The sequence below is a fragment of the Trebonia kvetii genome (assembly GCF_007827045.1).
In the GTDB taxonomy this organism is placed as follows: Bacteria; Actinomycetota; Actinomycetes; order Streptosporangiales; family Streptosporangiaceae; genus Trebonia; species Trebonia kvetii.
Genome location: NZ_RPFW01000005.1, coordinates 187641 through 243373, shown reverse-complemented (window position 1 = coordinate 243373; position 55733 = coordinate 187641). Strand labels below are relative to the sequence as shown.

Below are 55733 nucleotides of genomic sequence, written 5' to 3'. Positions count from 1 at the left end.
CCAGTCCTGTCTCCGTGCCGTCCGGCCCCCTGGCCCGCATCCGCGCGTGCAGTGAGCCCAGCCCGTCGCGGGCAACCGACAGCGCGGCAGCCTTCGACGGCAGTCCCGCTTCGACTAGGCGGCGAAAGTGGATGAGGTAGCCCGAGCGCCAGTTCGTCTCCTGCTCCGCGCCAACAGCGCCCACCGGATCCACCGCGCGCAGCGCGTCGGCAACCACCGCCCTGCCCAGCGCCGACGTGCTCCGCCTGCCGTCCGCAGACAGCGGGAAAACCACCCCCTCCGCTCCGTCACCCTCCATCAGGCCTCCCGTCACCACCGCAGGCACCATGCGCATCCGTAAGCCCTGCCCGGCGGCGAACCGGCCACCGCGGCACCGCCAGTGGCGCACAGTATGCCACCAAGTGTGACTACGGATCCCGCCCACGGCCCACCGGATCCGCCGTTGTGGTCGGCAGCCGATGCATCACAGTCTCGCTCGAAGCCCGCTCAGATCTGGCCGATCCGAGCGGCCGTCTGGTCGTCGGCGCAAGTCCGCTGATGCCGATGCCGATGGAGGGTGGCCAACGGCGGTGTCACCTACCAGGACCCGGACGGGCGGGAAGTAGTGCTCGCATCCTGGACCTATATCCCGCCGGGATCCTGATCAGTGCGCAGGCAAGAGCAGTGCAATGCCTCTCGGAACGTCGGCACATGCCGCTGAGGACGAGCGCTCGCCGGCTCCCCCACGCACAGAACTGGCCTATCGGAGTGCAGCCGCCGTGCTGGCCAAGCCAACTCTGAGCCGCGCGAAATCGGCGATCTCGCGGCATTGGTGACCGCCAGTCTGACCTCGCTGCCGGCAACGCTGGCCGACGTCCGTGATAGCCGCCTTGCAGTGACGGGCACTGCTCATCGCCCGCCTGCCCGCGGTGCCGGATGGACAATGGACTGATGATCGAGGTGGAACCCGGGCGCTTCGAGGAGATGGTCGCCTCGGGGCTGGACGGGCTGCCGGAGGAACTCGGCCGGCTGATGAGCAACGTTGCCGTCACGGTCGAGCACCGCGCCGGGCCGCCCGGCCTGCTCGGGCTCTACGAGGGCGTTCCCCTCACCAGCAGGACGACCGGGTACGCCGCGGTCCTGCCCGACCGGATCACCATCTACCGCAAGGCGATCTGCGCGATATGCCAGTCCGAGCAGGAGGTCGCCGACCAGGTCCGGCGGACCGTCATCCACGAGATCGCACACCACTTCGGCATCGACGACCGACGCCTGCGCGAACTGGGCTGGTAACACGACAGGCCACCGCCAGCCCGCAGCTAGGCCGTCGCACGTCAACCGCCGATCTGATCGGCCTGCGCGGCCATTATCGGCGAGGACGTCTGCCGCGCCGACTGGGGTGATCGGCGCCCGCCGCGGTCCTGTCCGTCGAAGGTGAGGAGGCAGGTCATGGCAGTGGTGATCGGCGTGGACCCGCACAAGGCCTCAGGCTCACGCCCCCAGGACGCCGACTCTTCGGCCAAGCCACTCCCGGACCAAGAACCACCGTACCTCTACGACGTCGGCAAGGAAATAACCGCACCTCAGAGACTCATAGGAAGACCAGCGGTCCCACTTGACACAAAGAGGAATCGATCTGCGCCTCCAGCGATGGCAATCGGCGCTTGGTTCTCGCCATGCATATCGGGGCGTTCTGTTGGGTTCCGATGACTTGGCGGAGATCGCCGAGTCTCACTCCTCGCGTTCACTTTGTCCTTCGTGCGAGTCGCAGTAATGAGCGTCGAAAAATTCCGAGTGCATTGCAGTGAAGTGCCCTTGGGTGCATTCTGTTAGCAGGATTCGCCGGACTGGGGGTGGGCGATGGGTGGGGAGTTGCGCCTTCACGTTTCGGAAGAGGGCGCAGATGCTGGGCGGCTTCCTCTGCTCACTGGACACCTGCAGGTGGAGCTTCTTCAACTGAACGTTGCGAATGTTGTTGCCCCGCGGGCTGGTGACACGCCGCCAGACGCCCGGGGGGCGGCGTGGCCGCTGCTGGTGCCCTGCTGGTCGCTCTTGGCCAGTCCGCCGATGCTCGGATAATCCTATGATTTGTGGCGGGAGGGGCGATGGGGGAACGACTGAATGCCTGGAACGCCGCCTGGAGCGCCGCTGGCGGCGTGATCATGCTGGCTGGGATCACCAGTGCGCCACTGCTGTGGCCGGATTTCGGCCATTCTGCCTGGGAGCTTACGCTCGCAATTCTGGCCACGGTGGCGATTCCGTTCGGTCTGTACTGGATGATCGCAGCCCTGAAGCAGTGGTGGCCGTTTTCCACTGGCGGCAGGACACACGCCGAACCGGCTGAGGCTGACCAGCTTCCGGGGCCAGTTATCCCGCCCGTATCAGACGATGAATTCCAGCGCCACCTACGAGGCAACAAACAGAGTTAACAGATTTCTGGCGATTGGGGGAACGGCTATGGCCGCTAACACAGGAGGCCCGGGCAGTGACGGTCAGGGCAAAGGCCTAAGCATCAGCTTGGCTGCGCCACGCACGCTGCGGATAGCCGCAGATGAGACCGGGCTCGTGGCCGGCAATGAAGTTTTCGGTATCACACTGTGTGGTTTCGGGGTCGCCTTTGCCGGGTTCGCGGTGGGGCTGCGAGACCTGAACTCCACGTCCTTTGATCTTCCCATCATGCTGTCCATTATGGGTTTCGGAGCGGTACTCGTCATGGTCGGTGTGGTCGCGGCGATCCTCCGGAAGGAAGGCCGCAGGCCAGTGCAATCGACCGAGCTGATCGCTCTCAGCAGCCGCCCGATCGCCCATCTGTCCAAGTCGCTGAATATCTTGAATTATGAGGTTCTGGAGTCACTTCGCGGCGCAGCCTCTATATCAGACTTCACGGCCCGGCTCGATGGGATACGCGCCAACGGACAAGGTGACTCTCGCGAGGTCCTGCGCAACGACTCGGATCTGCTGCCTGAGCTGAACCTGATCCGCATCGCGCTGGAACGGTCGCCGCTGACGACCCAGAGCTGACCGAGGACGCTGCCCGCGCTCAGGGTATTGGTGAACAGGGACGGGTTGACGTCTGGGTGAACGCGAAAGAACTTGTCCAGCTGATGGTTGAGCTTGCATAGGCGCGCGGATCAGCGGCACGTGGCGGCACGCCCGCGGGAAGCTGTCCAGTTGCTTCCTGATGCTGCCGATCTCCCCCGGAGAGCATGCCGAAAGCGCTTAGTCGTCTGATCAGCGCTTGGCCGCGGGAAGGCGGTAGCCGGGCGCCCACGGTGGCACCTTGCGCGTCCGATCCTCCCAGGTACCTGGGCCGCTGGTTGTCTGTGGCCGCACGTCCGGATGGTTGCGTTTCCTAGTAGGAAGTAAGAACTACCTAGAGCTGGAGGTCACATGGTGAGTGCAACCGTCGGGGGCCGCCCGTTCGACTTCAGCAGGGAAGAGATCGAACGGCGCATGCGAGGCATCCAGTCCGAGCCGATCCGGGAGCATCTCGTCGAGGTTCTCGGCACCGTCTATCCGCCAAAACAGGTTCTGGCGACAATCACCGGCTGGGACCGCACCAGCTTCACGACGATGGAGGCACAGCGCGTACTCTCGCGAGTCGGCTTTGTCTGTCGGAGGGCAGGCACGGTTGGCGGCGGGCGACGCGCCTGGGTCGTCGACCAGGCGTCCGATGGCAGGGTCGAGGCCATCGCCGAACCGGAGGTTCCGGACACGCGGCTGACGCGGCTGGAGACCCAGCTCGCGGTCGCGCAGGAGGCGATCGCCTCCCTCGCTGCCCGCGTCCAGAAGCTGGAGCTGGCCGCCCGCTGATCGTGGAGTTAGCAGGTGACGTCATCAGGTGGGACCTGACCGCAGTGCAGGCGCTCGGGTCCCCACCGGAGTTTCCCACACGGCCGCGCGGCCAACGTCGCCGCAGTTCTGAAGTCGGTAATGGGGAGCACATCCCGCAGGACGCGTCCGACTCCGACGTAGCTTCGCGGGGGATGATGCACGAAGACGCGGGCGCCGGGCTGCAGAACCTCCAGCGGCCTGCTCCAGCGTCTGCCGCCGCCGGCGGCGACGTAGCCCCAGGTGCGGGCGTCCTCCCACGAGCGCCGCAGGTCGTCGCCGAACATGACGTAGTAGTCGACCCCGTTCCACTCGCCCGGTGTCCGCTTGGGCTTCTTCATTTCGATCGTTCGCGAGCTGGCAAATCGACGTTCAGCCCTCGGCCGGACGCGAGCGAGCACGCGGCGCTCGGTCGTGGGGAATGGTTCATCGGCGCGGGCTGCCTTCTCCTGCATCAGTTGCCGCTACTCGCTCGTAATCGGCAGGCGCTTCTCCATGCGGGACGTCGGCCGGTCGGCGAACCACTCGCTGGCTGCCGCCCGTTGCCCTGCCGAGATGGCTCGGCCTGGAGGCCATGTAACGTCGCGGGATGTGAGCGCAGAGTCCGGGCCGTGGATTGACCTGCACAGTCACGCCGGCCGTTGTTTCCTTGCCGGCCTTCCTGCCGGGCACCCGATGGTGGCGTCGCTGGGGGCTTCGTCGGTCGCCGGCGCGGTGCGGGACGCCAGGGCCGGGGGCATGACCGCGCTGGTCCTGGCCACCGTGTCCGACTTCGCCGTGCTCCGGCCCGACCCGGTGACCGGGTTGCGCGCGCACCGGGAGTTCCGCCCTGGCGAGGCGTACGCGGATCACCGCCGCCAGCTTGACGGGCTCCGGCAGGCGGTGGCTGCCGCGGGCGCCGAAGTGGTGACGTCGGCGGCCGGGGTGGGCCAGGCTGCCCGCGGCGGTCGGACGGCGGTGCTCCTAGGCTGCGAGGGCGGCGACTTCCTTGAAGGTGACCTGCGGCGGCTGGAGGAAGCCCGCGCGGCCGGCGTCATCGTGCTCACGCTGGTGCACTACCGGGTCAACGAGATCGGCGACGTGCAGACCGCACCGCCCGTGCACGGCGGGCTGAGCCGGTTCGGCCGGGACGTGGTCGCCGAATGCGGCCGGCTGGGCATCGTGGTGGACTGCGCGCACGCCAGTTTCGCCACCACCACGGACGTGCTGGAGGCAGCCAGCCAGCCGGTGATCATCTCGCACGGACAGCTCGGCCACGCCGGCAGCGCGCACCCGCGGCTGCTGACCACCGCGCACGTGACGGCGGTCGCCTCGGCCGGGGGCTTGATCGGCGCCTGGCCGGCCGGGCTGACCAGCCAGTCCCTGGCCGACTTCGCCGATGAGATCATCCGGCTCACCGAGGCGGCCGGGCCCAGCCGCGTGGCCATCGGCACCGACCTGGACGGCAACTACCGGCCCGTCCTGACAAGCTACGCCCAGTTCGAAGACCTGGCCGGGCTGCTGCGGGGCCGCGGGCTTCCGCAGGACCACATCGGACAGATCCTCGGCGGCAACATCGAAGGCCTGCTCCGCCGCATCATCCCGTGAACGCGCTAAGGCCGTCGAGCGGATGAAAGCCTGTCCGGCCGGGCTGACGGCAAGGCCTTCCTGGCAGCTGCGTAGCGGGCGGCCTAGGCCGATGACCTGTGGATATGCTGTGAACGAGGCGGTGGATAACCCCGCTTATGCGTGGATAACCACCGTCATTCTGTGGATAACGAAAATAATCTCAATTGCTCCCCTCAGACGCTTGCGCCCCGGGAGGACTGAGGAGTAGAAATACACACACGTCGGAAACGGGCACCTCCCCAGGGAAACCCCAGGGACGCGGAAGGAGCCGGGAAACCGGAACCGGAAGCGGGTGGCTGGCCCCGGCGGTCGGCCCGCCGGAGCGGTGCTGCCGGGCAACTGGCCAGCCTGGGTCGGTGGGTCGAGCGAGGCCCCCTCCATCTCATACATGGAGGGGGCCTTGTCCTATTGTGCCCGACTGGCATATCCCCGCCCGCCAACGACACGCCAACAAATGGTGGCCAAACGCGGACCTGCCTTTGACTTCAAGTCGCGGTCTCACACTGTGCATCGGTCACGTGCGAGGCCGGCGCCGCTGTATGCCGGGAGTCATAGAGCGTGATTCAAGGCGATGCCTGCCTGGGTAGTGAGGTGCTACCAATACCCGTGCGGTACGGAGGTCAACATGAGCACTCACGCAAGCAGCGACACCTCGCTGGAGATGCCGGAACCGGGCACCATCGACATGAAGCTTGAGGTGGTGACGTTGCCGGTCACCGATGTGGACCGGGCAAAGCGGTTCTACCAGAATCTCGGGTGGCGGACGGATGCGGATATCGTCCGGGGCGATGCCTTTCGGGTGGTTCAGCTGACGCCGCCCCATTCGGCGTGCTCGATCGCCTTCGGGACGGGCCTGACTACTGGCGAGCCGGGCTCCGTCCAGCGCCTGCTGCTGATCGTCGCCGACATCGACGCTGCCCGTGCGGACCTCATCAGCCGCGGCGTCGACGTCAGCGAGCTGTTCCACCTCGCCGGGGGACGTGTTCCCGGCCCGGACCCGGAAGGCCGCTCTTACCAGACTTATGCCGCCTTCAGCGATCCGGACGGCAACGGATGGCTGCTCCAGGAGATCAAGACGCGCCTGCCGGGCCGGGAGTGGGAGGGCTGACGATGGACATCGCTGCCCTGGCCGGCCTGCTGCACGAAACGGCCGAGCATCACGGCCCTTACGAGAAGAGCCACGCTCCGCACGACTGGTGGGACTGGTATGCCGCCTACATGGACGCACGCGAGCACGGGAGCACGCCGGACGCGGCTTCGGAGGCAGCGGGTCGCTACATGGCGGAAGTCCTGCACGTTCCGCCCGCATGATTTCAGCGCGCAGAAATAGCGGGGTTCCGCTGATGAGCTGCCGAAGGTGTTCCGCCCGGACACCACGGCGCGGTCGTCCTGGTCAAGACCGTCGCAGACCTGGAACAGGCGCGCGAACGCCGTGAGGGGCCTGGGCGCTCCGGCTTAGCGATACCGCGTACTCGCCAACGAGGCCATCCTCGAACTACTGTGACGGCTGCTGTCTGGATGCCGGACGATGGCATCGCGGTCGAGGAGGACTCATGGCGGACCTGGAGTACGACGTCGCGGACGGGATCGGGACGATCCTGCTCAACCGCCCGCGGCTGAAGAACGCGTTCACGTTCGCGATGATCGACGACTGGGCGCAGGCGCTGCGGTCGGCGCGGACCGATCCCGCGGTGCGGGTCGTGGTCGTCACCGGGGCCGGCGACGCGTTCTGCTCTGGCGTGGATCTCGATGAGTTCAACGCGCAGGCCGGCGGGCCGTTCGCGCTGAAGTCCGCGCTCACCGACCGCATCCACCGGGTCGCGTACGCCTTGGAGGACCTGGACAAGCCGGTGATCGCGGCGGTGAACGGCACTGCGGTCGGCGCTGGCATGGACATGGCGCTGATGTGCGATATCCGGCTGGTCGCCCGTTCCGCACGGATGTCGGAGGGCTACATCAAGGTCGGGCTGGTGCCCGGCGACGGCGGCTGCTACTACCTGCCGCGCCTCGTCGGCATGGCCAAGGCGCTTGAGCTGCTGTGGACCGGGGACTTCGTGGACGCCGAAGAGGCGCTGCGCCTCGGCATCGCCAGCCACGTCTACGACGACGAGGGCTTCCGCGAGGCGTGGCTCGGCTTCGCCCGCCGCATCGCGGCACAGCCGCCGATCAACGTGCAGATGATCAAGCGGGCGGCCTACCAGTCGGCCCGCACCGACGTGCGCACCGCGCTCGACCTGATCTCCTCGCACATGGCTGTGGTGCACAGCACGCGCGACTCCGCCGAGGCGATGGCCGCGTTCCGCGGCAAGCGCGCCCCGGTGTTCGAGGGACGCTAGGCCGCGGCCCGCTGATGGACCTGTGGAACCTGGAGGCGGTGACGCTGCCGCCGGCCCTGCACACGCTGCGCCGGGAGGTGCGCGCGTTCCTGGCCGAGGAGACCGCGGCCGGCCGGCTCGCGCCGCACTGCGACCAGTGGCTCGCCGGGTGGGACCCGGAGTTCAGCCGCCGGCTCGGCGCGCGCGGCTGGATCGGCATGGCCTTCCCCGTGCGCTACGGCGGGTCGGCGGCCGGTGCCCTGGCCCGCTTCGTGGTCACCGAGGAACTGCTCGCGGCCAGCGCGCCGGTGGCGGCGCACTGGATCGCCGACCGCCAGTCCGGTCCGGCGCTGCTCAGGTTCGGGACGGAGGAGCAGCAGGGCGCGTTCCTGCCGGGCATCGCGCGGGGCGAGTGCTTCTTCGCGATCGGCATGAGCGAGCCGGACACCGGCTCGGATCTCGCGTCGGTGCGCACCACGGGACGGCGGGTGGACGGCGGCTGGCGGCTGTCCGGGACCAAGATCTGGACCAGCGGGGCGCACGCCGCCCACGCGATGATCGCGCTGGCGCGGACCGAACCGCTTGCGGCTTCCCCCGACGGCCGGCATGCCGGGCTGACCCAGTTCATCATCGGCCTGCCGGACTCGAACGTGCACATCCGCCCCATCCGGCTGCTGACCGGCGAGCATCACTTCAACGAGGTCGTGCTCGACGACGTGTTCGTGCCCGACAGCCGGGTACTCGGCGAGCCGGGGGCGGGCTGGCGGCAGGTGACGAGCGAGCTGGCCATGGAGCGCAGCGGCCCCGAGCGGATCCTGTCCACCTTCCCGCTGCTCAGCGCGGCCGTCGACTACCTGGCAGCCGCGGACGGCGATCGCGGTAGCGCTGCGCGGATCGGGGCGCTTGCCGCCCGCCTGTGGGCGCTGCGCCAGCTCTCCCTCGCGGTGGCCGGACGGCTCGAGGCCGGCGCCGCCCCCGAGGTGGAAGCCGCGGTAGTCAAGGATCTCGGCACCCGTTTCGAGTCCGCCGTTACCGAGACGGTCCGGCTGCTTGTCCAACTGGAACCGGACCTCGGTGCCAGCGATCCGCTGCCCAGGTTGCTGGCGGAGGCCATCCTGCACGGTCCTGGTTTCACCGTGCGGGGCGGCACCAACGAGATCCTGCGCGGCGTCGTCGCCAGGGCGCTGGGGGTACGGTGAACGACATCGCGCAGGCGCTGGCGGCGAGTGTGGCGGACGCGTGCGCCAGGCACAGCGACACCGACGCGGTGACGGCCTCCGCCGACGGCGGCTGGAACCCCCGGCTGTGGACCGCACTTGAGCAGATCGGCGTCACCACGGTGTCGGTGCCCGAGGAACACGGCGGCTCGGGTGGCGACACCGCCGCCGCGGTGGCCGTGCTCACGGTCCTTGGACGTTACTCGGCCGGGGTGCCGCTGGCGGAGACGGCGCTGCTGGCCGGCTGGCTCCTGGCGGGCTGCGGCGCTCCGCTGCCCGACGGCCCGCTGACCGCCGCCGTCGCCGGCGACGGCCTGCGGCTGCACCGCGAAGGCGGGCCGGTGGTCGCTGCGCGGCACGCTCGCCCGCGTGCCGTGGGCTCGGCAGTCAGGTCACGTCGCGGTGCTCGCCGGCGACCGGGTCGTCCTGCTGCGCCGCGGCGAATTCGCCATCCGCGCGGGGGTGAACCTGGCCGGCGAGCCGCGCGACGACGTGTCCGTCGACGTCGTGGTTCCCGCCGCGCAGGTGCATGAACTGCCGTCCGGTTCACCTGTCTCGGCGCGGGCGTTTCGCGAGCGCGCCGCGCTGGCCCGCGCGGCGCTCATGGCCGGGGCCGCGCGGCGGGCGCTTGAGCTGTCGGTCGGCTACGCGGGCGAGCGCGAGCAGTTCGGCCGTCCGATCGGGCGCTTCCAGGCGGTGCAGCAGCACCTGGCCGCGATGGCGGGCGAGGTCCTGCTGTGCACAGCGGCCGTCGAGGCCGCGGCGCTCGCCCTGGACGGCGGCTCCGGCGCCGACGTGGCCGTGAGCGCGGCGAAGGCCGTCGCGGGCCAGGCCGCGGGCCTGGTCACCTCGCTCGCCCACCAGGTGCACGGGGCGATCGGATTCACCGAGGAACATCCGCTGCGGCACGCCACCATGCGGCTATGGGCCTGGCGGGACGAGGCGGGCAACGAGGAGGAGTGGTCGGCCGGCCTCGGCCAGCGCGCGCTTGACGCGGGCGCGGAGGGCCTGTGGCCGCTGATCACCGGAACACGTTAAGACGGCTAGCTAGCATCGCCTCGACACCGTTGCGCTACGTGGAGCGTGACCAAGCCGTGAGGGGGTGACGCGAAGCCACGCAACCGTTCGGGATGATCTCTGCCTTACTTCCACGCGGGAATTGCCTGTGACGCCTTGTGGTGGTGGGCCTCGAGGTAGCGACGGGTCATGAGCAGCGCGGCGATCCCGTCGCCGACCGCGGAGCCGAGCTGCTTGGTCGATCCCGAGCGCACGTCGCCGGCGGCGAAGACGCCCGCCATGGACGTCTCCATGGTGGGGCCGGTAACCAGGAACCCGCCGGCATCGCGTTCCACGTCATGGCCGAGGAATCCGTTATTGGGCTTCAGCCCGATGAACACGAAGGCGGCGGCGGCCGGGAAGCGGAACACCTCGTCGCTGTCCCGGTCGCGGGCCACGACGGCGGCGAACCGGCCGCGATCCCCCTCGAGACTGACGATGTCCACGCCGGTGCGGATGTCGAACTGCGGGTCGGACCGCACCCGTTCCTGGAGCACGGGCGAGGCGGTCAGGCCGGAGCGGGCCAGCACCCGGACCTTCTTGGCGAACTCCGACAGGTGCAGGCCCTCCTCCAGGGCCGAGTTGCCGCCACCGATGACCACGACCTCGTCGGCCCCCTTGTAGAAGGGCCCGTCGCAGGTCGCGCAGAAGTGCACGCCGGCGCCGATGAGGCCGTCCTCGCCCGGCACGTCAAGGCGCTTGTACGTCGAGCCGGTGGCCACGATCACGGCGTGGGAGGTGAGCTGCTGGCCCGACGACAGCGAGGTATTCAGCTCATCGTCATCGTGCTCGATGGCGGTGACCGATACAGCGGAAACGAGCTCCACCCCGTACCGGCGCGCCTGGGCCACGAACCGGTCGGCCAGCTCGCCGCCGGAGATGCCGTCGGGGAACCCCGGGTAGTTGTCGATCTTGTCGCTGATCCCGGCCTGGCCGCCCAGGGCGCTCGCGTCCACGACGATCGCGTCGATGCCCTCGCGGGCTGCATAGATGGCGGCTGCCAGCCCGGCCGGCCCGCCTCCCACGATGACCAGGTCGTAGGCGGACCGGTCGGCTTCGAGGGTGAGGCCGATGCGGCGGGCAAGCGCTTCGTCGCCCGGGTTCACCTCGTGCGTGCCGTCCGGGTAGACGACGGTGGGGATGATCTGCCCGCCGTCCTGCATCTCCTTGAGCCGCTCGATCGCCTGGGGATCGGTGTCAATGTCGATGCTGGTGTAGCGGACCCGGTGGGCGGCGAGGAACTTCTTGACCCGCTTGCAGTGCGGGCACCATGGTGCCCCGTATACGGTCATGACCGGCTCGTCCGCAGAGACCATTGCCCACCCCACCCGGATTCCAGGCCGCCGCCCCCTATACCGGAGACTGCGAGCATGCTAACCCAATCCTCGGGTGGCCCACGTGCACCGCAGCCGGGAGATGGACGGGAGGCAAGGAGAAACGTAGGCTGCCGCTGTGGCACATCAGCTGGCACAGGTAACTGGTGCCGGTCTTGAGCACCGTGGCCTTTTGAATTACGCGCCGGGTTTCCGGCCCTTCCGCGATACCGTCCTGTTCGAACGGATCGGCGGCCAGGCAACGGTCGACAGGCTTGTTGACCTGCTGTATGAGGGAATCGCGGTCGACGATCATCTGCGTCCGTTGTTCGGGCGCGACGTGACTGCGAGCAAGCCGCGACAGAAGCTGTTCTTCGCCGAGTGGCTGGGCGGCCCCCGCCGGTACAGCGAGAGGGCGTGGACGGACCTGAAGCACGCCCACGACGGCAAGCCGATCACGCACGCGCTGGCCGGCCGGTGGCTGGGGCACTTTCAACGGGCGCTGGAGGCCACGGTCGCCGCAGACAGCGACCGCAGGACGATCTTCGGACAGGTCCGCCCGCTCGCCGTGGCTCTGGTCAGCCAGCCCGCGCCGCAGGACGTGGCCTGGTGCGGGATCGGTGCCCGTGCCGTGACACGGGCAACGGAGCTCGCTCGCCGTGGTGATGTCGCCGGGCTTGGCGCGGCGCTGGCGCAGGCGCCGGATCTGCTGCGCCCGACGTACGCCGCCGCGGTGATGCAGGCGGCGGCGCTGGCGGGCCGCGCCGAGATCGTGCGGATGCTGCTCGACAGGGGTGTCGGCCCCGACGGGCCGTTCTATCTTCCGGTGGGTGTCACCGGGCGGGCGTTCGAGCGGGTGATATACGTGACACCGCTGTGTGCGGCCCGGTTCAAGCGCCGCGCGGCGGTCGAGTCGCTGCTGCTGGCGGCGGGCGCCAGCGAGGACGTCTTCACTGCGGCATTCCTCGGCGACCTCACCGTGCTCACCCGGATGCTGGCGGCCGATCCTGGCCTCGCACTGGCGGCCGATCCCGCGGTAGACGTTCTCGACATCACACCAGTGGAGCACGCGGTCGCGGGCGGGCAGGCAGGCACGCTTCGGATCATCCTTGGACACATCGCCCATCCGCTTCCCGGGGCCGTGCGAGCGTTGCGCGGCGCCGCCGCGCAGGGCAGCCTGGCGATGGCCGAACTGCTGCTGGCGCACGGCGCGGACGCAACGCGGATCGGAGTCGGACGCTGGGTCCTTCACCCTGAGCTCGCTCCGCTGCTTGCCAGCCGGGGAGCGGCCATCGGCTCCTCGGGCTCGTGGATCGGTGCCGCTTGCACCGGAAATCAGGGCCGCAAGGACGATCCGGAGTACGTCCGCGCGCTGCTGCGCTATGGCGCCCGCGCGACCGATCGCCGCAGCGGTGACGTCATGAAGGGCGCGACCGGCGTCCTGGCACTCAACGCGACGGCTCTGCACTACGCCGCCAAGGCAGGCTTCCTGCGCACCATCGAGGTGCTCCTCGAATCCGGGGCAGACCCGGCCGCCCGCGACAGCCTCGGCCGAACGCCGCTCGACTGGCTGGAACAAGCGGCGCCGTCGGTGTCGCGGGCAGCGGTCCGTCACCTGCTCGCGCCCGAACGAGAACAGGGCTCCGCCAGCCAGACGGCAACATAGGCAGTGCGCTAGGCGTCTGTGGGGTTGAGATCTTGCGGCGCCGTTCGCGACAGCGCGATGACTCCGACGCCCAAAATCACCATGGCCAGGGCGGCAAGGGCGATCCTCGGCGGGCTGTCGGTGAAGCGCTCGTCGAACAGCCAGACACTCAAGGCGATGCTGGCGAGCGGGTTGACGATGACCAGAAGGGGCTGCGACACGCTCAACGGCCCGACGTGCAGAGCGGACTGGCTGAGCAGCATGCCGGTTATGACGGCGGCAACCAGGGCGTACACAGGCCAGCGAGTGAGCATGCCGCTAATGCCGTGCATGGCGAGCGTCTCGGACGCTGTCTTGATGAACGTTGCCGTCACGGCCCACGCCAACCCTGCCGCCGCCGCCAGCAGGGCAGCTCGGCGTGTCGGTGAACCGCGCGTTCCGAGTACGGCCAACACGGCAATTGCCCCGCCGAACACGGGCAACGCGGACAGCCATTGCGCCGCCTCGGGAGTGGAGTGCCCGCCGGTCGGCTCAGCCGCCACGAGGAACGCCGCCAGCGCCGCGCAGACGACCAGTGCCGCCGCCCACGCGACCCGCGCCACGTCCTGGTGGATCCACACCCGGCGCAGCACCAGGACAAAGACAAGCTCCGTGACTAGGACCGGCTGGACCACCGACAGCTGGCCCTGGTGGAGCGCGACGGCCTGGAACGCGAACGCGCCCCCGGCCGCGATCCAGCCGAGCAGCCACGTCGGCTGCCGGAACAGGTAAGCGATCAGGCGCCAGCCCTTCTCCCCCTTCGGCGCGCCGTGGCTGGCCGAATGCTGCGTCATCAGGTTGACCGCGCTGGACAAGGCGGCAGCCAGGGCAAACGCCACGCTGAGGGTCATGCCTGGTTACCCGTTTCCCCCTATCTGCAACCGTTCACGTGCCACCCGGAGTGGCGCCTCCCCGCAGAACGGCCGACTACCTGCCGCCTGCGCTTAACACTTTCGTGCTGCCGGCCCGTCCGCATCACCCCTACTGGGTGACGGCCGCACCGGGCGCCGGTGATGGCGCGGTAGCCAGGCGGCGGCCGGGGTACGTCCCGGCCGCCGCCTGCTGATTAGCGGGCCGCGTAGAAGACGACGTGCTCGGACTTGATCTTGCTGTCGTCGTCGAGGAGGTAGAGCCGGGAGCCGGGCAGGGTTACTTTTCCGGCTCCGAAGTCGGCCTCGACGGTCAGCATGATCAGTGCGTTTCGGGCATCGCCGGTGCTGGCGATGATCTGTGCGCTGCCGGGCACGACGGCCTGCGCGAATTGGATCAGGCCGGTCATGTAGTCATCGGCGCCGGTCAGGTCGGTGGGCGGCGGGAACGGCATGGTGGTGATCGCGGTGACGTGCACGTCCGGTGCGAGGCCGGTGCGCGCGGTGACGTAGTCGTGGTTGCTCCAGGCGTCAACGTGCGCGCGGGCGACGGTGACGGCCGGGGATTCGTTCGGTGCGGACATCTTGGTTCTCCCTATCTATTGCGTACGTGCTGTACTCCTGGTGGAGACGGCAGCCGGCTGCCGGAACTGGGCGGCTGCCGCCCGCCCAGTTCCTTGGCGCGCGATCGTCTGTACTGGAGCTGAGCGGAGGCCGCACGGTGACGACCGATCTGCTTGACCGGGCCCAGGCGGGCGATGCCGACGCGTTCGCCCTCCTTGTCGGCCCGTACCGGCGTGAACTGCAGGTGCACTGCTACCGGCTGCTGGGGTCGGTGGCGGACGCCGAGGACGCTCTGCAGGAGACCTTGCTGTCGGCCTGGCAGGGCCTGCCCGCCTTCGAGGGGCGCGCGTCGGTCCGGACCTGGCTGTACCGGGTAGCCACCAGCCGGTGCATCGACGCGCTCCGGTCGGGCCGCCGGCGTCCGGCGCTGGTCTCCTCGCCACCGGACGGGCTGGCACCGCCGGAACCGACCCGGCTAGGCGAGGTGCTGTGGCTGGAGCCCTACCCGGATGACCTGCTCTCCGGCATCGCCGACAGCACGCCTGGCCCGGAAGCCAGGTACGAGTCCAGGGAGGCGATCTCGCTTGCCTTCATCACCGCCCTGCAACTGCTGCCGCCACGGCAGCGGGCCGTGGTACTGCTCCGCGACGTGCTCGGCTTCCACGCCAGTGAGGCGGCCCGCATCTTGGACGTGAGCGAGGAATCGGTCACCAGCGCGCTCAAGCGCGCCCGCGCGGCACTCGAACGGCACCGGCCCTCACAACAGCTGCCCGCGCCGCCTCCCGGCTCGCCTGCCGAGCGGGAACTCGTGGAGCGGCTGACTGCGGCATTCGAGTCGGCCAACGTGGACGCCATAATCGCGATGATGACCGAGGACGTCTGGCTGACCATGCCACCGCTGCCGCTGGAGTACCAGGGCCGCGAGCGCGCCGCCGCGTTCCTCAGCGCCACGGCGTTCCGGCCCGGCTGGACCGCCCGGCTCATCCCGGCCAGAGCGAACGGCCAGCCCGCGTTCGGCTTCTACGCCCGCGACCCGGACACCGGCAGCTACTACACGGTCGGGTTGATGGTCCTCACCCTGTCCGGCACCCAGGTGTCAGCGATGACGCGCTTCGATCCGGCTGTCCTGCCCAGGTTCGGGCTCCCGCCATCCCTCAGGAACTGAAGCCGGCGCGTCCGGTTCACGCGTGGGACACGGCGCGGATCTGCTCGCGCAGCCATGCGTGTCCCGGGTCACGGTCTCGGCGGGCGTGCCAGTACATCGACTCGTGAAGCGACGTGATGGGCATGTCGGGCTCGAGGAGGACGATTTCCGCCGACGAGGCGACGCGCTTCCCCAGGCTTTCCGGAAGGAGCGTGATGAGCTTCGTTCCCGCGAGCATGTACGGCATGGCGACGAAACTGCTGGCTGTCGCCTCAACGGTGCGGTCGATGCCGGCCTTGTCGAGGTCCTGGTCCCAGAGGCTCTGCCCGCCGGGTACCCGGTACTGGAGGTAGGGGTAAGCACCAAGCACTTCGGTAGTGAGCTGGCCTTTCGCGGCGGGGTGCCGGTTCCAGACCGCTCCGACGAAGCGGTCGGAGAGCACCGGCATACTCAGGCAGTCGGGTAGCTGGGCCGGGTCGACGAGCCGGTCCGGCAGGATCGTGATGTCCACTTCGTCCCGCTGCAGTGCGGTCAGATACCGCTCCGAAACCGGGGCCAGCTCAATGCGCAGCGTCGCCGACAGGCCCGATAGGCGGCCGAGCAATGGGCGGATGAGTGTCACCCCGACATAGTCGCTGGCGTTAACGGTGAATGTTCGCTCGTCATGTGCCGGATCGAAGCTGGGTGGCCGGACGATCGACTGCTCGATGATGGCGATCACCTCCCGCACCGGGTCGATCAGGGACTCGCCGCGCGGCGTGAGCTGCAGGCTTCGACCCTGCCTGACAAGCAGTTCGTCGCCAAGCACCCTGCGCAGCCTGGCCAGTGCCGCGCTGGTCGCCGGCTGGGACATGTTGAGTTGCTCCGCGGCGCGCGTCACGTTCTTCTCGCGCAGCAGCGCGTCCAGGAAGACCAGCAGGTTCAGGTCCACTTGCTGCAAGTTCACCGCCGCCTCCTCGCTACTGACCACGTCCGCGCACCGTGCGGCCAACCGCTGCCGGCCGGTGGCGCCGATCATAACCACGATGGATACCAACCAGCCACGAAGTGAACTTCCGCTTATGCCGCCGCCTCACTAGCGTGACCAGGAACGAAGGGAACGCGATGCACCGGCACGTGGACGGATGGGCGCTTGGCCGGTTCCAGGACGGACCAGATCTGTTCGCCGCCCTGGTGGTCGGGGACAGGGTGATCCGCCTTGAGCCCGACGCGGTGGTCAAGGGCCCGGCCACGATCCGGGCGCTGCTTGACGACTGGGCGCGGGTCCGCCCCGTCCTCGCCGGGCTCGCCGCGGCGGCGGGGCCGGAGGACGGCGTGCCGCTTGGCAGCCTGCGGTTGGCCGCGCCGGTGGAGCCGCGGCAGATCTTCCAGGCTGGCGCCAACTACCGCTCGCACGTCGCCGAGATCACCGTGTCCGGGCGGGAACCGGGCGATACCCGTTCCGACGATGAGCTGCGCCGGGTAGCCGAAGCGATCATGGACGAGCGGGTCCGCACCGGCAGCCCGTTCTTCTTCTCCGGCCTTCCGTCGGCGATGTGCGGTCCCGACGACGACGTACTGCTGCCGCCGGAGGCGGCGCACGTCGACTGGGAGGCGGAGCTCGCGGTCGTTATCGGGGCCACGGCCCGCCGCGTGCCGCGTGAGCGGGCGCTTGAGTATGTCGCCGGGTACACGGTCTGCAACGACATCAGCGCACGCGACCTGCAGTTCCCTGCCGAGCACCGGCCGCTGGGGGGTGACTGGATCCGGGCGAAGAACCGCCCCACGTTCCTGCCGACCGGGCCGTTCCTTGTGCCCGCCGACCAGGTCGGGGATCACCGCGACCTGGAGATCACCTTCGAGCTGAACGGCGAGCGCCTGCAGCAGGACACGCCCCGCAACATGCTGTTCGACCTGCCTACGCTCATCGCGGCGGCGTCGGCCGCGACCACCCTGTTCCCCGGCGATCTCATCCTGACCGGAAGTCCGGCGGGCAACGGAGGTGTCTGGCGGCGCTGGCTTCAGCCCGGCGACGTCATGGTGACGGCGATCGCCGGCCTGGGAACTCAGCGCAACCCGTGCGTACCGGAGGATGTATGAGCCCGCTGTCAGTCGACGTCCACGCGCACGCGCTTGTCCCCGCCGCCGAGGCCCTGGTCGCCGACCGGCCGGAGCTGGCGCAGGCACGCGCGGAGGAGGCCCGCGGGGCCGGCCCGCGCTCTGCCGAGGTGAACAGGGAGCAGATCGGCCAGCTCGCGCCCGCGCTCATCGACCCGCTGGTGCGGCTGGCCGCGATGGACGCCGCCGGCATTGACGTCCAGCTGGTCAGCCCCATGCCCATCCACCACTACTGGGCCGCCCCGGACCTGGCCGCCCGCTACGCCGAAGCCGTTAACGGCGGCATTCTCAAGCACTGTTCCGCTGCTCCCGGGCGGCTCATCGGGCTCGGCACGGCGCCGCTGCAGCACCCCGGCCTGGCCGTGGAAGTCCTCGACCGGGCCGTCAGCGACGGCCTGCACGGCGTGGAAGTGGCCACCTACGTCGCGGGCAGTGAGCTCGCCGACCCGTCTCTCGAGCCCTTCTGGGCGCGGGCCGCGGAGCTGGGAGCCGTCGTCTTCATCCACCCGTGGGGATGCACCCTCGGCGAACGCCTGGATATCGCCTACCTGTCCAACATCGTCGGCAACCCGGTGGAAACCACGGTGGCGCTCTCCCGCCTGATCTTCTCTGGCCTGCTTGACCGCCACCCCGGCCTCAAGATCCTCGCCGCCCACGGCGGCGGCTACCTGCCCGGCTACCTCGGCAGGGGCGACCACGCCTGGCACGTCCGCCCGGACTCCCGCACCTGTGCCGAGCCGCCAAGCGCCTACATCCGCCGGCTGTGGTTCGACGCCCTGGTCTACACGCCGGAGGGCCTGCGCACCCTGACCGCGGCCGCCGGAGCGGACCGGGTGCTGCTCGGCACCGACTATCCCTTCGACATGGGGATCCCCGATCCGCTCGACCGGCTCGCCGCGGCCGGGCTGCCGTCGTCGGCGAGCGAGGCGATCCGCGGCGGAAACGCCGCCGCCCTGCTCGGCGCCCTGCCAGCCGTGCCGCGTGACAACGAAAGGACCGGAGCGTGAGCACCAGTCACGATCACCCCGTCACTGCCCCCGGCCGGGTGGAGGAAGTCGCCGAAGGTGTCTTCGCCTATATCCAGCCCGACGGCAGCTGGATGATCAACAACACCGGCTTCCTGCCCGCCCGCGATGGCGTCACCGCCATCGACGCCTGCTCCACCCAGCGGCGCACCAGGGACTTCCTCGAGACGATCCGGGCTGTCACCAAGCTGCCGGTGCGCACGCTGGTCAACACCCACCACCACCCCGACCACACGGCAGGCAACGGGCTGTTCACGCAGGCGACCATCGTGGCCCATGACAACGCCAGGCCGGAGATGCGCCTGCTCGGGCTGCCGCGGAACACCGGCATCTGGACCGACGTGAACTACGGCGACCTCCAGCTCACGCTGCCCTTCCTGACCTTCGCCGACCGGCTCACCCTGTGGGTCGATGAACTGCGGTGCGAGCTGCTGTTCGCCGGGCAGCCCGCGCACACGAACAACGACATCGTCGCGTGGATACCCGAACGCTCGGTGCTGTTCGCGGGCGACCTGCTGTTCAACGGGGGCACCCCGTTGCTGCTGTCCGGGTCGGTGACCGGAGCGGCGGAGGTACTGGAGAACTTCGTCCGGCCGCTCGGCGCCCGCACCATCGTGCCCGGTCACGGGCCGGTGGCCGGCCCCGAGATCATCGACGAGGTGCTCGGCTACCTCCGGTTCGTCAGGGAAACCGCGGTGCGCGCCCGGGCGGCCGGGCTGACACCGCTTGAGGCGGGCCGCGAATGCGACCTGGGCCGTTATGCGGAGTGGAGTGACCCGGAGCGCATCGTCGGGAACCTGCACCGCGCGTACGCCGACCTAGCCGCGGCGGAACCGGAGCAAGCCGGGGATGCCGGCGGAGCCGTCGACATGCTCGGCGCGCTGGCCGACATGGTCACCTACAACGGCGGGCGACCGCTCACCTGCCTCGCCTGATAATCTGTCTAGACAGGACTAGACAGATTTTGGATGGTGCTCATGACGTCATCCACTCCGGACCACTGGCAGATCCAAGACGCCAAGCAGCGCTTCAGCGAATTGATCCGTGCGGTAACGAACGAGGGACCGCAGGTCATCACCCGGCACGGAGAGGATGTCGCGGTAATCGTGGATATCAGGGACTATCGTAGGCTGACCCGGCCTGCGGTGGACCTTGCTAGCACCTTGCTTGGCGGTCCGAAGCTCGACGACCGAACCGCAGATGTCTTCACGGAGATCGAGGCCGAACGTAAGACTGACTTCGGGCGTGCGGTCGATCTTGAGGCGGGCACGTGACCTACCTGCTCGATACCAACATCCTGTCGGAGACGCGCAAGCGTCAGCCAGCGGCGGGCGTGGTCGACTGGATTGCCGCCACGCCACCGGACCGGCTGCATATCTCCGTACTAACCCTGGGCGAGATCGAGCAGGGAATCGCGAAAGTTCGCGGCCGGGGAGACCGGCACCAAGCCTCCGCCCTCGAGCGCTGGCTCCGCGATGTGGAGACCGGGTTCGAAGACCGAGTCCTCCCAGTCACTTTCCCCGTCGCCGCTGCCTGGGGCCGTCAGCACTACGCGCAGCACCTTCCGGTGATCGACGCGCTAATCGCGGCAACAGCGCGACTGCACAGCATGACCGTTGTCACCCGGAACGTCAAGGACTTTGAGCTGGCCGGCGTTCAAGTCTTCAACCCCTTCGCTGAGTAAGCGGCGGCTCTGCACCGCGGCGAGCGAAACGCTTTTCCTGACGTCTAACTAAGCCGCGTGCTATTCACCGGATGAATTGATGGGATGCCCAGCGTCAAGTTCCCCCCGAATTGCCCTGCTCCTAGCCTGGTCAGCAACAAGCAGCACGTGCGGCAAATGGAGAGCGCCATGACAAGCCTGATCGCGAAACTCGGGTACGTCGGGGTCGCCACGCCCCGATTCGAGGAGATGCGGACCTGGGGGCCGCAGGTTTCATTAACTTCCGGGAGGGCAAGCGCGGCGACATGTGGGGGCACAAATTCCGCATACAGCCGAACGAGGCCATGCACCCCTACGCGCGCTAGCCCGACCGCCAGCTGTGCCAGCTCTCAACGAGGAGACCCCCTTGACCGACACCAGCGTCCGGCCCGGCCGCGTTGCCGTCCTCGGCGGCGGCCCGGCCGGCATGGCCACCGCCCTTTCCGTCCACCAGGCCGGCCATGAGGTCGTCATCTACGAGCGCTACCCCGAGGCGCGCCCGGCCGGGAACATTCTCAACCTGTGGCCGCCGCCGCTGAAGGCCCTGCGCGTGCTCGGCGTCGACACCAATGACCTCGGCTCCCCGTGCCAGTCCGAGTTCAGGAACGCCAAGGGCAAGGTGCGCGTGCGCGTCAAGGCCGACCCGGAGGTGGAGCGGTTGTTCGGCCGCGGCGGCGGCTTCATCGGCCTGCTGCGGCCGGAGCTCTACGAGCGCATGCTGGCCGCCCTGCCGCCGGGCGTGCTGCACACCAACCAGTTGGTTGAGCGCATCGAGCAGGACGACAAGGGCGTGACCCTGCACTTCGCCGACGGCAGCACTAACCAGGCGGACGTCCTGGTCGGCGCGGACGGCATCAACTCGCTGGTCCGCCGCACCCTGTGGGGCGACACGCCCATCCGCGAGCACCGGCTGCACGTCATTGGCGGCTTCACCTTTGACGAAGTCGCCGGCACCGAACCGGGCATGGCCATCATCGGCCACGGCCGGGCCGTCCAGGGCAGCTGGACATCGATCAGGTACAAGGGCCGTGACGGCCACCAGTGGTGGGTGCTTGAAGCCTGCGACCCGGATGCCCCGGCCCCCGCCGACCTGCGGGCGCACGCGAAGAAGCTGGCGGCGCGGTTCCCCGCTCCGCTGCCCGAACTCATCAACCACACCGAGGCCGCCAACGTCCAGCGCTGGGTACTGCGCGACCGCGGGTACCTGGACCAGTGGTCGAAGGGCCGCATCACCCTGGCCGGCGACGCGGCGCACGCCACGTCGCCGTACGCGGCCTACGGCGCGGGCATGGCCATCGAGGACGGCTACTTCATCGGCCGTGCCCTGCGGAATGTCGACCTCACCGACTCGGCCGCGGTGAGCCAGGCTCTGCAGACCTACGAAGATCCGCGCAGGCCGCACACCCAGTTCCAGGTCAAGCAGGCCCACCAGCTGGGCAAGATCTTCCACCACACGCCACGGCTGCTGCGGCCGGTCCGCGATCTCGTCTTCGACTACACGCCCTTCCTGCAGAAGGTGGCCGGAGACACCAACCCGCGCGAAATCAACAAGCAACTCGCCCTGATTAACGACTGACACCACACTCACCGCGCCGCGCGCGGAAGCCCGGTTCTCGACCAGGCCCACGGAGGATCTCATGCGATTTGCCAGTTACAGCCACGGCGGCGGTTTGACGCGGGCCGGCGTGGTCAGCGACGCGGGAGTACACCCCCTTTCACCGAACGAGAGCGTGCTTGACCTGGTCCGAGCCGGGCTGCCGGCCGCCTTGGCGGCCGGCACGCGTGCGCTCGGCGAGCCGGCCGTGCCGCTGGACGCGGTCCGGCTGCTGCCGCCGCTCGCCCCGCCGACGATCCGCGACTTCGTCGCCTTCGAGGAGCACGTGGAGGGCATCGCCGGAGGTGTGGTGCCGGAGTGGTACGAGGCGCCCACGTTCTACTTCACCAATCCGTACGCGCTGATCGGGGCGGCCGACGACGTGCCGGTCCCGCCCGGGTGCGAACTGCTCGACTTCGAACTCGAGGTCGCCGTGGTGGTCGGGCGCGACGGCAGCTCGCTGTCGCCGGAGCAGGCGCGCGAGCAGATCTTCGGCTACACCGTGCTCAACGACTGGTCGGCCCGGGACCTGCAGCGCCGCGAGATGAAGGTGATGCTCGGCCCGGCCAAGGGCAAGGACTTCGCCACCACCCTCGGGCCCTGGCTAGTGACCGCGGACGAGCTCGAGCCCTACCGCGACGACGACGGGTTCCTGGCCCTCGACCTGCGCGCGTTCGTCAACGGCGAGTTGGTCGGGCAGGACCTGCTGTCCAACATGGGCTGGCCGTTCGAAGAGCTCATCGCCTATGCCTCACGCGGCACCGAGGTGCGGGCGGGCGACGTGCTCGGCTCCGGCACCTGCGGCAACGGCGGCTGCCTGGCCGAACTGTGGGGCCGCCGGGGGCAGACAGAACCGCCGGCGCTGCGCCCGGGCGACCTCGTCGAGCTGATCGTCGAAGGGATCGGCACGGTGCGCAACCGCGTGGTACCCGGGCTCACGCTGCCGCCGGTAGGCGCGGCACGCACCCGTTCGGTGCCGCGGGTGAGAAAGCGCGGATAACCCGCAGCCGCTGCTGCGCCTCAGCTGGTGACCCGCTTCGCCTGCGCTTCTATGCGCATGGCGAGCGCCTCGGCGAGAAACCGGCGCTGCTCGGCGAACTGCCGTGTAACGGCGCCCCTGCGCCCGCGGCCGCACGTCGTCTGCTCGTGGCTGTTCTGCCTGCATGACTGGAATCCATCACCAGTCGGCGAGCCGCAGCACGGAACGACCCATCGTCCGGCGCTCCGCCATGTCGGCCAGGGCGAGCGGCGCGTCGGTCAGCGGGTAGACCGTTCCCACGGGCGGAATGAGCTGGCCTGCTTCCAGTAGCGGCAGTAGCTCGAGCCATTGCTCGCGCGGGTACTGCGGCTGCTTGCTGACGTAGGCACCCCAGGCGACGCCCACTACGTCGATGTTGTTGAGTAGCAGGCGGTTGACCCGCACCTGCGGGATCTCGCCGCTGGCGAAGCCGATGACCAGCAGCCTGCCGCCGGGGGCGAGAGACCGCAGGGAGTCGGTGAAGCGCTCACCGCCCACCGGGTCGACCACCATGTCCACGCCCGCGCCGCCGCTGAGCGCGGCGACCTGCTCGCGAAAGCCGTCCGCCGTGACCACATCGTCCGCGCCCGCGGCCTTGGCTACCGCCGCCTTCTCCGCGCTGGACACAACCGCGATGGACCTGGCACCGTACGCGCGCAGCAGTTGCAGGGCCGCGGTGCCGATGCCGCCCGCGGCGCCGTGCACGAGGACGGTCTCGCCCGGCCGCAGCGAGGCCCGGCGAGTCAGGGCGAAGTGCATGGTCAGGTAGTTCATCGGCAGCGCGCATCCCTCGGCGAAGGAAAGCCGGTCAGGCAGCGCGAACACCATGCCCGGGGTGACGTCCACGACCTCAGCGAACCCGCCGAACGAGGGGAATGCCGCTACCCGCTGCCCGGGGACGAACCCGCTGTCCGCGGGGGCAGTCCGCACCACCCCGGCGACCTCGGCGCCGGGAACGAACGGCAGTTCTGGCTTGTACTGATACTCGCCGCGGGTGAGCAGGACGTCAGGGAAGGTCAGACCCGCCGCCGCCACGTCGATCCGCACCGCCGCCGGATCGGCGGCGGGCTCGGCGGTCTCGCGGATGGTCACCGATTCCGGCCCGTCCAAGGACGTGATCCAGGCTGCTCTCATGGCAGGCAGGCTATCGCCATGGCGTTCGCTATGTCAGGTGAGGCTGCGGCGCAGGTTCGTGCGGTACGAGTAAAGCTCGGGCAGAAAATGGCTCACCGCGAGTTCGACCGGGGTACCCCTGGTGTCCAGGTACAGCCGGTCGATCCGCAGCAGCGGGTGGCCCGTGGGACAGCCAAGGGCCTCCGCTGACCTAGCGTCGGCGAGCGCCACCGTGATGCTCTGCTCCGCTTCCGCGATGGGGGCGGACAGCCGGGCATCAAGCAGCCCGATGATCGTCACGTCGCTGGTGGCCCCCTCGGAGACCAGCTCCGCGGACGAGGCCAGGGCCATGCCCGCCTCGGGCGGCAGCGATACCACCGTGAGGCAAAACGGGGTCCCGCGGTGCGAGCGGCAGAAGGCAACCGCGTACACGATGTCGCTTGACAGCCGGAGCCGGCCAGCGGCGGCCACGTCCACCTGGCGCCGCAGGGGCGTGACGATATTCATTTCGGTGTCCGCGGACAGGCCCATCAGATCGTCGACCGAGCCGAACTGCCTGACGTACGTGCCGTCACGCGAGGCCGCGAACGTCCCGCGGCCGGGAACGCGGTACACCATGCCCTCGGACACCAGGTCCTGGAAGGCGCGCCGGACGGTCTGCCTGCTCACCTGATAGCGGGCGGCGAACTCCGCCTCGGTGGGCAGCCTGCGGCCGTCGGCATAGCGGCCTTGCAGGATCTCCTCTCTGACCTCGCGGGCCAGGCTGGCGTAACTGCTTTCCTGCTGTCGGGTCCTGCCCGCCATCCGCCCCACGTTCCGTTCTGTCCGCGCCGGCACGATTATGCAAACAGGGCGACGAACCGCCAGTCCAGCACTTCGGACGGCGGCACGTCCCGACGGCGGGCGCTGACCCGCGACCGGAGGTAGACGAGGGTGCCGCCGGACGCCGACGACCCAGACACCAACGGGTCTGTGCGCTCCACTTCGATCGCAGACGTCAGGGTGTCACCTTCGCGCACCGGCCCGACGTGATCGCAGCCAAGCCAGCCGACGACGGTGACCATGCCGGGAAGCGCCCGAACGGCCTGGTGCAGGGCGATCCCGATGGTATGGCCGCCGTAGACAAGCCTGCCGGACGCCGCGTTGGTTTCGTCATGGTGCACCTTGGCCACGTTCAGCGTGAGCCGTGCCAGTTCCGGCGCGCTGGATACCACGTCCCCGCCGACAACGCGGAACAGCTCCCCTGGCACCGGGACCCGCCGACTCTTCGCGGGCAGCATCGCCCGGTAGCCGTCAAGGTTCCAGTTCTCCGTGACCCGCGCCATGTCCTGCGCGGTCAGCTCGGCGCCGATGGCGGACAGGTCATCGGCCTGGCCGGTTTCCCTGTCTGCGTCGCGCAGCGGCAGCATCGCGCAGCGCCAGAAGTCCAGGACAGGCCGTCCGCACTGATCCGTGACGCTCATCTGGAGCGCCGCAAGTCCGGTCGCCGGGCGTCCGGGTCGCCGGGAGTTCTGCCGCAGGCCGGCCACTTCGGTGACGGTGCGCAGGGTGTCCCCGATGCACGGTGCCCGCCGGAACACGACGCCGCGGTAGAACAGGTTCGCCACCACCGTGTGCGTCGCGATCGTTGACTGGCCGATGGCGACGTCCCAGACGAGATTGGGAGCCGCGAGCACGTGACCGTCGCCGAGCACCCTGCGGGACAGCTCACCGTCAAGTACCAGCGGCAGCCGGCCCCCGACGATCGCCCGGTGGGCCGCTGCCAGCCCTTCGGTGAGCGTCAGGCCCGGGCTCTCGGCGAAGCGCTGGCCCACGTGGAGGTCTTCGAAGTAGGGACCGTCGACCAGTGTTTCCGTCGGACTCACCGCGCCTCCTAGCCATCGATTGAAATGTACGGCCAAATTTTCCACTGGTACCGCCAGGGTAGCGGCATACGTATTGACATGGGAAGACGTCTGAGGACAATATGGCCGTACATATAAGGAGCCGTGATCAGATGACTGTCCGCTCGCACGGGCTGCCGACGACAGGGAAACCGCTGACGGGCCTGCGGGTCATCGAACTCGCGACGTTCGTCGCGGGACCGCTGGGGGGAATGACCCTCGCGCAGCTCGGCGCGGAGGTCATCAGGGTCGACCCGCCGGGCGGGTCTGCCGACTACTCTCGCTGGCCGGTGGCCGCCTCGGGCACCAGTCTCTACTGGACCGGGCTGAACAAGGGCAAGCGCTCCCTCGTCACCGACTTCCGTTCCGCCGAGGGCAGGGACCTGATCACGCGGCTGATCGCGGCGTCAGGACCGGGCGGCGGGATCGTGCTGACCAACGCCGACCGGCCCTGGCTGAGTTACGAGGCGCTGTCGCAGGCCAGGCCGGACCTGATCCACGTGCGGATCGACGGCCTCCATGACGGCCGGCCCGCCGTGGACTACACGGTGAACGCCAGCACGGGATTCCCCCTGGTGACCGGGCCGGAGGAGCATGCAGGCCCGGTCAACCACGTGCTGCCCGCCTGGGACGTCGCATGCGGGCTCTACGCGGCGATCGCCATCCTGGGCGCGGAGCGGCAGCGCCGGCTGACCGGGACGGGGCAGCGGATCAGCGTGGCGCTCGACGACGTCGCGCTAGCGACCGCCGGGAACCTGGGTTTCCTGGCCGAGGCGGAAGTCAACGGCGCCAGCCGGCCGAAGGTCGGCAACCACCTGTACGGTTCCTTCGCACGTGACTTCGCCACCCGCGACGGCCAACGGGTCATGGTGGTAGCCCTGACTGCGCGGCACTGGACGGACCTGGTGGCCGCCACCGGAATGCGCGGACCGGTATCCGCGCTTGAACAGGCGCTCGGCGTCGACTTCTCCGCCGAGCAGGACCGGTTCGCCTACCGTGATTCGCTGGCAGGCCTGCTGCAGCGCTGGTTCGGCGACCGCGACCTGGATCAGGTCCGCGAGGCCCTCGCGCCTGCCTCCACCTTGTGGTCGGTCTACCGGAGCTTCCGCGACCTGGCGGAAAGCGATGACGTGCGCGCCAATCCCCTGATGGGCATCATCGACCAGCCGGGCATCGGTCCCTACCACGCGCCCGCCTCCCCCATCAACGCCGGGATGAGGGCCCCGGTCCGCGCGCCGCTGCTCGGCGAAGACACGGCCGAGATCCTGCGGGCCGATCTCGGCCTCAGCGACGACACGATCAAGGAACTACTAGAGCGCGGGGTGGTCGCTACCGCCTCGCCGTCACGGCGATAGCGAGGTCGGAACGTGGGCCGGTTGGCACAGACAGAGGGACTCAGCGAGGTCCAGCGGCAGATCATCGATGCCGTCCGTGAGTTCGTGGACCGGGAGATCATCCCGAACGCCCAGCAGCTTGAGCACGACGACGTGTACCCGCAGAAGATCGTCGACAGCATGTGCGAGATGGGACTGTTCGGCCTGACCATCCCCGAGGAATACGGCGGCCTCGGCGAGTCGCTGCTGACGTACGCGCTGGCCGTGGAGGAGATATCCCGCGGCTGGATGAGCATCTCCGGCATCATCAATACGCACTTCATCGTCGCCTACATGCTGCTTCAGCACGGCACGGAAGAGCAGAAGCGGCGGTACCTGCCGCGCATGGCGGCGGGCGAACTGCGCGGCGCCTTCTCCATGTCGGAACCCGACTGCGGCTCTGACGTGTCCGCGATCAAGACCAGGGCGGTCCGCGCCAGTGCTGGTGACCGGGACGGCTACGTCATCGACGGGCAGAAGATGTGGCTGACCAACGGCGGTACCGCCACGCTGGTCGCCGTGCTCGTCAAGACCGACGAGGGCGCGGAGTCCGTGTACCGGAACATGACCACGTTCCTGGTGGAGAAGAAGCAGGGTTACGGCGCGGTGGAACCCGGCCTGACCATCCCGGGCAAGATCGAGAAGATGGGCTACAAGGGAGTCGACACGACCGAGCTCATCTTCACCGGCTACCGCACGTCAGCGGAGCAGATCCTGGGCGGGACACCGGGCCGCGGCTTCTACCAGATGATGGACGGGGTCGAGGTCGGCCGGGTCAACGTGGCCGCCCGCGGCTGCGGCGTCGCGCTGCGCGCCTTCGAGCTCGGCGTACGCTACGCGCAGCAGCGCGCGAGCTTCGGCAAGCCGATCGCCCAGCACCAGGCGGTGCAGTTCCGCCTGGCGGAGATGGCCACCAAGGTCGAAGCGGCGCACCAGATGATGATCATGGCGGCACGGAAGAAGGACTCCGGCCAGCGCAACGACCTGGAAGCCGGCATGGCCAAATACCTCGCCGCGGAGTACTGCCGTGAGGTGGTGGAGGACTCATTCCGCATCCACGGCGGCTACGGGTTCTCCAAGGAGTACGAGATCGAGCGCCTCTACCGGGAGGCTCCCATGCTGCTGATCGGCGAGGGCACCTCCGACATCCAGAAGATGATCATCGGACGGCGCATCCTGGAGGACTACCGGGTCCAGTAACGCAACCTCACGTCATATATTTTGTTTCAGATAAGGTACATGGATGTGATGCCATTATCGTGACTCGCTGTTAATAGCCCTGGAGATTGGGATCGTGCGCCACGCCGCAGCTTTGCCAGACCCCTTCGCGGACGCCGACGCCGCCCCTCGCGGGCTGTTCCGCCCGACGAGCACCCAGCAGGTCACCGACTACATCCGCCGGCAGATCTTCGAAGGCAATCTCACCGTCGGCGAGCGGGTACCCCAGGACGAGATCGCCGCTCAGCTGGGCGTCAGCCGCGTCCCCGTACGCGAGGCGGTCATCGCACTCGACCGCGAGGGCTGGATAATGATGCAGCCGCACCGCGGGGCGTACGTGGTCGGCCTGGACGAGAATTCCACGCGCGACCACTACGAATTGCTTGGGCGCGTGTACGGCTTCGGCGCGCGCCGGGCCGCGGAGCGCTCGACGCCTGAGCAGATCAACGCGCTCGCGGCGGTGCACCGCCAGCTGCAGGCGGCTGCCGGCCCCCAGGAGTTCAGCAAGCTCAACCGGGACTTCCTGCGCCGGATCGTGAGTATGGCGGCATCCCGGCGGGTCAGCGCGACCGTACGGCTGATGGCGGTCAGCATCATTCCCGGCGACTTCTTCGTGGAAGTCCCTGCCGCCATCAAGACCCACAAGCGCCACCTGCGAGAGATCATGAAGGCCATGAAGGCGGGTGACGGCGAGGCCGTCGAGCGCGAGACCATCGCGACGCTGCGGCAGGAAGCAGACCTCGTGGTCACCCTGCTGACCGAGCGCGGCATCATCGGCCGGGGAGCAAGCCCCGCCTGACCGCGACTGCGCCCGCGCCCTAAGCTACAGCCGTGCCCACGGTTCCCGCGTTCGACCACATCTTCGTCATCGTCATGGAAAACCATTCGGCGAGCCAGATCATCGGCAGCGCTGACGCTCCGTTCATCAACGAACTCGCCGCCAGCTATGGCCTGGCCGCGAACTATACGGCGGTCTCGCACCCGAGCCTGCCCAACTACCTGGCGCTCACCGGCGGGGCCACGTTCGGCCTGAGCACGGACTGCACCGGCTGCTTCCAGAACGCGCCGAACATCGCCGTCGACCGCGTGGGCGCGTCGGGCCGCCCCTGGCGGGCCTACATGGAGTCGATGCCGTCGCCCGCCTTCGTCGGCGATGCCTACCCCTACATGCAAAAGCACGACCCGTTCGTCTACTACGACAACATCAGGACCGACCCCGTGCAGTTCGCCAACGTTGTGCCCTACACCCAGCTCGCCAAGGACCTGTCCGCTCTCGACAGCACGCCGTCCTACGGCTGGATCACCCCGAACATGATCGACGACATGCACGACGGCACCGTCGCCCAGGGCGACAACTGGCTGTCGGCCGCGGTGCCCGCGCTGCTGTCCTCCGCCGCGTTCACCCAGCGGCGGTCACTCCTGCTGATCACCTGGGACGAGAACGACGACTCGCCGGGCAACGAGGTCGCCACCCTGGTCATCGCCCAGGGAGTCCCCGCCGGCTTCAAGTCGCAGGTCCCGTACAACCACTACAGCCTGCTGCGCACGATCGAGACGGCCTGGGGGCTGGCCCCGCTTACCGCCAACGACGCCGCCGCGACCGCGATGATCGACTTCTTCCCCGGTCATTGACGCGCTCCGCGCCCTGAAGGGCACGGATTCAGCCGGCGCCGCTTTACGCGGCGCTTCTGCGGCTTCCCGCTTCACGGGCCGGTGCCACCGCTAGCGGTGGTCTTACCTGGCCTCCACGGGCGTTTTGAGCCTCCCTGCGTCCCAGGGCGGCTATGTTCCTCGCTGCGTTCACGTCCCGGTCATGGACCGTCCCGCATTCCTTGCACTGCCATTCGCGGACGCTCAGCGGCTTGGGGCCGTCCTTCGCCCCGCACGCGCTGCACACTTGCGACGTGGGCTCGAACCGTCCGGTCTTCCGGAACTCCCGGCCGTAAAGCTTCGCCTTGTACTCCAGCATGTTCACGAACGCGGACCAGCCCGCGTCGTGGACCGACTTCGCCAGCCGCGTCCGCGCCAGGTCCCGCACCGGCAAGTCCTCTACCGTCACCGCTTGGTTTTCGCGGATGACATGCGTGGAGAGCTTGTGGTGGAAGTCGCGGCGCGCGTCCGCGACGTGAGCGTGCGCCCGCGCGACCCTGACGCGGGCCTTCTCGCGGTTCCTGCTGCCCTTCTGCTTGCGGGACAGGTCCCGCTGCGCCTTCCTGAGCTTCTTCTGCGCCCTGCGGAAAAACTTCGGGGCGCTGACCTTGGTGCCGTCGTCCATGACGGCGAAGTGGCTCAGGCCGAGGTCGATCCCGCACTCGCGGCCGGTCTCCGGGAGCGGCTCCTGCGTGACCTCGACGACGAACGAGACGAAGTAACGGCCGGCCTCGTCGCGGGTCAGCGTGACCGAGGCCGGCGCGGCCGGGAGGTCACGGGTCCACCGCACCTTGACGTCGCCGATCTTCGGCAGCCGCAGCCGCCCGTTGCCGAGGATCCTGAACCGGCTGTTGGCGGTGAACCGCAGCGACTGCCGCGGGTCCTTCCGTGACTTGAACCGGGGCGCTTCCACCTTCGGCCCCTTCCGCTTCCCGCTGAGCGAGTCGAAGAAGGCCCGGTACGCCTTGCTGAGGTCGGCTAGGGACTGCTGCAAGACGACCGAGGAGACCTCGTTCAGCCACGCGCGTTCCGGGGTGGCCTTCGACGCGGTGAGCCGGGCGGACATCTCCGCGTCCGTGGGGTACTTCTCCCCGGCATCGCGGGCGGCCCTGCGGTGCGCCAGCGCGTCGTTCCAGACCACGCGGACGCAGCCGAGCGCGCGGCCGGCCGCGGAGCGCTCGGCGGGCGTCAGGTACGCGCGGTAGTTGTAACGGAGCTGCACGTCCTCAGTGCAGTTGGTCTCATGGCTGAGTACGACGACATCCGCACTGGCAGACACTGTATTTTTATCCTTCATGCGCATTTGGTCTTCGTGACGAAATACCGGCACCAGGTCTTCGGGAACGAGCACCTTGTGCGGCTCGAAGAGGTCATGCGGGACGTGTGCGCGGACTTCGAAGTGAAGCTTGAGGAGTTCAACGGCGAGTCGAATCACGTCCACCTGCTCGTGAACTTCCCGCCCAAGGTCGCGCTGTCGAAGCTGGTCAACTCCCTTAAGGGCGTGTCCTCGCGGCGTATGCGGCAGGAGTTCCCCGGCTTGCGCCGGCACTACTACCGGGCGAACCGGCTGTGGTCAGCGTCGTACTTCGCCGGGTCGGTCGGGGGTGCTCCCATCTCGGTGCTGCGCCAGTACATCGAGCAGCAGTACCGGCCTGCTTAGAGCACGCTCGGGCCTGGCGGCCATCCCCCGTCCGCTTCCACCACCGGCCTGAAGGCCAGCGCACTAGCCGGACAACCCGGTAGCAAACGAAGTAGCGGGAACCGCTCGTCACCCGTCCGCGTCATAGGGGAAGGTAACGCCAGACGGAGGACAGCTAATGAAACCCATTCTCAAATCTGTGCCGGTGTCCGTTGCCGTGGCGCGCTCGCGGCGCTGGCAGCGGCCGGATGCGGGACCGTCACTGGCGGCACGCCGAATTCGGCGCCGGCCGCGCAAGCCGGATTTGCCGGGTACAAATGGACGGTTACCGCCATTGATCAGGCCGGGAAGGAAACGACTGTCCCGGATCGATACGGGGTGGGCCTGCAGTTCACGCCGAACGGGGGATTCGGCGCCAGCGACTCTGTCAACTACCACAGCGGGACCTACCGCCAGGCCGGCGACGGCTTCGCGACCAGCAGCCTCTACACGACCGCGATGGGCTACTCCGGTAAGGACCCGGTCGTGCTGCTGGCGGTGAGCGCAATCTCGGCCTTCGACAACGGTGTTCACGCGGCTGCCGCGCTGAACGGAGACCAGCTCACGGTCACGGTCGGCGGCTACACCCTTATTGCTCGCCGTGACGGCAGGCAGGCCAACCCCCCGACAGTGATCCCAACCGGGGCGTCGTCCTCCGTTGCCGGGTAAACCGGTCGGGGCACCAGATGATCAGGGCGCGTGCTGGGCTGCGTCGAACCGCTGTAGGCGAGGCCGCCGGTCACGGCGCCACCGACGCCGGGTCGATGCCCAGCTCCCCGAGCACCGCCTCGGTGTGCTCGCCGAGTCCGGGAACCGCCCCCATCGGCGGCTCCGGCCCGGCGAAAGTCAGAGGCGGCTCTGGTAGCAGCACGGACCCGTTCGGTATGTCCACCTCGCGCCACCGGTTGCGCGCGGCAAGATGCGGGTGGGTGAGCACCTCGGTCGGGGTCCGGTAGACGGCGTTGCCGATGCCCGCCGCGTCCGCGGCGTCCTGCACCTCACCGAGGGTGCGGGACGCGCACCACTGCGCAAGGATCGCGTCGAGTTCGCCACGACGGCTCACCCGCTCGTCATTGCGGGCGTAGCTGGGATCGGCGGCGAGATCCTCGCGGCCAAGCATCAGTGTGGCGAGCCGTCGCCACTCGGCGTCATTCGTGGTGCCGAGGACCGCTACCCGGCCGTCGGCGGTGGGGTACGCGCCGTACGGCGCCACGGCGGGCGATCCGACGCCCACAGGCTGCTGGTCGGTGCCCGCGTAGCGGGTCCAGGTCAGCGGGTAGCCCATCATTTCGATGGCGGCGTCAAACATGCTGATCTCGATGTGCCTGCCGCGGCCGGTGGCCGCGCGCTCGGTCAGCGCGCCGAGCACGGCGATGGCCGCGTACAGGCCCGAGGTCATGTCGGCGTACGGCGGGCCCGGCTTGGCCGGCTCGCCCGGCCGGCCGGTAACCGCGCAGGCCCCCGCCTCGGCCTGGATGAGCAGGTCGTAAGCGCGCTTGCCGGACAGCGGGCCGCCACTGCCGTAGCCGGAGATCTCGACGCTGACCAGCCGGGAGTGCTGGGTGGCCAGGTCATCGGGGCCGATCCCGAGACGGCCGGTCGCACCAGGCCCGAGGTTCGACACCAGGACGTCGGCACGGTCGAGCAGCGCGTGCAGTGCCTGCCTGGCGGGCGGAACGGCGAGATCGAGAGCGACCGACTCCTTGCCCCTGTTCAGCCAGACGAAGTGCGCGGCCATGCCGTTCGCGACGTCGTCGTAGCGCCGGGCGAAGTCTCCGCCTGCTGCTGGGTTCTCGACCTTGATCACCCGGGCGCCCAGGTCGGCCAGGGTGCGGGTGGCCAGCGGGGCGGCTACGGCCTGCTCGATCGCGATGACGAGCACCCCGTCAAGCGGTCCTCGGGTCATACCCATCACATTCCCCGCTAGAAGGTCAACGTGCGTACAACGGCCGCGGCGTGGACGGCAACGGCCCCGCGGGAATGTGCCCGCGAGGCCGTTGCCGTCATCGCGCCGGGTTCGGCGAGCTACCTCACGGGCAAGCGCTGGCGAGCGCGCCGAGGCCGCCGGTGATGGTGGTCGTCGCATCCGCGGTGCTCTGCGTCGTCGCCTTCTGCACGTCCGCGATCCAGGCGCTCAGCACGCTCTTGCCCTTGGCCGAGGTGAGCTTGGCCTTGTCCGCCGCGAGCTGAGACAGGTAGGTCGTCATGTCGGCTGAGGCCTTCGCCTTGGACTCGGCCTGCATCGTCGTCAGGGTGGTGATCGCCGACGAGCTGACCTGCTTGATGATGGTGCAGTCCGCTGCGGGGATCGCGTCCGCGGCCGGGGCCGAGCTCGCGGCGGACGCGGCGGCCGACGCGCTTGCCGCGGACGCGGCTGCCGACGCACTCGTCGTGGACGCGGCGGGGGCGCTTGACGAGTTTGAGCTGCTGCAGGCGGCAAGCGCCGCACAGATCCCGCCGGCGACGAACAGTGTCAGCGCGGGCTTGGTCACTTTGAACATTTCAGTCTCCTCTTCGGCCATTGCCGGGCCTCCCCGAGGTCGTCGCGGGGACACATCGGCGTGCCGACAGCGTGGGTTCACGATCTGCTGGATGGGGTCGTCTGGTAACGGCTTAGGAGAACGACGTTCGGCACACCCTAAACCAGCAGAAAACCGTCTTCAATAGGACAGCGACCGCCGCAACGGCCCGGGGACGCCCAGACAGGCGCCGGTCAGGGCGCCTTTGCAGGTCAGTGCTGGTCTCGAGCATCGAGCAGTCAGCCGCTACCTTCCGCGGTCCAGCAGGCAAGCACCGCGCGCAGTGCGGTCATCAGGCTGAGCGGTTCGTCCAGCAGGACGTGGTGTCCGCCAGGCACCTCAACGACAGGAACTCCCTGGCCCAGCCGGGCGCGCAGGCGGCTGGACATTTCCCTGGTCATGATCCCTTGCTGTGCGCGCAGGACCGCGGCACGGCACTTGCCCCGCTCCGCACCGGACGACGAGACCGGACGCGGTGTCATCCTCGTGAACAGGCCCTGATCGAACTTCCACCGCCACTCACCGTTGTCCTGACGGACCACCGAGCACGCGGCGACGTGCTCGCGGGCGTACGGCAGCACCGGATGCTCGGGGATCAGGCGGAACCGGTCCAGGATCGCCTCACGGCTGGCATAGGTACGCTGCGCCCCCATGCCCCGTGCGGATGCCGATACCTCTGGCGGGGGCGGTCCCTCGAACATGGGCGAGTCGATGACCACTATTCCGGCCAGGGCATCGCCGTAGCGGCCGGCCGCGTGCAGCGCGATGTGGCCGCCGAGGCTGTGGCCGATGACGAACGGCGGCCCCGAGATTCCGGCGGAAGACGCGACCGCCATCACCTCCGCGGCCCACTGGTCGAAGCTGTACCGGTCCCGCCAGTCGCTGTCCCCGTGGCCCGATATGCTCAGGGCCGCCACGCGCAAGCCGTCGGCCTCCAGGAACGGGGCGATGTGGTCCCACCAGCGGGCATGGGCAGCAGTACCGTGCACCAGGACCGCGCCGGGCATTCCCCGGTCCCCCCATGCCCGGTAGGAGATCCGTGCGCCATCCACGGCGACGGACTCATCGGAGGCCGGCGCCGCCAGGGCCGAGGTGAACCAGGCCTCCTGCTGCGCAGTCACCGCAGCTCCCTTGCGGGCACAGGCATCACCAGTTCCATGAAATACCAAAGACAACGCGGCGGCGCGTGCGCAGTCGGCCGAATCCGTTCGGGATTGTTATATTTAATTTAGTACACGATACGCGGTTGCGGATGGCAGCCGCAAACCTCAGGGTCAGGCTCGGCAGTCGCCATTCCTGCGATCGGGCGCCGCTGCGCTTAGCGGGCTAGTGCGCGGGCGACTTGGGCGATGCCCTGTCCCCAGGCGGCGATCTGGCCCGCTGGAAGGTAGGAGGCGCCGGAGGATGCGTGGTCCGCCATGGGGGCGGCGATGAACCGTTCCCGTCCGGCCGGGTCGATGAAGTACACAGCGGAGGTATGCACGATGTCGGCGTCCGGGCTGGGCGCCTGGACCGCGATTTCGTAGCCGTCCCACACCTTGCGCAGGTCCGGGACCGGCCCGGTGAGGAAATGCCAGCCGGGGATCGTGATCAGCCGCTGCTCGCGGGAGTAGGCCAGCATGTCCGCGACCGCGGCGTGGTACTGGTTCACGTTGACCGCGGCGAACACGACCTTGGCGGCCAGAGCGCCGAGATCGCGGTAGGCATCGACGTTCTCTTGCGACACGATCGGGCAGATGTCGGTGCAGTGCGGGTCCATGAACTCCAGGACTACCACCTTGCCGCGCAGCGCTGACAGGGACAGGGCGCGTCCGTCCTGATCGGTAAGCGTGAAACCCGGGGCGACGCGTACTGGCACCGGCGACAGGCCCATCAGGTTGATCTGCGCATCGCTCACGCTGGCCGGGATGCCCGACGGGCGCGCCAGCTGAGGGCCGCCGGGGTGCGTGACGGCGACGACCGCCAGGACTGCCGCCCCGGCCAGGATGATGGCGGCCAGGCTCGCCCAGAATGTCAGCCAGCCGCGCCGCGAGGCACCCGCCGATCCGGGAGCTGGCCGGGCCGGCGCGGCCGTTCCCACGGTGTCCGCCTCACGCATACCCGGCAGCATAGGCCGCTCCCGGCCGGGAGGCTGCCGGAGCCGGATGACATGTTTGTCATCTTCTGGGCCGCCGCAGCCGGCGTCGGTCTCCCAGGCGGTGCTTGCCCTGCTGCGGGCAGCGGCGCTGCAGGTGCCGGTCCTGATCGTCGTGGACGACCGCGGTGCTGGCGGCATCAACGTGCAACACGCAACCGTTCCGCTAACTCGGCTTTTCTTCCCTGCCTACGTACGACGGCACGCTCTGGATCAGCCTGCATGTGGGAAAAGGTCGAGAACCCGTCTCCGCTGTGGTCGATGGCGAGCTGAGCTGGGTCGCCCCGGCAGGCAGGCAGCTATTTCATGGCATCCACACGCCTGGCGGCTGGTAACCCCGATGGTGGCGGTGCAGACATCGGCGCAGTCCAGGCACAGCCGGATGCACGCGACCATGTCGGTCACGTTGTGCTCACTCAAATCGGCGTCGATGTCGGCGATGCAGGCCTGGGCACAGTCGCTGAGCGCGTCGATGGCGGCGGCCCGCACGCCGACGTCGACGATGCCGGTGCCCGTGTAGGTGTCCAGCAGCTGGCGGGCGTAGCTCATGGGCCCTCCTTCAAGGCAAAGCAGCAACAGTAAATCGGTACCCCGTATGAGACAAGGGCTACCCGGCGGGCTGGATAGACGCCGCCTGCGCGCTGACCCTGTCGGACGCCGTGATTGAGGCGATCAGCGGGATATAAACCCTCGGGCTGCGCGCCTAAACCGCCTGAACTACGTACCAGATCTGAATTTCCTCTATTATCCGGACATCTGATGTTCGACGCCGGTACGTTAGCGAATTGCACGACGACCATGCGGCGCATCATAAGGAGCTGGCGAAGCAACTGTGCGGATCTGATTTACGAATGGCTGGGCGCCGGCTGCGCTCAGGTAAAGGTCTCAGTCACGGTATCGACCAGCATGCCGGCGGAGTTGTAGGCGCGGAGGGTGAACGGCGCGCTATCAATGCCGAATCCGGTGCCGACTGCGTGCCAGCCGTTTCCCAGGGGCTGCAGCTGTGCGTCGCCGGCCTCGTGGAGGCGGCAGATCTGCTAACACCGGATAGCCCCTTACTGGCATCCCGTCGTGCACCAGAGGATGACAAGTGACCACGACCCTCGTTTTCGCCGGACCCAGCGCGACCGCTCAAGCTGTCATAACGCTCTAACCTGGTTCTGTAGTCGGAGCCTTCCAGGCTGGGGAAGTCTTCAATTTCGCCGCTGAATCCACCATCGCCACAGAAACTCGCGCCTACGAAGTCAGGCAACGCTCCGTTGAAAAGAGACTGGTCGGCTGGACTGGCTGATCTACCGCGGCGGCCCGTCCGTTACCGCGGGACAGGGCCGCGGCCGCAGGAGAGCAGGCGGATGGTACCCGTTTGCGGTAGCTTGGCTGGCGAGGAGGAGCCGGGGAGGCGGATCTCACGGTGGCGGGGACAGCGGAGAACCGGGGTAGGAACGTCACTGCTGCGCTCGGCGCCTTGCTGGCTGCTTGTCTCGTGCTTGCGGGCTGCTCCCCGAGTGCGCAGAGGCTCACAGTGCGCCCGGCCCAGGGCAGCAGTGCTGCGGTAGCGCCGTCCCCCTCGGCTAGTGCCGCTGCCACGAACAGCCTGAAGGCGACCCAGACCGCTCCGCCTGGCACGCCGGGCACGTTCCGGGTGCGCCGGCTCCAGCTCACGTTCACCGAGCCGGCGCACCCGGGGCCGTCTGGGGAGTCGCTCGGCCCGCGGACGCTGATCATCCAGCTGTGGTACCCGGCCGGGTCAGCTCGGGGCCGCTGGCCGCTTCCGTTGATCCTGTTCGCGCCGGGATTCCAGCAGTGCGCTAACCCGTACGGCGATCTGCTGAGCGCATGGGCCAGCGCCGGCTATGTGGTCGCGGGGGTGAACTTCCCGCACAGCGACTGCAAGGTGGCCACCGCTACAGAGGACGACATGATCAATCAGCCGGGAGACATGTCTTATGCGCTGACGCGGCTGCTCGCCCTGAGCCAGCGGGCAGGTGATGCCGTCAGCGGGCTGATCGACCGGCGGGAGGTCGCGGCGGCCGGCCAGTCGGACGGCGGCGACACGGTGGCCGCCTTGGCCGCCAACACCTGCTGCGAAGATCGTCGGCTGACCGCGGTGGCGGTGCTGTCCGGCGCGGAGTGGGCGCCCATGCCCGGCCGGTACTTTGCGGGGACCGTGCCGCCGATGCTGTTCGTCCAGGGCAGCGCCGACACCGTCAACCCGCCGTGGACAAGCGTGCAGCTCTACGAAGGCGACAGCGGCGCCGCCCGGTACTACCTCGACCTGTTCGGGGCGGACCACACCGGCCCGTACTGGGGGACGAACAAGACCGAGCAGATCGTGGTTCGGGTCACCGTCGCGTTCTTCGACCGCTACGTGCTCGGCCGGAAGACCGCGCTCGCGGTGATGACCCGGGACGGGAACGTGACAGGTAGTGCCGCCATGGTCTCCGCCGGCGCCCCGGTGCCCAGCGGGTAACCGCAAGGGAAGCGCGCCTTACCGCTCGCGGGGCAGTCAGTCGATCCGCCACAGGTAGGCGTGGTTGTTGGTGTCGCCGGTGACCAGTGAGCCGCCATCCGGGCTGAATGCCACCGCTCCGACGCCTTGGCTTCCTGTGCCGGGGTCAGTGAGCGTCCCGGCCGGCTGCCCGGATGCGCCGTGCACCAGGTAGGTGCTGCCGTCGTTGTCGGCGATCGCGAGCAGGCCGCTCCGGCTCCAGGCCAGGCCCCACACGGTCTGGGGCTCGGAAATCACTGTCTTGAGCGCCTTGCTGGCGATGTTCCACAGGTACACCTGGCCGTCCTGGTAGCCGGTGGCCAGCGTTGACCCGTCGGGGCTGAACGCGACCGCGGTGACCGGCTGATCGGTACCCTTCCCGCCTGGCCCGGCCAGCACGAGCGGAGTCGCGGCGCCCGTGCTGAGGTTCCACAGGCAGGCAATGTTGCGGTAGTCGCCGGCGGCCAGGGTGCGGTCGTCGGGGCTGAAGGCCAAGGACCAGACGGCGACGCCAAGCGGATCGGCCAGGGTGCGAGACAGCGTGGCTGTCCGCCCGTCGCCGCCGACATGCCATAGGTAGACGTAGCCGCTGCCAGCAGACGCGAGCGTTGATCCGCTCGGGCTGAACTCGACCCAGTCGATCTCCGCACCGTCCGGATCGGTCGCCGTGTCCACCAGCTGCCCGGTCGCGGCGGACCACAGGTAGATGCTGCCGTTGCTCGCGCCGGCCGCGACGAGCGCGCCGTTCGCGCTGAATGTCACCGAGTAGATCTTCGTCCCGGCGCCGGGACGCAGCGGCGTGATCAGCTGCCCGGTCCGCGGGGACCACAGGAACGCTTCCCCGTTCTTGCCGCCAGTCACCATCATGTCGCCGACGGGGCTGAAAGCCACGGAGTTGACCTGCCCCGGGCCGCCTGCGGCGTCGCTCACGGTGTGCACGATCGACGCGGTTACCTGGCCGCCGGGCGCACCGGTCGGCGAGAGATCTGCGGGGCTGGACGGGCTGACCGAGGGGGAGGTGAGGTGGCTCTGGCTCGCGGTGGCGCTCGGCCGGGGGCTCGCGGCCGACGACCCGCCGGGGGACGCGGTCGATGTTCCGGCGGCTTGCGCCGTGCCGGAGCCGGCGGTCCCGCTCGGGCTGCCGGATGCCGTTGGGCGCTGGCCGCCGCTGGCGAGAATGGCGGCAGTCACGCCGCCGCCCGCCGCGAGGATGGCCGCGGCGACGACGACTGCGATGACCAGGCCGCCGGTCGGCGCGGAGGCAAGGCGGTGCCGCCGCCCCCCGGCGGCCCCGCCTTCCACGGCACGGTGCGGGGGCACGCTCGCGGCGGCGGAGTCCCTGGCGGCGGAGATGTAGGGCGCGGCCGGCGGGAGCGTGGTGATTGTCCCCGCGCTGCCGTCGGCCGCTCCCCGGGGGTGGTCAGAGCGCCGAGTCGCCTCCGGCGAGCCGAGCCCGAGCGCCGCGCTCAGCGCGGCAGCGAACTCCCCGCAACTCGGATAACGGTCAGCGGGCGCCTTGGCCAGCGCGCGCTGCAGCACTTGGTCGACCGCGGCGGGAATCCCGGGCACACGGCCGGCCAGCGGTGCCGGCGGTTCGCTCAGCTGCGCGTGCAGTACCGCCAGGTCGCTATCTCGGTGGAACGGCGGCGAGCCGGCCAGGATCATGCTCGCCGAGCAGGCCAGTGCGTACTGGTCGGCTCGACCGTCGACCGGGTGCCCCTGGATCTGCTCGGGCGCGGAGTACTCGAGCGTGCCAAGGAAGCTGCCCGTCTGGGTCAGGCCCGAGGTCGTCGAGGCGCTCTTCGCGATACCGAAGTCCGACAGGTAAATGTGATCCGGATGGCCGGGCCGCACGTCCACGAGCATGTTGGTTGGCTTGACGTCGCGGTGCACGAGGCCGGCCTCGTGCGCCGCGTCCAGCGCGGCCGCCATCGAGGATATGATCGCCGCCGCCCGCCCGGCGGGCAGCGCCCCCTCCCGGCGTACCAGCGAGCCGACGTTGCCTCCCGGCACGAACCGCATCGCGATATACAGCGCACCGTCCGCCTCGCCGGCGGCGAAGACCGGGATAATGTGCGGATGATCAACTTGCGCCGCCAGCTGGGATTCCCGGATAAACCGTTGCCTGAAGTCCTCGTCCAAGGCCAGTTCCGGCGCCAGAATCTTCACCGCGACCTGCCGGTTTAGAGACTCATCGAATGCGCGGAAGACAATCGCCATTCCGCCCCGGCCGATTACCTCGTCCAGCCGATAGCCGACGAGCTTCGAACCAGGCGGATAGCCAGCGTCGTTCCCGAAGTCAGTCATGTCCGCCCCGCCCCAGCTACGAACCCCGTTTCCCGCGTGAGCCCACCCTACGGGAATTCGTGCCTCGGGAGTAGCCGTCCGCGTGCCGGAGAATTACGCAGGTGATTATGCATCTTTCGACGCTTCGCTGGCTTTCCGGTCGACTTTCCTAGCTCCTCCCCGGGTAACACCGAGGTGTCATGCGGGACCAACGGCATCTGGTTACCTACGACTCCTAGTTCTGGCCTGGGCCGGTCTCCCTCAGCGTGGGGCCCCGCCTCGACGAACCATCGTGCAACTGAATCGCGAGGGGCCTGCAGGTAGTGGACGCGGGTGTCGTGGCAAGCGGGCCGTCGCCTGACCCCTACCGCGGATAAAGCAACGGGAGGCGGTCTGTCAACGGTCATTGGGAAATCCGGTTGGGCGGCCTGGCGGTCTCCAGGCTGGTGGCCACCAGATTTCCCGGCTGGCGGCCACCAGTTCTCTGCCGGCGGGGCGGGGTTAGGTCGTCAGCGGTATCACCGGTTGCCGGCGGGTGCCTCGGCGAGGCGGTGCGAGTCGCCTTTGGTCAGGACGAGGTGGGCGTGGTGCAGCAGCCGGTCCACCGTCGCGGTGGCGAGGGTCTTGGGCATGTGCCCCCGACGGCACCGACCTGCTGCCGACCGGACCTAGCTGATCCGGGCTCTAGGCGACCTCCGATGTGCTGGCCCCAACGGCATGTAATGATTCTAGAGCTGCTCAGCGGCACTTTTTCGATGGTTTGTCTGGGCAATCACGATGCGCGCCTGGGGAGGCTTCTGGCTTTCAGCGGCTAGAAGTCGCCGCCGCCGAAGTTGTCGCCCCCACCGAAGTCTCCGCCACCGGAGTCGCTTCCGCCGAAGTCTCCGCCGCCGTAGTCGTCGCCGCCAGTCCCGGAATCGCCGTAGTAGTTGTATACGTCCCCCGGCGAGTCCCCGTAGCCGAACAGGCCGGGACCGCCGAGGGCCTGGCCGAGCAGGAAGCCAGTAAACATGCCACCGCCAAGACCGAAGCCGCCCCAGTACGACGGGGCGAAGCCGGCGTTGACGTACTGGATCTGGTTACCGGACCTGTCCCGGACCAGGCGCATCGCCGGCTGGTCGCCCCGCTCGACGACCCGCTGGCAGTCGACGCACGCCGCGACCGTCCGGCTCGGGCCGCCATCCGGGGGTGCCCAGGACAAGTCAGCCACCGACATGCCATGGCGCGGATCGAAGAAGCACATCGGGCGGCGACCAGGCTTTGGCTGACCGTGCGCGACAGCCTCGGCGCAGGCCAGCCGATACTGGCCCTCGGCGACCGCCCGGCTGACGGCGGCCATGTCCGCTGGCTTGCGGGCAGCGTCCAGCGCATGCGTTCCGCGCTCGTACGCGTCCAGCGCGGCAGCCTGCTCGGCCGCCGCCTCCGAATCGCCCGCGATGGTGACGTCGTTGTCGTGGTCGGTGATCCTGGCGTTGAGCGCGATCAAGTCGTCCTGGGCCGCGAGCTTGGCCTCCTTGAGCTGCTGCTCCTGCTCCTGCCGCTTCCGCTTGCTGCGCGGCCGCAGCAGGAAGAAGTAGCCCCCCGCACCGAGCAGGACGAGGACGCCCAAGACGATCAGACCAACCGGTGGCCCGCTAGCGGACGGTTGACTGGCCGGGGCGCCGTCCGAGCCGGGCCCCGTACCCGGCGTTGCCGCGGACTGCTGGACCTCCTGCACGAATTCCATCAATGCCGCGGGGATGTCCCCATCCGCCCGGTGCTTGCTCACCACGTTCGTAGCCACGCTCGCGGCGACGCCATCCGCCACAACACCCCGGTTATATGCGCCGAAGTGCTTGAGCCGACTGTCCAGAAAACCGACGACGAACTGACCGTGCTTGGCGCCCAGCGTGCTGATCAGCTGACGCATCGCCCGGTCGTATCCCGAGGATCCAGACGGGGCGACCACCAGGTAAATGTCGTCATTGCCGATTTGCCGCTCAAGCTGCGACTGATCGCCCTGCGAGACGAGGCTTCGCGCGTCACTGCTGACGCAGACATGCTCGCTCGTGAGGCAGTCCGCTAGCGTGGCTGCCTTGGCGGAGCCAGTCCCCGTCGCCGCGCTGGCCGGGAGGCCCCATGACAAGACCAGCACAAGCACGCCCGCGAGGATGATCAGGACTCTTCGCACGGCTATCGCCCCCCACACCATCCCGAACGCAACGATGCGCGCCGACTTCCCGAATATTTAGAACTCCCCAAGATCCACCGTAGCGCTCAGCGGGTGAACTACGCGAACGGCCTGGTGACGGCCTGCGATCTGGAAGCCGTCCTGCCGGGCGGTCTCCTCATGCTTTCCGCGGTTCCTGGCCACGGCCGCTTTGACGGCGGCGCGCAGCGCGCCGAGGCGGGCGTCGCGCTCAGGGGTGTCGTCGCGGGAAAATGAATGTAGGCAATGAGCTAGCTCCGGGCAGAAGGGAACGCCATGACATCGCCGCCTCAGCCAGAGCACCTGAACAACCGGCACCGCGATACGCTGCAGCAGATCTTCCGGCACCCGGTGAGCCACAACATCGAATGGCGCGCGGTGCTGTCGCTGCTTGAAGCCGTCGGCACTGTCACCGTGCGGCACGGTGGCAAGGTGGACGTCACCATCGGGTCTCAACGGGAGTTCCTCGACGCACCCGCGGAAGGGACAGTCGACGCGCAGATGGTCATGGACCTGCGCCGGATGCTGAGCAGCGCAGGTTATGGCCCGGCGTAACGCCTGATCCAGGCCGACGGCGCCTATCGCCATGCATTCGCATCAGCGCCGAGCGGGCTTCAGGGCGGGCCTTTGGCTGGAATGGTGGCGGCATCAGGCGGATGGCAGCAGAATTGACACTAAGACCCGAGTTGGCTCAGGCCTGTGCGCGCCATGACTGCCGCTGGCTTCACAGGTAGTCGGTCTCGCCGATCGACCGCCACTCCCTGACCTCCGGCACCCGGACCACGACGTGGGACCAGGGCAGCGCGCGGGCCTCCTCGGTACAGACGACGGTCATGAGGCTGAGCGCGACGAAGGCGTGGAGCGGATCGACCTTTGGCGCATTCCAGGACGGCCATGCCCTGCTCCAGCGTCATAGCCTTGGCCTGCCGTCCTTCTTACCTTCCGAAGTGTCGACGAAGGCGGCGACGTGCGCATGACCCTGTCTCTGGCCTGCGCGTGCCGGATCGAGCGGAGGAGGATCGAGTGGCCGGGCTCACCGTGCTGCACTCCAACAAGGACTTTGATCTCATCGCCAGTGTCACCGGCCAGCCTCCTGAATGGCTCAGCACACCCGGACGATGCTGAGCGCACCCAGATTGTCAATTTAGGGCGGCTCAGGATCAGCCTGACTGAGTGGTTGACCCTGAGCAGATGTTCCTGCGGCGATAGCCCCGGCGTCCCGTCAGAGCGAGCGTCGCAGCAGGGAGTCGAGCCTGGCGAACGAGCTCTCCCAGCCGGCCTTGGTGAGCTGGCGGCGCTCCTCGGGGAACGGGCCCTGGCGCAGGGCGAGCCGGGTTCTGTCGTGGGGCTCCTGGTGGAACTCAAGCCGCAGCATGACCCTGGTGCCGGGAGCTCCCTCAATCTCCTGATGCCCGGCGAGGAGCTCGTTTTCCACGACCTCGGCGAAGGTCACGTCAACCTGGCTGCGCATCGCCGGGTCGGAGTCGTCGACCAGGACGTAGCGCTGGAAACCACCGGGCCGCGCGTCTATCTGCACGCTCTCGCAGGGAACGGAAAAGCCCTCGGGCCCGAACCACAAGCACAGCTGATCGGGGTCGACGAAGGCCCGGTAGACCAGCTCTGGCGAGGCGTCGAAGACACGCGAGAGGATGATTTCTTCCTTGGCGGCCTGAGTCATCGTCCGATTGTAACTGTCGCCAGGTTCCCGCGGTGATCGCCGCCCAGCCCATGCCCGTTGTCTGACCTTGCTGGCCAGCGCCTCGCCCTGCGTCGTCGGCCGGCTCCAGCTCGACGTGCATGCTGTCCTCCCCTCGCAACCGTGCCGCGATGCCGCCTGACGCGCCCTGCTGCCTCGGCGGGATCGGCGCAAACGGCGGCGGCGTGCACAGCGAGATCGCCCCGGGCTGCTCTTGGCTGCTCGTAAGCGGCGTGTGGGCGACGGGAGTCAGCCGCAACCGTTCGGGGCTAGTGCTGGATTTCTTTCCGGGATTTCGCCTGCGCACCGCTCCCGGTTTGAGCGGAGCATCGCGCGGTATGGATGCGGGCACTGGATGATCGCTAGCAGCCGGAATGTGAGGTACTGCGATGAGCGCACCGGCCGCCGCGCTGCCGTCCTGAGTGGAGCCTCAGCTTGCCACTTTGACCAGGGAGCGCTTCTCGTCGCCTGAGTGGGTGTGCGAGCGGAAGCTGGACGGCGAGCGGTGCCTGGCATTCGCCGGTCCCGAGGGCGTCCGGCTGATGAGCCGCAGCAAGCATGACATCACCCGCACCTTCCCGGAGATCGCCGGCGCCATCGCCGCGCAGCAGCCCGGCGGCCTGATAGCGGACGGGGAGATCGTCGCGTTCGAGGGAAAGCAGACCCGCTTCGGGCGGCTGCAGCAGCGGCTCGGCGTCGCCAGCCCCGGTGAGAGACTGCTGCGCGAGTTCCCGGTGTACTACTACCTGTTCGACGTGCTGTACGCCGAAGGCCGCGATATCCGGCCGCTGCCGCTGACCGAACGGAAGAAGCTGCTGGCCGGCACGGTGACCTTTCGCGACCCGCTGCGCTGCACCCAGGACCGGGCGCGGGACGGCGAGGCGTTCTTCACCCAGGCCTGCCGTGACGGCTGGGAAGGCCTGATCGCGAAACGGGCCAGCGCGCCGTACCTAGGCGGCCGCAGCCGCGACTGGCTGAAGTTCAAGTGCGAGAACGCCCAGGAGTTCGTCATCGGCGGGTACACCGACCCGCAGCGGTCCCGGGTCGGCTTCGGCGCGCTGCTGCTCGGCTACCACGACACCGACGGCGGCCTGGCCTACGCGGGGAAGGTCGGGACCGGTTTCGACACCCGGACGCTGCACCGCCTGCACGCCACACTCGCCGGGCTCGAGCAGGACCACAGCCCGTTCAGCCGCGGACGCATACCTGGGCAGCGGGCCGTGCACTGGGTGAAGCCGCGGCTCGTCGGCCAAGTCGCCTTCACGGAGTGGACCACCGACGGGCAGCTCAGGCACCCCAGGTTCCAGGGGCTGCGGGACGACAAGGAACCAGGCGACGTGGTGCGCGAACTGCCTTGACCGCGACAGGACGAAACCCACCCGGGCCCGGACGGGGACGCCGGATGACGTTCGGCCAGGAGTGTCACGGCCGGCAGGCCGTGACACTCCTGGCCGAAGCGATCCCGTGGCGTCAGGTTCAGGATGCGGGTGTGATGTCGTTTAGGTGGACGCGGCGGGGTACGGCTCCGGGTACGACTGCCCGGCAAGCCAGGGCAGCTCACCGTCGCAGGCGCAGTGGGCCAGGATCGCCATGGGACGCTAAGCGGATCCGCGCCGCGCCGGTAGGAGTCGATCCTGTCGGCCAGGTCAGCCCGCCGCGAATGGCCCAGGTCCCTGCTGATGTGGCCGAACGCATGCTGCAGCGCATCGGCGTGGCGGCCCCTGGTGGCCCTGGCGGTCATCGCCGCGACGAACACGTCACGGTACGCGGCCTCCGTCGCATGGTGCGGGGCGCTCCCCGCCGCGGCGATGACCTGGCCGGCGGCGCGGTAGCGCGCCGGGTCGTGAAAGTTGGCCCGGTCAGCCGGTGACTACCAGGTCATCGCGGACGTCCTTGACGCCGATGCCCCTCCAAGCGGCGTCGATGACGGCGTCATGCTCGGCCCAGGTGCGGGTGTGGCCGGTGAGGGTGACGGCGCCGTCGCTGGCGCCTACCTGGATGTCGCTGTCGTCCGCGAGCAGCCCATAGCGGAAGAGGGCGTCTTCCACCAGGTCGCTCACGTTGGCGGCCTCCACGTCGCTGAAGATCTCGATGTCGTCGACGATGCCGCGCACACCGGTCACACCGGCAACGGCCTGCTCAACCGCGTCCCTCTGGAAGCGGTTGCCTACCGTGCCCGTCAGCCAGACGTCACCGTCGCTAGCGCTGGCCTCGACGCTGCCGGGCCCGGTGACGACCAGCGCGAGGGCATTGTTAGCTGCCGTCGTGAGCTCGGGGTCGTCCCGGTAGTCGGCGGCCGGCAGCATCACCATTAGATGGTTACGCACCTTGGTGACGCCTTGCACCCGCCTGGCGGCAGCGGCCGCATGCAGGTACTGCGCGTAGCTGGGCACGGTGCCGTTCAGCGCCACGTCCCCGTTCATGTTCTTGACGGTGATGCCTGACGAATCCACTAGCGGGTCGAACTCTAGCTCCTTCTGGACCGCCTCGCGGATGTCCTTGGCCGCCTTGACGGCTTCACGCGGGCTTTTCGGTGCCATGTCCAGGTCCCCCTCCCTGCCAAGCCTGCTGGTGTCCTTGGGGTCTACCCAGGGACACCAGCCGCTATTCGTGCAACCGTCCGCCGGCCCTGCACTTGACGCGGTGCACCAGCAGCCGAAAGCGGCGGCGGGGTAGCCGCCGCCGCTCCCCGCGCCGGCCTTAGGGAGGGCGGGCGGCGTCGGCCGTGGAGGGGATGAAGTGGCCCGGCCAGGGTCGAGCTTCTCGGACTCCACAGCCGGCCTGGCCGCCTCGGCCAGCCGCCTCCTTGCCACTGGGCGACCGCATAGGGGCGGGACCGGGCGCAGGCCGGTACTCTAACTGGGCAGCCGGGGCACCCGGTGCTAATGTTCGATAGGTGGCGGCAAAAACACAGCCCGCCTCATCCGGGACTGGCGGGCAGAGCACACCCGGTCTCGGTGCGCATCCGACTCGCGAGCAAAGCGTCGCGGCGGGCAAGGCGGCCCGGCAGCTGGCTCCGCTGAAGTCCCACCGGGACTTCTCGGCCGCGGCGTCCAGGGACCCGACAGCGCTGCTCCTCGGCCAGGCTGAGTCCCGCGTGCCGGAGCTGGTTCCGGTCCGCTACGGACGGATGCTGGTGTCGCCGTTCGCGTATTACCGGGGTGCCGCGCTGCCGATGGCTGCCGACCTGACCGGCATGAAGTCCTCTGCGTTGCGGGTGCAGTTGTGCGGTGATGCTCACCTGTCGAACTTCGGCGCCTTCGCCTCACCTGAACGGCGGCTGGTCTTCGACCTCAACGACTTCGACGAGACGCTGCCTGGTCCGTTCGAATGGGACGTCAAGCGGCTGGTAGCGAGCATGGCCGTGGCAGGCCGCGACAACGGCCTGACCGCCAAGAAGCGGCGCAAGGTTGCTCGTGCGACCGCGGCGGCTTACCGCACCGCGATGCGGGAATTCGCCGCCATGTCGATCCTGGACGTCTGGTACGCCCGCTTGGACGTCGAAGACGCCCTTGCCCAGGTCAAATCTGACATGCCTAAGAAGGCGGCGCGCCGGACCAAGGCTCAGATGGCGAAAGCTCGCACGCGGGACAGCGGGCAGGCGCTGGCGAAACTGACGACCGTCAAGGACGGGCGGCGCCGGATCATCAGTGACCCGCCGCTGATCGTCCCGATCGAAGAGCTGGCCGCCGACCTTGACGTCGATGCTGTCTACGCGTTCCTGCGCACCCTCTTCGCCGGGTACGCGCTCACTTTGCCGGCCCACCAGCGCCGACTGGCCGAGCGATTCACCTTGACCCGGGTGGCCCGTAAGGTCGTCGGCGTAGGCAGCGTCGGCACCGAGACGTGGATCCTGCTGATGGAACCTGACGACGGCTTCAAGCCGCTGCTCCTGCAGGCCAAGCAAGCCCAGCGCTCGGTGCTGGCCGATTACGCCGGCGACAGCGAATACGACAACCAGGGCGAGCGTGTCGTCGCCGGCCAGCATCTGATGCAAGCCGTCAGCGACATCTTCCTCGGCTGGCAGGGCGTCACCCCTCCCGGCAGCGGCTCTGCCGACTACTACCTCCGCCAGCTGCGCGACTGGAAATACTCCGCCGATATCGAAGACATGAACGCCGCGGCGATGACCGCCTACGGCCGCATGTGCGGCTGGACGCTTGCCCGCGCCCACGCCCGCACCGGGGACCGGATCGCGATCGCCGCCTACCTCGGCGGGTCACACAAGTTCGACCGGGCCGTGGCCGAATTCGCCGAGACCTACGCCGACCAGACCGAACGCGACCACGCGGCGCTGGCCGACGCGGTCGCCTCCGGGCGCGTTCAAGCGCAGACGGGTGTCTGAGCGTACTCGGCCCTGGCAAGGTACCTGAGGGCGTTTAAGGGCAGTGGCTTGCCACGCGAGCCGCCGCCCCTCGGCGGCCGTCGCGATCTCGGTGCATCGTCCCCCGTGAAGTCATGTCCATTGCTTGTCGCCATCGGTGGCAGCGGTGAGGGCAAGCTCCCAGTGTTGAGACGGAAAGTACGCTGCGCCTCACCCCTGACGGTGGGGCTCCTCGTCATAAATTGATAGTGAGATCAGTCTTGTAATTGATCATCAGTTATGATTACGATGATGCTAGGAGCTGGTCCCGCCGGAGCCAAGCACTCCGGTGTCCAGGGCAGCGAAGCAAGCGGAAGGAACGCCGTCAGTTCAAGTCACTGAGTACGTCCCTGATCGTGCGGGACATCCTGGCCGTCGCGGTCGGGATCATCGCGCTGGCCTGACCCCAGGTCACGGTGCTAGCGCTGGTCATCTTGTTCGCCGTCTACGCGTTGTTCGCCTCCGGCCTGGAGGCCGTGGGGGCGTTCAGCAGCGCCAAGGCGGGTCCGGTGCTCGGGCACCTACTGCTTGGGCTGGTCGATCTGGCCGCCGGGACGGTCGCGACCCTGCACTCCGCCGTCAGGGAAACCGACCTGGCCGACGCCAAGCCCAGCCCGGTGCACGCCCCATTCCGGCGGCCAGTTCACCAGTGAACCGGCTGAGGACGGAACCAGGCATCGCGCAAAGGAGGGAGTGCTGATGGCGAGGACCTGCCGGTGGCCGCTGGTGATGGCGCTACCGCTGGTCCTCGCCGCGTGCACGAGCTCAGGCCGCGGGACCGGGGCCGGCGGCGGGGTGACCGGGTCCGGTCCCGGTCCCGCGGCGGTTGGCGTCCTCGGACGATCAGGCACGTGTGGGTCATCGACCTGGAGAACCAGGGGTATGCGCAGACCTTCGGCAACCCGTCGGCCGACACTTACCTGGCCCGCACCCTGCCACGGATGGGCGCCCTGCTGGAGAACTACTACGCGATCGGCCACAGCAGCGCGGCCAACTACGTCGCTCAGGTCTCCGGGCAGCCCCGGACCTAGGCACCCAGGCCGACTGCCCGCTCTTGACACCGTTCCCCGGGGGCGTGGTGGCCGGGCCTGCCGGGCTGGGCTGGGCGGCCTACCTGCAGGACATGGGCAACGACCCGGCCCGCGACCACATGGTCGCCACCGCGCGGGGACCCGCCTGCGGGCACTCCGCCACCTGGGCCGTCGACCGCACCCAGCGCGCTGAGCGGGCCGACCAGCACGCCATGGCGGGTTCGCATTCTTCCGGTCGGTCACCGGGGACCGGGCCTTCTGCGCCGCGCAGCTCCTGTCGTTCCGGCCGCTGCCGGGTGACCTGGCCAGCGCCCGCACGACCCCAGCCTTTTCCTTCATCGTGCCGAACCTGTGCGATGACGGTCACGACGCGCCCTGCGTCACCGGCGTCCCGGGCGGGCTGGCGCAGGCCGGCGCGTTCGTGTCCCAGTGGGTGCCGAAGATCATGGCCGCGCCGACCTACCGGGACGGCGGCCTCATCGTGGTCACCTTCGACGAGGGCAGCGACGCGGCCGCCTGCTGCGGCGAGACGTCCGGCAGCAGCCCCGGCCATCCGAACGTGCCCGAACCAGGGAAGAACGGGCCCGGCGGAGGCCGCATCGGGGCGGTTCTGCTGTCTCCGCTGATCAGGCCCGGTACCAGCACCGTCGAGTACAACCATTACTCGCTGCTGCGCACCGTAGAGGACATCTTCGGCTTGCCGCGGCTAGCGGCTGCCCGCTTCGGGCAAGCAAGGTCCGCCGGGCCGCGGCGAGCGAGGGAACGAGCGGCCGAGGAAGCCGCTCGAGCATCATCCCGCGGTCGGTCTGAGTGGCCGCGGAGGCGCCGTCGATGGCGGCCAGCGCGAAGCGCGCGAGCTGGTCAGTGACCGGGCTCCGCGCGTCGTCGCCGAACGCGGCCGCGATCTGTCCCCGCAGCAGGCCGGGCGCGGTCGCGTACCCGGCGGACGACCGCCTGTATTTCTCCGCTGCCCGCGGCCGGCGGCTGCGCGGCGAAGACGATCAGCATGCGAAGGAAGTTCGGGTGGCGCTGGAGCGGGCGAGTGTCGGCCGACGCGACCCTGGCTAAGTGCTGCGCCGGACGCCCGGGCCGGCGGCTCAGGTAGGGCAGGTCATCGAGAAGCGATCTGCGCCGCGTTCCATGACGGCGAGCAGGATCCGTCTCTGGAGCCCACCTGGCCGTGGGTTCATCTTCGCCATGCTCGTCGCCGAGTTCCTCACCGGGACGGGGCGAGTCGCAGCCGGGGCGCAATGACTCCCTAGCACATAAGCTTCCAGCCGCATGCCCGGCGGTTCCCGGCAAGTAGGATCACCGCGGCCTGCCGCCCGCGGCGGCGGGTGGATGAGAGCGGCGTCTAGGGCAACCTCGCCGCTGCGGTAGAAGCCGGGCGCCGAGAGCAAAGATGCGCACCTGCTTCCTGTCACATACAATCAATCTTGTGATTAACTATCACCATTGAGATCGATGCATAGAATGGAAGCCAGGCGAGGATCAGCAAGCGTTGGCCGCGGGTCAGCTATGACCAGGAAACGCGGCCGCCAACGCGCCTGGCGCGGCGAGCAGGAGGAGCAGTGATGGCAGAGCCGATATCGGAAGTCAGGACCCTGGACGCACCGCGGGCTTCGCGGTTGGACCGGCGCAAGGCCCGGACCCGGCAGGCGCTCATCGACGCCGCGGTGCGGCTGATAGCCGAACGCCGCGGTGACAGGGCGAGCATCCAGGAGATCACCGAGGCGGCCGACATCGGCTTCGGGTCGTTCTACAACCACTTCGACAGCAAGGACCAGCTGTTCCAGACCGCCTCCGAAGAGGTGCTTGAACGCTGGGGGCAGATGATCGACCGCGCTAGCGCCGGCATCAGCGACCCGGCGGAGTTGTTCGCCTTGGGTATGCGGATCTCCGGCTGGACCCACCCCGACATCGCCGGGTTCCTCACCGGCGCCGGCCTGGACGCCCTGGACATCCCCGTAGGCCTGGCGCCGCGCGCCCTGCGGGACATCCAGGCGGGACAGGACGCGGGCCGGTTCACCATTCCCGATGCCGAGATCGCGCTCAGCGCGGTGGCCGGCGGCCTGCTCGGGCTCTTGCGGCTGTGCCAGCGACAGCCCGAACGCGTCAGCGAGACCACCGTGGACCAGCTCGCCGAGGCCCTGCTGCGGATGCTCGGCCTTCCCGCCCCCGAAGCCGCCCGCCTAGTCGCCCTCCCACTCCCGGCCACCGGCACGTGGTAACAGCCGCGACGATGCTGTCGGCCGCGCGCCCGTCAGCAGCCCCCGGGGCGCGGGATCGCGGACACCGAGGATACTAGGCACAGAGGCGCCTCGGCTAGCGCCTGACGTCAGCGGGGTGGCTTGCCATGATCGGAACACAGCCGCGATGAGACCAGCTGAGCGGCAGCTGTCACGCTACGGGTGGCAGCCCGCCGATCCGCCGCGACGGCCGGTGCTGTTCGTCAACCCGAGATCCGGCGACGGCAGGGCCGCACGCGCGGGACTTGCCGAACGGGCCCGCGAACAGGGAATCGAGACTGTCGTCCTCGCCCCGGGTCAGGATCTGGCGGCACTGGCCAGCCAGGCCGCGGCGGGCGGCGCGGACGCGCTCGGGATGGCAGGCGGCGACGGGTCGCTGGCGGTGGTGGCCGCGACCGCTGCCGCGCACGGGATCCCTTTCGTGTGCGTTCCGGCCGGCACACGCAACCACTTCGCGCTCGACGTGGGCGTGGACCGGCGCGACGTGACCGGCGCGCTGGACGCGTTCACCGACGGCGTCGAGCGCCGGATCGACGTGGCGGAGGTGAATGGCCGCACGTTCCTCAACAACGTCTCGCTCGGAGTCTACGGCGACGCGGTCCGCAGCCCGGCCTACCGCGACGCCAAGGTGCGTACGCTCCTGCAGACCGCGGCTGAGGTCCTCGGCCCGAGCGCGGAGGCGCCCGCCCTGCGCCTGCCCGACGACCTGGGCCGCGAGCACCGTCGCCCCGCGATCGTGCTCGTGTCGAACAACCCCTACGCCCTCGACCATCCGCTGGCCCGCGGCACCCGCCCGACGCTCGGCGGCGGGCAGCTCGGGATCATCGTCCTGGACGCCCCCGGCGACAGCCCGGATGCTCCAGGGCGGGCCTGGAGCACGCCGCGCCTGGAAGTGAGCGCCCCAGGGCCTGTGCACGCCGGGATCGACGGCGAGGCGGCGGACCTCAGCCCGCCGCTGCGGTTCGCTATCCGGCCGTCCGCGCTGCGGGTCCGGATCTCCGTACGCCACCCGGGCGCCTCGCCATCAGCGCGCCTCCGCCTCCCCCCGCCACCCCGGGAACAACAATCTCATCAGGGTGAAGGGGACGGTGCTCCGCCGTGACGACTGCCGCCAGCCGGCCAGGCGAGCAACCAGGGCCGAACACGACGCCGTGGTCAGCGCCGCGTGGATGGCCCTGGGGGTCCTGGACGTTCGCGACGAGCTCCAAGTCGCCTGCCAGGGCAGGGCAGACCGGCTGGCGGCACGCTGGGACTGGACGTACTGAGCGCGTACGTGAGGGCGGAGGCCTGCCAGTCGCGGTGAGGTCTGGCAGGTTTAGCGGAACAGGCCGGATATGAGGTTGACTGAGCCTGCGACGATGACCACGCCGAACGCATAGGACAAGAGGGCGTGAGCGAGCACGGTGTTCCGGACCCGGGGATTGCGCAGGGTGGTGTCGGACACCTGGTAGCACATGCCGATAGTGAACGCGACGTAGGCGAAGTCGCGGTAGCTGGGATGCTGCTGGTCGTCTCCGGTACCGAACGCGATGCCGCCCGGCTCGGACCGGAAGTTTTGGTCCGCGTACCGCAGGGTGTAGACGGTATTGATCACGGTCCACGACAGCACGACGGTCAGCACGGCGACGCCGATCAGCAGCCCCCGCAGTGCACCGTTGTCCCGCCCCGCCAGGTGCAGCGCGTACCCGGCTCCCAGGAGGCTGGCGACGCTGGCCCCGACCACCAGCACCCTGGCAGCGCCGTCTGTCTCGTCTTCGCGGGCGGCCAGCAGCGGCGCGAGTGAGCTGTCGGCCCGGATGATGATCGGCCAGATGGTCAGGAGGATGGTGAGCGCGGCGACGTCCCAGCCCGCGCCTAGTGCCAGCCCCCACGTCACGAACGGCAGGAGGACAACGGTGACGACCAGCCCGGCGATGAATGCCGTGAGCGCACGCCGCATCGCGGGAGCGTGCCAGCCGAGCCATCGGTGGTACAGGGTTGGTGCCGGAACGCCAGTCATCGTCTGAGTGTTCCCTATCGCCTCCCAGCGTGCCACCTGCGCTAGCCCGCAGCGGACGCAACAGGCCCCGGATGTCACGCAAGCCCGTACATACCGGGCCCATGAGAATTGGCTGCGGGCTGCGGGCTGCGGCTGGCGCGGGTCGCTGCCGCTCCCTGGCGCGGTTCGCCAGCCTTAAGTAGGGCCTGGTAACGGCGGCCGACACGGTTCGTGATCCCCGCTGCTGGTGCCCCTGACATTACCCGCCCGACAGAGCCCGCACGGTCGCGTTCACGGGGTGACAGCATTCATACCAACTGCATCCAGTTTTCCGGCTGTCGGGCCTGTCTGTAGCGCTGCAGCCAAGTGTTTACGTCGCGAACATGTGCGGGGACGCGACGGAGGGCGCGGTCGGTGGTCTGCGACCTCGTCGCCGGCCTGCTGCGCCACATGGAAGACAAGCACGCCAGCACGGTCACCCCGAGCCTGCGGCCGGCCGACGCGGAAGGAACGGCGCACGTTCTGCCATCCGGAGAAGTTCAGCTCCGGCTGCATCATGCGATCGCATGACATCCTGTTTGTTGACGGATCTCTCGTCCACAGCTGGACCGCGTCGCGCCCCGAACCGATGACGCGGCCTCGGCCATGCGAACAGCTCGCCAGGTAAACGCTGCCGGCCGGTCCGCCGTAGGATCTGTCAGCTCTTACCGAGCTGCGCCGGGGCGGGCGGCGGGAGGGGCGGTCCGCCGGGGCCGGCCTGCCGGTCCCTGGGTTCTACGCGGTGGGATTTCGAGCTGAGCTGGAGCGCGACGATGATCGCGGCAAGAACGGCGAGACCGGTCGCGATGAGGAATGACAGGCGGTAGCCGT

Annotated in this window: 61 protein-coding genes and 1 pseudogene (2 of these 62 cut by a window edge); 39 read left to right on the top strand and 23 right to left on the bottom strand. The window is 69.0% G+C overall.

Annotated elements, in window-relative coordinates:
- Nucleotides 1–298, bottom strand: the start of a protein-coding gene (locus EAS64_RS26185) for a hypothetical protein (protein ID WP_145857178.1). It extends 1199 nt beyond the left edge of the window; only the first 298 of its 1497 coding nucleotides appear in the window; it begins with the start codon at nt 296–298; its stop codon lies beyond the left edge, outside the window.
- Between the two features lie 632 nt (nt 299–930).
- Between EAS64_RS26185 and EAS64_RS26180 the strand changes: the two genes are divergently transcribed.
- From EAS64_RS26180 to EAS64_RS26165, 4 genes are all read left to right on the top strand, one after another.
- The gene (locus EAS64_RS26180; RefSeq protein WP_145857176.1) at nt 931–1272 is read left to right on the top strand and encodes a metallopeptidase family protein; all 342 of its coding nucleotides are present in this window, start codon (nt 931–933) and stop codon (nt 1270–1272) included.
- Nucleotides 1273–2084: 812 nt separating this feature from the next.
- Nucleotides 2085–2408 carry a hypothetical protein gene (locus EAS64_RS26175; RefSeq protein WP_145857174.1) on the top strand — a complete coding sequence of 108 codons (324 nt, stop codon included), beginning with the start codon at nt 2085–2087 and terminating at the stop codon, nt 2406–2408.
- A 136-nt stretch (nt 2409–2544) separates the two neighbouring features.
- Complete coding sequence (locus EAS64_RS26170) at nt 2545–3000, top strand: hypothetical protein (RefSeq protein WP_187366190.1); 456 nt, start codon at nt 2545–2547, stop codon at nt 2998–3000.
- Nucleotides 3001–3369: 369 nt separating this feature from the next.
- The gene (locus EAS64_RS26165) at nt 3370–3792 is read left to right on the top strand and encodes a hypothetical protein (protein WP_145857169.1); all 423 of its coding nucleotides are present in this window, start codon (nt 3370–3372) and stop codon (nt 3790–3792) included.
- Between the two features lie 8 nt (nt 3793–3800).
- Here EAS64_RS26165 and EAS64_RS26160 read toward each other — a convergent pair whose 3' ends face one another.
- The gene (locus tag EAS64_RS26160) at nt 3801–4151 is read right to left on the bottom strand and encodes a DUF8606 domain-containing protein (protein WP_145857167.1); all 351 of its coding nucleotides are present in this window, start codon (nt 4149–4151) and stop codon (nt 3801–3803) included.
- A 250-nt stretch (nt 4152–4401) separates the two neighbouring features.
- On the opposite strand from EAS64_RS26160, the gene EAS64_RS26155 reads away from it, so the two are divergent.
- From EAS64_RS26155 to EAS64_RS26125, 7 genes are all read left to right on the top strand, one after another.
- Entirely contained in the window at nt 4402–5397 is a 996-nt protein-coding gene (locus EAS64_RS26155) for a dipeptidase (protein WP_187366189.1), read from the top strand.
- Nucleotides 5398–6043: 646 nt separating this feature from the next.
- Nucleotides 6044–6526, top strand: coding sequence for a VOC family protein (locus tag EAS64_RS26150; RefSeq protein WP_187366188.1), 483 nt, complete (start codon nt 6044–6046; stop codon nt 6524–6526).
- Between the two features lie 2 nt (nt 6527–6528).
- Entirely contained in the window at nt 6529–6729 is a 201-nt protein-coding gene (locus tag EAS64_RS26145) for a bleomycin resistance protein (RefSeq protein ID WP_145857163.1), read from the top strand.
- A 242-nt stretch (nt 6730–6971) separates the two neighbouring features.
- Nucleotides 6972–7754: an enoyl-CoA hydratase/isomerase family protein gene (locus EAS64_RS26140; RefSeq protein WP_145857161.1), complete on the top strand. Its 783-nt coding sequence runs from the start codon at nt 6972–6974 to the stop codon at nt 7752–7754.
- 14 nt (nt 7755–7768) lie between these two features.
- The gene (locus tag EAS64_RS26135) at nt 7769–8932 is read left to right on the top strand and encodes an acyl-CoA dehydrogenase family protein (RefSeq protein WP_145857159.1); all 1164 of its coding nucleotides are present in this window, start codon (nt 7769–7771) and stop codon (nt 8930–8932) included.
- Complete coding sequence (locus EAS64_RS26130; RefSeq protein WP_145857157.1) at nt 8929–9483, top strand: acyl-CoA dehydrogenase family protein; 555 nt, start codon at nt 8929–8931, stop codon at nt 9481–9483. The genes EAS64_RS26135 and EAS64_RS26130 overlap by 4 nt, the downstream gene beginning before the upstream one ends.
- Nucleotides 9413–9988 carry an acyl-CoA dehydrogenase family protein gene (locus EAS64_RS26125; protein WP_187366187.1) on the top strand — a complete coding sequence of 192 codons (576 nt, stop codon included), beginning with the start codon at nt 9413–9415 and terminating at the stop codon, nt 9986–9988. The genes EAS64_RS26130 and EAS64_RS26125 overlap by 71 nt, the downstream gene beginning before the upstream one ends.
- Nucleotides 9989–10092: 104 nt before the next feature.
- On the opposite strand, the gene EAS64_RS26120 is transcribed toward EAS64_RS26125, so the two are convergent.
- Nucleotides 10093–11298: an FAD-dependent oxidoreductase gene (locus EAS64_RS26120; protein WP_187366186.1), complete on the bottom strand. Its 1206-nt coding sequence runs from the start codon at nt 11296–11298 to the stop codon at nt 10093–10095.
- Nucleotides 11299–11512: 214 nt separating this feature from the next.
- Here EAS64_RS26120 and EAS64_RS26115 point away from each other — a divergent pair, with 214 nt between their 5' ends.
- Entirely contained in the window at nt 11513–12985 is a 1473-nt protein-coding gene (locus tag EAS64_RS26115) for a globin domain-containing protein (protein ID WP_187366185.1), read from the top strand.
- An 8-nt stretch (nt 12986–12993) separates the two neighbouring features.
- On the opposite strand, the gene EAS64_RS26110 is transcribed toward EAS64_RS26115, so the two are convergent.
- Complete coding sequence (locus tag EAS64_RS26110) at nt 12994–13854, bottom strand: DMT family transporter (protein WP_145857149.1); 861 nt, start codon at nt 13852–13854, stop codon at nt 12994–12996.
- 215 nt (nt 13855–14069) lie between these two features.
- Nucleotides 14070–14456 (bottom strand): nuclear transport factor 2 family protein, encoded by a 387-nt coding sequence (locus tag EAS64_RS26105; protein ID WP_145857147.1) that lies wholly within the window; start codon nt 14454–14456, stop codon nt 14070–14072.
- Nucleotides 14457–14593: 137 nt separating this feature from the next.
- Between EAS64_RS26105 and EAS64_RS26100 the strand changes: the two genes are divergently transcribed.
- Nucleotides 14594–15601 carry a sigma-70 family RNA polymerase sigma factor gene (locus EAS64_RS26100; RefSeq protein WP_145857146.1) on the top strand — a complete coding sequence of 336 codons (1008 nt, stop codon included), beginning with the start codon at nt 14594–14596 and terminating at the stop codon, nt 15599–15601.
- A gap of 16 nt (nt 15602–15617) precedes the next feature.
- Here the strand turns inward: EAS64_RS26100 and EAS64_RS26095 are convergent, their stop codons facing one another.
- Entirely contained in the window at nt 15618–16526 is a 909-nt protein-coding gene (locus tag EAS64_RS26095) for a LysR family transcriptional regulator (RefSeq protein WP_187366184.1), read from the bottom strand.
- 134 nt (nt 16527–16660) lie between these two features.
- Between EAS64_RS26095 and EAS64_RS26090 the strand changes: the two genes are divergently transcribed.
- The 7 genes from EAS64_RS26090 to EAS64_RS26060 all read left to right on the top strand — a co-directional run bounded on the left by EAS64_RS26090 (nt 16661) and on the right by EAS64_RS26060 (nt 22998).
- Nucleotides 16661–17659, top strand: coding sequence for a fumarylacetoacetate hydrolase family protein (locus tag EAS64_RS26090; protein ID WP_222849613.1), 999 nt, complete (start codon nt 16661–16663; stop codon nt 17657–17659).
- Nucleotides 17656–18684 (top strand): amidohydrolase family protein, encoded by a 1029-nt coding sequence (locus tag EAS64_RS26085; protein WP_145857142.1) that lies wholly within the window; start codon nt 17656–17658, stop codon nt 18682–18684. Before EAS64_RS26090 ends, EAS64_RS26085 begins: the two co-directional genes overlap by 4 nt.
- Nucleotides 18681–19637 carry an MBL fold metallo-hydrolase gene (locus tag EAS64_RS26080; RefSeq protein ID WP_222849612.1) on the top strand — a complete coding sequence of 319 codons (957 nt, stop codon included), beginning with the start codon at nt 18681–18683 and terminating at the stop codon, nt 19635–19637. The genes EAS64_RS26085 and EAS64_RS26080 overlap by 4 nt, the downstream gene beginning before the upstream one ends.
- Nucleotides 19638–19670: 33 nt before the next feature.
- Nucleotides 19671–19976 (top strand): type II toxin-antitoxin system Phd/YefM family antitoxin, encoded by a 306-nt coding sequence (locus EAS64_RS26075; protein ID WP_246115868.1) that lies wholly within the window; start codon nt 19671–19673, stop codon nt 19974–19976.
- On the top strand, nt 19973–20386 hold the full coding sequence (locus EAS64_RS26070; protein ID WP_145857139.1) for a type II toxin-antitoxin system VapC family toxin: 414 nt from the start codon (nt 19973–19975) through the stop codon (nt 20384–20386). Before EAS64_RS26075 ends, EAS64_RS26070 begins: the two co-directional genes overlap by 4 nt.
- A 385-nt stretch (nt 20387–20771) precedes the next feature.
- Nucleotides 20772–21980, top strand: a complete 1209-nt coding sequence (locus EAS64_RS26065) for an FAD-dependent oxidoreductase (protein ID WP_145857137.1) — start codon at nt 20772–20774, stop codon at nt 21978–21980.
- A gap of 61 nt (nt 21981–22041) precedes the next feature.
- Entirely contained in the window at nt 22042–22998 is a 957-nt protein-coding gene (locus tag EAS64_RS26060; RefSeq protein ID WP_145857135.1) for a fumarylacetoacetate hydrolase family protein, read from the top strand.
- A 177-nt stretch (nt 22999–23175) separates the two neighbouring features.
- Here the strand turns inward: EAS64_RS26060 and EAS64_RS26055 are convergent, their stop codons facing one another.
- Genes EAS64_RS26055 through EAS64_RS26045 form a run of 3 tightly spaced genes read right to left on the bottom strand, consistent with a single transcriptional unit; the run spans nt 23176 to nt 25994 of the window.
- The gene (locus EAS64_RS26055; protein WP_145857133.1) at nt 23176–24150 is read right to left on the bottom strand and encodes an NADPH:quinone oxidoreductase family protein; all 975 of its coding nucleotides are present in this window, start codon (nt 24148–24150) and stop codon (nt 23176–23178) included.
- Between the two features lie 33 nt (nt 24151–24183).
- Complete coding sequence (locus EAS64_RS26050) at nt 24184–24933, bottom strand: GntR family transcriptional regulator (RefSeq protein ID WP_145857130.1); 750 nt, start codon at nt 24931–24933, stop codon at nt 24184–24186.
- A gap of 35 nt (nt 24934–24968) precedes the next feature.
- Complete coding sequence (locus EAS64_RS26045; protein ID WP_145857128.1) at nt 24969–25994, bottom strand: MaoC family dehydratase; 1026 nt, start codon at nt 25992–25994, stop codon at nt 24969–24971.
- A gap of 131 nt (nt 25995–26125) precedes the next feature.
- On the opposite strand from EAS64_RS26045, the gene EAS64_RS26040 reads away from it, so the two are divergent.
- The 4 genes from EAS64_RS26040 to EAS64_RS26025 all read left to right on the top strand — a co-directional run bounded on the left by EAS64_RS26040 (nt 26126) and on the right by EAS64_RS26025 (nt 30235).
- Entirely contained in the window at nt 26126–27367 is a 1242-nt protein-coding gene (locus EAS64_RS26040) for a CoA transferase (RefSeq protein WP_145857126.1), read from the top strand.
- A gap of 12 nt (nt 27368–27379) precedes the next feature.
- Nucleotides 27380–28585 (top strand): acyl-CoA dehydrogenase family protein, encoded by a 1206-nt coding sequence (locus tag EAS64_RS26035; RefSeq protein WP_145857125.1) that lies wholly within the window; start codon nt 27380–27382, stop codon nt 28583–28585.
- A 94-nt stretch (nt 28586–28679) separates the two neighbouring features.
- A complete protein-coding gene (locus EAS64_RS26030; protein ID WP_222849611.1) occupies nt 28680–29402 on the top strand; it encodes a GntR family transcriptional regulator in 723 nt (240 codons plus the stop codon).
- Nucleotides 29403–29434: 32 nt separating this feature from the next.
- Complete coding sequence (locus EAS64_RS26025) at nt 29435–30235, top strand: alkaline phosphatase family protein (protein WP_145857124.1); 801 nt, start codon at nt 29435–29437, stop codon at nt 30233–30235.
- A 43-nt stretch (nt 30236–30278) separates the two neighbouring features.
- On the opposite strand, the gene EAS64_RS26020 is transcribed toward EAS64_RS26025, so the two are convergent.
- The gene (locus tag EAS64_RS26020; RefSeq protein WP_500691523.1) at nt 30279–31532 is read right to left on the bottom strand and encodes an RNA-guided endonuclease InsQ/TnpB family protein; all 1254 of its coding nucleotides are present in this window, start codon (nt 31530–31532) and stop codon (nt 30279–30281) included.
- Between EAS64_RS26020 and tnpA the strand changes: the two genes are divergently transcribed.
- On the top strand, nt 31497–31913 hold the full coding sequence (gene tnpA / locus EAS64_RS26015; protein WP_145857123.1) for an IS200/IS605 family transposase: 417 nt from the start codon (nt 31497–31499) through the stop codon (nt 31911–31913). The genes EAS64_RS26020 and tnpA overlap by 36 nt on opposite strands.
- Before the next feature lie 357 nt (nt 31914–32270).
- Nucleotides 32271–32600, top strand: a complete 330-nt coding sequence (locus tag EAS64_RS46145; RefSeq protein WP_342782078.1) for a hypothetical protein — start codon at nt 32271–32273, stop codon at nt 32598–32600.
- 70 nt (nt 32601–32670) lie between these two features.
- On the opposite strand, the gene EAS64_RS26005 is transcribed toward EAS64_RS46145, so the two are convergent.
- From EAS64_RS26005 to EAS64_RS25985, 5 genes are all read right to left on the bottom strand, one after another.
- On the bottom strand, nt 32671–33837 hold the full coding sequence (locus EAS64_RS26005) for a CaiB/BaiF CoA transferase family protein (RefSeq protein ID WP_145857121.1): 1167 nt from the start codon (nt 33835–33837) through the stop codon (nt 32671–32673).
- A 124-nt stretch (nt 33838–33961) separates the two neighbouring features.
- A complete protein-coding gene (locus tag EAS64_RS26000; RefSeq protein ID WP_145857120.1) occupies nt 33962–34432 on the bottom strand; it encodes a hypothetical protein in 471 nt (156 codons plus the stop codon).
- A gap of 257 nt (nt 34433–34689) precedes the next feature.
- On the bottom strand, nt 34690–35571 hold the full coding sequence (locus EAS64_RS25995) for an alpha/beta fold hydrolase (protein ID WP_145857119.1): 882 nt from the start codon (nt 35569–35571) through the stop codon (nt 34690–34692).
- Between the two features lie 197 nt (nt 35572–35768).
- Entirely contained in the window at nt 35769–36548 is a 780-nt protein-coding gene (locus EAS64_RS25990; protein WP_187366183.1) for an SCO family protein, read from the bottom strand.
- Between the two features lie 249 nt (nt 36549–36797).
- Complete coding sequence (locus tag EAS64_RS25985) at nt 36798–37133, bottom strand: four-helix bundle copper-binding protein (RefSeq protein WP_145857117.1); 336 nt, start codon at nt 37131–37133, stop codon at nt 36798–36800.
- A gap of 973 nt (nt 37134–38106) precedes the next feature.
- Between EAS64_RS25985 and EAS64_RS25980 the strand changes: the two genes are divergently transcribed.
- The gene (locus EAS64_RS25980; RefSeq protein WP_145857115.1) at nt 38107–39054 is read left to right on the top strand and encodes an alpha/beta hydrolase family protein; all 948 of its coding nucleotides are present in this window, start codon (nt 38107–38109) and stop codon (nt 39052–39054) included.
- A 36-nt stretch (nt 39055–39090) separates the two neighbouring features.
- Here EAS64_RS25980 and EAS64_RS45045 read toward each other — a convergent pair whose 3' ends face one another.
- From EAS64_RS45045 to EAS64_RS25965, 3 genes are all read right to left on the bottom strand, one after another.
- Nucleotides 39091–41379 (bottom strand): WD40 repeat domain-containing serine/threonine protein kinase, encoded by a 2289-nt coding sequence (locus tag EAS64_RS45045; protein WP_222849610.1) that lies wholly within the window; start codon nt 41377–41379, stop codon nt 39091–39093.
- 497 nt (nt 41380–41876) lie between these two features.
- Nucleotides 41877–41990, bottom strand: a complete 114-nt coding sequence (locus EAS64_RS45040) for an ATP-binding protein (protein ID WP_281283322.1) — start codon at nt 41988–41990, stop codon at nt 41877–41879.
- Nucleotides 41991–42169: 179 nt separating this feature from the next.
- Nucleotides 42170–43528 (bottom strand): hypothetical protein, encoded by a 1359-nt coding sequence (locus tag EAS64_RS25965; RefSeq protein ID WP_145857112.1) that lies wholly within the window; start codon nt 43526–43528, stop codon nt 42170–42172.
- 93 nt (nt 43529–43621) lie between these two features.
- On the opposite strand from EAS64_RS25965, the gene EAS64_RS43840 reads away from it, so the two are divergent.
- Together EAS64_RS43840 and EAS64_RS25960 are read left to right on the top strand one after the other, a co-directional pair.
- Complete coding sequence (locus EAS64_RS43840; protein ID WP_187366182.1) at nt 43622–43783, top strand: hypothetical protein; 162 nt, start codon at nt 43622–43624, stop codon at nt 43781–43783.
- 39 nt (nt 43784–43822) lie between these two features.
- Complete coding sequence (locus tag EAS64_RS25960; protein WP_145857110.1) at nt 43823–44101, top strand: type II toxin-antitoxin system HicA family toxin; 279 nt, start codon at nt 43823–43825, stop codon at nt 44099–44101.
- A 667-nt stretch (nt 44102–44768) separates the two neighbouring features.
- Here EAS64_RS25960 and EAS64_RS25955 read toward each other — a convergent pair.
- Nucleotides 44769–45224: an SRPBCC family protein gene (locus tag EAS64_RS25955; RefSeq protein WP_145857108.1), complete on the bottom strand. Its 456-nt coding sequence runs from the start codon at nt 45222–45224 to the stop codon at nt 44769–44771.
- A gap of 440 nt (nt 45225–45664) precedes the next feature.
- On the opposite strand from EAS64_RS25955, the gene ligD reads away from it, so the two are divergent.
- Nucleotides 45665–46600, top strand: coding sequence for a non-homologous end-joining DNA ligase (ligD, locus tag EAS64_RS25950; protein ID WP_145857106.1), 936 nt, complete (start codon nt 45665–45667; stop codon nt 46598–46600).
- A 290-nt stretch (nt 46601–46890) separates the two neighbouring features.
- Here the strand turns inward: ligD and EAS64_RS47605 are convergent.
- Nucleotides 46891–47052: pseudogene (locus EAS64_RS47605) on the bottom strand (DUF1722 domain-containing protein); the annotation flags it as partial.
- 49 nt (nt 47053–47101) lie between these two features.
- Nucleotides 47102–47782 carry a BON domain-containing protein gene (locus EAS64_RS25940; protein WP_145857104.1) on the bottom strand — a complete coding sequence of 227 codons (681 nt, stop codon included), beginning with the start codon at nt 47780–47782 and terminating at the stop codon, nt 47102–47104.
- Between the two features lie 356 nt (nt 47783–48138).
- Here EAS64_RS25940 and EAS64_RS25935 point away from each other — a divergent pair, with 356 nt between their 5' ends.
- From EAS64_RS25935 to EAS64_RS25900, 8 genes are all read left to right on the top strand, one after another.
- Entirely contained in the window at nt 48139–49587 is a 1449-nt protein-coding gene (locus tag EAS64_RS25935) for a DUF2252 domain-containing protein (protein ID WP_145857102.1), read from the top strand.
- 434 nt (nt 49588–50021) lie between these two features.
- Nucleotides 50022–50258 (top strand): hypothetical protein, encoded by a 237-nt coding sequence (locus EAS64_RS25930; protein ID WP_145857099.1) that lies wholly within the window; start codon nt 50022–50024, stop codon nt 50256–50258.
- A 198-nt stretch (nt 50259–50456) separates the two neighbouring features.
- Nucleotides 50457–50636: a hypothetical protein gene (locus EAS64_RS25925; protein WP_145857097.1), complete on the top strand. Its 180-nt coding sequence runs from the start codon at nt 50457–50459 to the stop codon at nt 50634–50636.
- Nucleotides 50637–50910: 274 nt separating this feature from the next.
- Complete coding sequence (locus tag EAS64_RS25920; RefSeq protein WP_145857095.1) at nt 50911–51504, top strand: alkaline phosphatase family protein; 594 nt, start codon at nt 50911–50913, stop codon at nt 51502–51504.
- A complete protein-coding gene (locus EAS64_RS25915; protein ID WP_145857093.1) occupies nt 51468–51704 on the top strand; it encodes a hypothetical protein in 237 nt (78 codons plus the stop codon). The genes EAS64_RS25920 and EAS64_RS25915 overlap by 37 nt, the downstream gene beginning before the upstream one ends.
- 506 nt (nt 51705–52210) lie before the next feature.
- A complete protein-coding gene (locus tag EAS64_RS25910) occupies nt 52211–52867 on the top strand; it encodes a TetR/AcrR family transcriptional regulator (protein WP_145857091.1) in 657 nt (218 codons plus the stop codon).
- Between the two features lie 145 nt (nt 52868–53012).
- A complete protein-coding gene (locus EAS64_RS25905) occupies nt 53013–53987 on the top strand; it encodes a diacylglycerol/lipid kinase family protein (protein ID WP_145857089.1) in 975 nt (324 codons plus the stop codon).
- Complete coding sequence (locus EAS64_RS25900) at nt 53962–54150, top strand: hypothetical protein (RefSeq protein WP_145857087.1); 189 nt, start codon at nt 53962–53964, stop codon at nt 54148–54150. The genes EAS64_RS25905 and EAS64_RS25900 overlap by 26 nt, the downstream gene beginning before the upstream one ends.
- A gap of 50 nt (nt 54151–54200) precedes the next feature.
- Here the strand turns inward: EAS64_RS25900 and EAS64_RS25895 are convergent, their stop codons facing one another.
- A complete protein-coding gene (locus tag EAS64_RS25895; RefSeq protein WP_145857085.1) occupies nt 54201–54884 on the bottom strand; it encodes a DUF1345 domain-containing protein in 684 nt (227 codons plus the stop codon).
- A 393-nt stretch (nt 54885–55277) separates the two neighbouring features.
- Between EAS64_RS25895 and EAS64_RS43835 the strand changes: the two genes are divergently transcribed.
- Complete coding sequence (locus EAS64_RS43835; protein WP_187366179.1) at nt 55278–55433, top strand: hypothetical protein; 156 nt, start codon at nt 55278–55280, stop codon at nt 55431–55433.
- Nucleotides 55434–55560: 127 nt separating this feature from the next.
- On the opposite strand, the gene EAS64_RS25890 is transcribed toward EAS64_RS43835, so the two are convergent.
- Nucleotides 55561–55733: the 3' end of an MFS transporter gene (locus tag EAS64_RS25890; RefSeq protein ID WP_145857083.1), read on the bottom strand. 1324 nt of this gene lie beyond the right edge of the window; the window shows 173 of its 1497 coding nt (coding positions 1325–1497); its start codon lies off the right edge, out of view; the stop codon is at nt 55561–55563.

Bases quoted from the DNA above. Each gene is read 5' to 3' on its own strand.
- EAS64_RS26180 (WP_145857176.1), top strand. From the start codon at position 931: ATGATCGAGGTGGAACCCGGGCGCTTCGAGGAGATGGTCGCCTCGGGG.
- EAS64_RS26175 (WP_145857174.1), top strand. From the start codon at position 2,085: ATGGGGGAACGACTGAATGCCTGGAACGCCGCCTGGAGCGCCGCTGGC.
- EAS64_RS26165 (WP_145857169.1), top strand. From the start codon at position 3,370: ATGGTGAGTGCAACCGTCGGGGGCCGCCCGTTCGACTTCAGCAGGGAA.
- EAS64_RS26160 (WP_145857167.1), bottom strand. From the start codon at position 4,151: ATGAAGAAGCCCAAGCGGACACCGGGCGAGTGGAACGGGGTCGACTAC.
- EAS64_RS26150 (WP_187366188.1), top strand. From the start codon at position 6,044: ATGAGCACTCACGCAAGCAGCGACACCTCGCTGGAGATGCCGGAACCG.
- EAS64_RS26145 (WP_145857163.1), top strand. From the start codon at position 6,529: ATGGACATCGCTGCCCTGGCCGGCCTGCTGCACGAAACGGCCGAGCAT.
- EAS64_RS26140 (WP_145857161.1), top strand. From the start codon at position 6,972: ATGGCGGACCTGGAGTACGACGTCGCGGACGGGATCGGGACGATCCTG.
- EAS64_RS26135 (WP_145857159.1), top strand. From the start codon at position 7,769: ATGGACCTGTGGAACCTGGAGGCGGTGACGCTGCCGCCGGCCCTGCAC.
- EAS64_RS26120 (WP_187366186.1), bottom strand. From the start codon at position 11,298: ATGACCGTATACGGGGCACCATGGTGCCCGCACTGCAAGCGGGTCAAG.
- EAS64_RS26110 (WP_145857149.1), bottom strand. From the start codon at position 13,854: ATGACCCTCAGCGTGGCGTTTGCCCTGGCTGCCGCCTTGTCCAGCGCG.
- EAS64_RS26105 (WP_145857147.1), bottom strand. From the start codon at position 14,456: ATGTCCGCACCGAACGAATCCCCGGCCGTCACCGTCGCCCGCGCGCAC.
- EAS64_RS26085 (WP_145857142.1), top strand. From the start codon at position 17,656: ATGAGCCCGCTGTCAGTCGACGTCCACGCGCACGCGCTTGTCCCCGCC.
- EAS64_RS26075 (WP_246115868.1), top strand. From the start codon at position 19,671: ATGGTGCTCATGACGTCATCCACTCCGGACCACTGGCAGATCCAAGAC.
- EAS64_RS26060 (WP_145857135.1), top strand. From the start codon at position 22,042: ATGCGATTTGCCAGTTACAGCCACGGCGGCGGTTTGACGCGGGCCGGC.
- EAS64_RS26055 (WP_145857133.1), bottom strand. From the start codon at position 24,150: ATGAGAGCAGCCTGGATCACGTCCTTGGACGGGCCGGAATCGGTGACC.
- EAS64_RS26050 (WP_145857130.1), bottom strand. From the start codon at position 24,933: ATGGCGGGCAGGACCCGACAGCAGGAAAGCAGTTACGCCAGCCTGGCC.
- EAS64_RS26040 (WP_145857126.1), top strand. From the start codon at position 26,126: ATGACTGTCCGCTCGCACGGGCTGCCGACGACAGGGAAACCGCTGACG.
- tnpA (WP_145857123.1), top strand. From the start codon at position 31,497: ATGGCTGAGTACGACGACATCCGCACTGGCAGACACTGTATTTTTATC.
- EAS64_RS26005 (WP_145857121.1), bottom strand. From the start codon at position 33,837: ATGACCCGAGGACCGCTTGACGGGGTGCTCGTCATCGCGATCGAGCAG.
- EAS64_RS26000 (WP_145857120.1), bottom strand. From the start codon at position 34,432: ATGTTCAAAGTGACCAAGCCCGCGCTGACACTGTTCGTCGCCGGCGGG.
- EAS64_RS25990 (WP_187366183.1), bottom strand. From the start codon at position 36,548: ATGCGTGAGGCGGACACCGTGGGAACGGCCGCGCCGGCCCGGCCAGCT.
- EAS64_RS25985 (WP_145857117.1), bottom strand. From the start codon at position 37,133: ATGAGCTACGCCCGCCAGCTGCTGGACACCTACACGGGCACCGGCATC.
- EAS64_RS45045 (WP_222849610.1), bottom strand. From the start codon at position 41,379: ATGACTGACTTCGGGAACGACGCTGGCTATCCGCCTGGTTCGAAGCTC.
- EAS64_RS45040 (WP_281283322.1), bottom strand. From the start codon at position 41,990: ATGCCCAAGACCCTCGCCACCGCGACGGTGGACCGGCTGCTGCACCAC.
- EAS64_RS25960 (WP_145857110.1), top strand. From the start codon at position 43,823: ATGACATCGCCGCCTCAGCCAGAGCACCTGAACAACCGGCACCGCGAT.
- EAS64_RS25955 (WP_145857108.1), bottom strand. From the start codon at position 45,224: ATGACTCAGGCCGCCAAGGAAGAAATCATCCTCTCGCGTGTCTTCGAC.
- EAS64_RS25940 (WP_145857104.1), bottom strand. From the start codon at position 47,782: ATGGCACCGAAAAGCCCGCGTGAAGCCGTCAAGGCGGCCAAGGACATC.
- EAS64_RS25915 (WP_145857093.1), top strand. From the start codon at position 51,468: ATGGCGGCCAGCGCGAAGCGCGCGAGCTGGTCAGTGACCGGGCTCCGC.
- EAS64_RS25910 (WP_145857091.1), top strand. From the start codon at position 52,211: ATGGCAGAGCCGATATCGGAAGTCAGGACCCTGGACGCACCGCGGGCT.
- EAS64_RS25905 (WP_145857089.1), top strand. From the start codon at position 53,013: ATGAGACCAGCTGAGCGGCAGCTGTCACGCTACGGGTGGCAGCCCGCC.
- EAS64_RS25895 (WP_145857085.1), bottom strand. From the start codon at position 54,884: ATGACTGGCGTTCCGGCACCAACCCTGTACCACCGATGGCTCGGCTGG.